The sequence below is a fragment of the Bacteroides sp. ET489 genome, assembly GCF_030518095.1.
Taxonomy (GTDB): Bacteria; Bacteroidota; Bacteroidia; order Bacteroidales; family Bacteroidaceae; genus Bacteroides; species Bacteroides ndongoniae.
Genome location: NZ_JAULLJ010000009.1, coordinates 57672 through 115342 on the forward strand (window position 1 = coordinate 57672; position 57671 = coordinate 115342).

At 48.9% G+C, this 57671-nt stretch carries 53 protein-coding genes (2 of these 53 cut by a window edge); 34 read left to right on the forward strand and 19 right to left on the reverse strand.

The features are described 5' to 3' along the window. Window positions 1–1411, forward strand: the 3' portion of a protein-coding gene (locus Q3C19_RS07185; protein ID WP_302728231.1) for an ATP-binding protein. 140 nt of this gene lie to the left of the window's left edge; only the last 1411 of its 1551 coding nucleotides appear in the window; its start codon lies off the left edge, out of view; the stop codon is at window positions 1409–1411. A 22-nt stretch (window positions 1412–1433) separates the two neighbouring features. Here Q3C19_RS07185 and Q3C19_RS07190 read toward each other — a convergent pair whose 3' ends face one another. Together Q3C19_RS07190 and Q3C19_RS07195 are read right to left on the reverse strand one after the other, a co-directional pair. Then, window positions 1434–2012, reverse strand: coding sequence for a hypothetical protein (locus tag Q3C19_RS07190; protein ID WP_302728233.1), 579 nt, complete (start codon window positions 2010–2012; stop codon window positions 1434–1436). A gap of 12 nt (window positions 2013–2024) precedes the next feature. Next, window positions 2025–2507, reverse strand: a complete 483-nt coding sequence (locus tag Q3C19_RS07195; protein WP_022163178.1) for an RNA polymerase sigma factor — start codon at window positions 2505–2507, stop codon at window positions 2025–2027. Window positions 2508–3001: 494 nt separating this feature from the next. Here Q3C19_RS07195 and Q3C19_RS07200 point away from each other — a divergent pair, with 494 nt between their 5' ends. Continuing rightward, entirely contained in the window at window positions 3002–3283 is a 282-nt protein-coding gene (locus tag Q3C19_RS07200) for a DUF3836 domain-containing protein (RefSeq protein ID WP_022163179.1), read from the forward strand. A 65-nt stretch (window positions 3284–3348) separates the two neighbouring features. Here the strand turns inward: Q3C19_RS07200 and Q3C19_RS07205 are convergent, their stop codons facing one another. Both Q3C19_RS07205 and Q3C19_RS07210 read right to left on the reverse strand, forming a co-directional pair. After that, window positions 3349–4227, reverse strand: coding sequence for a DMT family transporter (locus Q3C19_RS07205; protein WP_071148202.1), 879 nt, complete (start codon window positions 4225–4227; stop codon window positions 3349–3351). Between the two features lie 9 nt (window positions 4228–4236). Next, window positions 4237–5196 carry a DMT family transporter gene (locus Q3C19_RS07210; protein WP_022163181.1) on the reverse strand — a complete coding sequence of 320 codons (960 nt, stop codon included), beginning with the start codon at window positions 5194–5196 and terminating at the stop codon, window positions 4237–4239. A gap of 191 nt (window positions 5197–5387) precedes the next feature. Here Q3C19_RS07210 and leuS point away from each other — a divergent pair, with 191 nt between their 5' ends. The 3 genes from leuS to Q3C19_RS07225 are packed head-to-tail and all read left to right on the forward strand — an operon-like array spanning window position 5388 to window position 9744. Then, window positions 5388–8225, forward strand: a complete 2838-nt coding sequence (gene leuS / locus Q3C19_RS07215; RefSeq protein WP_302728237.1) for a leucine--tRNA ligase — start codon at window positions 5388–5390, stop codon at window positions 8223–8225. Between the two features lie 10 nt (window positions 8226–8235). Continuing rightward, window positions 8236–9138, forward strand: coding sequence for a YitT family protein (locus tag Q3C19_RS07220; protein ID WP_022163183.1), 903 nt, complete (start codon window positions 8236–8238; stop codon window positions 9136–9138). Between the two features lie 27 nt (window positions 9139–9165). Then, the gene (locus Q3C19_RS07225; RefSeq protein WP_071148205.1) at window positions 9166–9744 is read left to right on the forward strand and encodes a non-canonical purine NTP diphosphatase; all 579 of its coding nucleotides are present in this window, start codon (window positions 9166–9168) and stop codon (window positions 9742–9744) included. A 128-nt stretch (window positions 9745–9872) separates the two neighbouring features. On the opposite strand, the gene Q3C19_RS07230 is transcribed toward Q3C19_RS07225, so the two are convergent. Beyond that, window positions 9873–12497, reverse strand: coding sequence for an AAA family ATPase (locus tag Q3C19_RS07230; protein ID WP_302728240.1), 2625 nt, complete (start codon window positions 12495–12497; stop codon window positions 9873–9875). A gap of 326 nt (window positions 12498–12823) precedes the next feature. Next, window positions 12824–13762 (reverse strand): quinolinate synthase NadA, encoded by a 939-nt coding sequence (gene nadA / locus Q3C19_RS07235; RefSeq protein ID WP_071148207.1) that lies wholly within the window; start codon window positions 13760–13762, stop codon window positions 12824–12826. 486 nt (window positions 13763–14248) lie between these two features. On the opposite strand from nadA, the gene Q3C19_RS07240 reads away from it, so the two are divergent. After that, window positions 14249–14785 carry an RNA methyltransferase gene (locus Q3C19_RS07240; protein WP_287641357.1) on the forward strand — a complete coding sequence of 179 codons (537 nt, stop codon included), beginning with the start codon at window positions 14249–14251 and terminating at the stop codon, window positions 14783–14785. 675 nt (window positions 14786–15460) lie between these two features. Then, window positions 15461–16423, forward strand: coding sequence for a YitT family protein (locus Q3C19_RS07245; protein ID WP_022163189.1), 963 nt, complete (start codon window positions 15461–15463; stop codon window positions 16421–16423). A 94-nt stretch (window positions 16424–16517) separates the two neighbouring features. Here the strand turns inward: Q3C19_RS07245 and Q3C19_RS07250 are convergent, their stop codons facing one another. Further along, on the reverse strand, window positions 16518–17132 hold the full coding sequence (locus Q3C19_RS07250; protein ID WP_022163190.1) for a DUF4294 domain-containing protein: 615 nt from the start codon (window positions 17130–17132) through the stop codon (window positions 16518–16520). A 151-nt stretch (window positions 17133–17283) separates the two neighbouring features. Between Q3C19_RS07250 and Q3C19_RS07255 the strand changes: the two genes are divergently transcribed. The 5 genes from Q3C19_RS07255 (at window position 17284) to Q3C19_RS07275 (ending at window position 23460) form a co-directional block, all read left to right on the forward strand. Then, window positions 17284–19290: a helix-hairpin-helix domain-containing protein gene (locus Q3C19_RS07255; RefSeq protein WP_302728334.1), complete on the forward strand. Its 2007-nt coding sequence runs from the start codon at window positions 17284–17286 to the stop codon at window positions 19288–19290. A gap of 363 nt (window positions 19291–19653) precedes the next feature. Beyond that, window positions 19654–20427, forward strand: coding sequence for a radical SAM protein (locus Q3C19_RS07260; protein WP_302728244.1), 774 nt, complete (start codon window positions 19654–19656; stop codon window positions 20425–20427). A gap of 261 nt (window positions 20428–20688) precedes the next feature. Beyond that, entirely contained in the window at window positions 20689–22128 is a 1440-nt protein-coding gene (locus Q3C19_RS07265; RefSeq protein WP_302728246.1) for an ATP-dependent metallopeptidase FtsH/Yme1/Tma family protein, read from the forward strand. After that, window positions 22065–22541: a hypothetical protein gene (locus tag Q3C19_RS07270; RefSeq protein ID WP_302728248.1), complete on the forward strand. Its 477-nt coding sequence runs from the start codon at window positions 22065–22067 to the stop codon at window positions 22539–22541. The genes Q3C19_RS07265 and Q3C19_RS07270 overlap by 64 nt, the downstream gene beginning before the upstream one ends. Window positions 22542–22563: 22 nt before the next feature. Beyond that, a complete protein-coding gene (locus Q3C19_RS07275) occupies window positions 22564–23460 on the forward strand; it encodes a helix-turn-helix domain-containing protein (protein WP_302728250.1) in 897 nt (298 codons plus the stop codon). On the opposite strand, the gene Q3C19_RS07280 is transcribed toward Q3C19_RS07275, so the two are convergent. The 3 genes from Q3C19_RS07280 to Q3C19_RS07290 all read right to left on the reverse strand — a co-directional run bounded on the left by Q3C19_RS07280 (window position 23461) and on the right by Q3C19_RS07290 (window position 25680). Beyond that, a complete protein-coding gene (locus Q3C19_RS07280; RefSeq protein WP_302728252.1) occupies window positions 23461–24354 on the reverse strand; it encodes a DNA/RNA non-specific endonuclease in 894 nt (297 codons plus the stop codon). It abuts the gene before it with no gap. Window positions 24355–24417: 63 nt separating this feature from the next. Further along, window positions 24418–25302 (reverse strand): TraB/GumN family protein, encoded by an 885-nt coding sequence (locus Q3C19_RS07285; RefSeq protein ID WP_302728254.1) that lies wholly within the window; start codon window positions 25300–25302, stop codon window positions 24418–24420. Between the two features lie 60 nt (window positions 25303–25362). After that, window positions 25363–25680 carry a hypothetical protein gene (locus Q3C19_RS07290; protein WP_302728256.1) on the reverse strand — a complete coding sequence of 106 codons (318 nt, stop codon included), beginning with the start codon at window positions 25678–25680 and terminating at the stop codon, window positions 25363–25365. A 666-nt stretch (window positions 25681–26346) separates the two neighbouring features. Here Q3C19_RS07290 and Q3C19_RS07295 point away from each other — a divergent pair. From Q3C19_RS07295 to Q3C19_RS07355, 13 genes are all read left to right on the forward strand, one after another. Further along, window positions 26347–26931, forward strand: a complete 585-nt coding sequence (locus Q3C19_RS07295) for a hypothetical protein (protein ID WP_071148214.1) — start codon at window positions 26347–26349, stop codon at window positions 26929–26931. Window positions 26932–26959: 28 nt separating this feature from the next. Further along, entirely contained in the window at window positions 26960–28057 is a 1098-nt protein-coding gene (locus Q3C19_RS07300) for a toxin-antitoxin system YwqK family antitoxin (protein WP_302728258.1), read from the forward strand. Between the two features lie 135 nt (window positions 28058–28192). After that, window positions 28193–29131: a GAD-like domain-containing protein gene (locus Q3C19_RS07305; protein WP_302728260.1), complete on the forward strand. Its 939-nt coding sequence runs from the start codon at window positions 28193–28195 to the stop codon at window positions 29129–29131. 254 nt (window positions 29132–29385) lie between these two features. Beyond that, window positions 29386–30006, forward strand: coding sequence for an ankyrin repeat domain-containing protein (locus tag Q3C19_RS07310; protein WP_071148217.1), 621 nt, complete (start codon window positions 29386–29388; stop codon window positions 30004–30006). Between the two features lie 904 nt (window positions 30007–30910). Then, window positions 30911–31645, forward strand: a complete 735-nt coding sequence (locus Q3C19_RS07315; protein WP_071148556.1) for a hypothetical protein — start codon at window positions 30911–30913, stop codon at window positions 31643–31645. Window positions 31646–31657: 12 nt separating this feature from the next. Further along, a complete protein-coding gene (locus Q3C19_RS07320; RefSeq protein ID WP_302728336.1) occupies window positions 31658–32173 on the forward strand; it encodes a transcription initiation factor IID in 516 nt (171 codons plus the stop codon). A 26-nt stretch (window positions 32174–32199) separates the two neighbouring features. Continuing rightward, complete coding sequence (locus tag Q3C19_RS07325) at window positions 32200–32343, forward strand: hypothetical protein (protein WP_159434410.1); 144 nt, start codon at window positions 32200–32202, stop codon at window positions 32341–32343. Beyond that, window positions 32327–32548: a hypothetical protein gene (locus tag Q3C19_RS07330; protein ID WP_159434411.1), complete on the forward strand. Its 222-nt coding sequence runs from the start codon at window positions 32327–32329 to the stop codon at window positions 32546–32548. The genes Q3C19_RS07325 and Q3C19_RS07330 overlap by 17 nt, the downstream gene beginning before the upstream one ends. Window positions 32549–32797: 249 nt before the next feature. Beyond that, window positions 32798–34447 carry a hypothetical protein gene (locus Q3C19_RS07335; RefSeq protein ID WP_071148219.1) on the forward strand — a complete coding sequence of 550 codons (1650 nt, stop codon included), beginning with the start codon at window positions 32798–32800 and terminating at the stop codon, window positions 34445–34447. A gap of 306 nt (window positions 34448–34753) precedes the next feature. Further along, window positions 34754–35317 carry a LemA family protein gene (locus tag Q3C19_RS07340; protein WP_277120965.1) on the forward strand — a complete coding sequence of 188 codons (564 nt, stop codon included), beginning with the start codon at window positions 34754–34756 and terminating at the stop codon, window positions 35315–35317. Then, window positions 35242–36354 (forward strand): DUF3137 domain-containing protein, encoded by a 1113-nt coding sequence (locus Q3C19_RS07345; RefSeq protein WP_302728264.1) that lies wholly within the window; start codon window positions 35242–35244, stop codon window positions 36352–36354. The genes Q3C19_RS07340 and Q3C19_RS07345 overlap by 76 nt, the downstream gene beginning before the upstream one ends. Window positions 36355–36698: 344 nt before the next feature. Continuing rightward, complete coding sequence (locus tag Q3C19_RS07350) at window positions 36699–38048, forward strand: hypothetical protein (protein WP_277120967.1); 1350 nt, start codon at window positions 36699–36701, stop codon at window positions 38046–38048. 88 nt (window positions 38049–38136) lie between these two features. Then, complete coding sequence (locus Q3C19_RS07355) at window positions 38137–39219, forward strand: trypsin-like peptidase domain-containing protein (RefSeq protein ID WP_277120968.1); 1083 nt, start codon at window positions 38137–38139, stop codon at window positions 39217–39219. Window positions 39220–39457: 238 nt separating this feature from the next. Here the strand turns inward: Q3C19_RS07355 and Q3C19_RS07360 are convergent, their stop codons facing one another. Continuing rightward, complete coding sequence (locus Q3C19_RS07360; RefSeq protein WP_022163197.1) at window positions 39458–39955, reverse strand: GNAT family N-acetyltransferase; 498 nt, start codon at window positions 39953–39955, stop codon at window positions 39458–39460. Between the two features lie 32 nt (window positions 39956–39987). Further along, window positions 39988–40305: a DUF4884 domain-containing protein gene (locus Q3C19_RS07365; RefSeq protein WP_071148224.1), complete on the reverse strand. Its 318-nt coding sequence runs from the start codon at window positions 40303–40305 to the stop codon at window positions 39988–39990. A 260-nt stretch (window positions 40306–40565) separates the two neighbouring features. On the opposite strand from Q3C19_RS07365, the gene rbr reads away from it, so the two are divergent. Further along, on the forward strand, window positions 40566–41144 hold the full coding sequence (gene rbr, locus Q3C19_RS07370; protein ID WP_022163199.1) for a rubrerythrin: 579 nt from the start codon (window positions 40566–40568) through the stop codon (window positions 41142–41144). Between the two features lie 91 nt (window positions 41145–41235). Here the strand turns inward: rbr and nadB are convergent, their stop codons facing one another. The 3 genes from nadB to Q3C19_RS07385 all read right to left on the reverse strand — a co-directional run bounded on the left by nadB (window position 41236) and on the right by Q3C19_RS07385 (window position 44955). Continuing rightward, entirely contained in the window at window positions 41236–42825 is a 1590-nt protein-coding gene (gene nadB / locus Q3C19_RS07375; RefSeq protein WP_022163200.1) for an L-aspartate oxidase, read from the reverse strand. A gap of 91 nt (window positions 42826–42916) precedes the next feature. Next, window positions 42917–43489: a DUF6705 family protein gene (locus Q3C19_RS07380; RefSeq protein ID WP_071148558.1), complete on the reverse strand. Its 573-nt coding sequence runs from the start codon at window positions 43487–43489 to the stop codon at window positions 42917–42919. 14 nt (window positions 43490–43503) lie between these two features. Further along, window positions 43504–44955, reverse strand: a complete 1452-nt coding sequence (locus tag Q3C19_RS07385; RefSeq protein WP_277120969.1) for a hypothetical protein — start codon at window positions 44953–44955, stop codon at window positions 43504–43506. A gap of 120 nt (window positions 44956–45075) precedes the next feature. Between Q3C19_RS07385 and Q3C19_RS07390 the strand changes: the two genes are divergently transcribed. Next, the gene (locus Q3C19_RS07390; protein WP_302728271.1) at window positions 45076–45480 is read left to right on the forward strand and encodes a PH domain-containing protein; all 405 of its coding nucleotides are present in this window, start codon (window positions 45076–45078) and stop codon (window positions 45478–45480) included. Here Q3C19_RS07390 and Q3C19_RS07395 read toward each other — a convergent pair whose 3' ends face one another. Further along, window positions 45481–46104, reverse strand: a complete 624-nt coding sequence (locus Q3C19_RS07395; RefSeq protein ID WP_302728273.1) for a hypothetical protein — start codon at window positions 46102–46104, stop codon at window positions 45481–45483. Between the two features lie 190 nt (window positions 46105–46294). Between Q3C19_RS07395 and Q3C19_RS07400 the strand changes: the two genes are divergently transcribed. Next, window positions 46295–47044 (forward strand): LytTR family DNA-binding domain-containing protein, encoded by a 750-nt coding sequence (locus Q3C19_RS07400; protein WP_071148227.1) that lies wholly within the window; start codon window positions 46295–46297, stop codon window positions 47042–47044. A 221-nt stretch (window positions 47045–47265) separates the two neighbouring features. On the opposite strand, the gene Q3C19_RS07405 is transcribed toward Q3C19_RS07400, so the two are convergent. Together Q3C19_RS07405 and Q3C19_RS07410 are read right to left on the reverse strand one after the other, a co-directional pair. Continuing rightward, window positions 47266–48480 (reverse strand): hypothetical protein, encoded by a 1215-nt coding sequence (locus tag Q3C19_RS07405; protein WP_368045229.1) that lies wholly within the window; start codon window positions 48478–48480, stop codon window positions 47266–47268. A 5-nt stretch (window positions 48481–48485) separates the two neighbouring features. Beyond that, window positions 48486–49802, reverse strand: coding sequence for a DUF4270 family protein (locus Q3C19_RS07410; RefSeq protein ID WP_302728276.1), 1317 nt, complete (start codon window positions 49800–49802; stop codon window positions 48486–48488). 293 nt (window positions 49803–50095) lie between these two features. On the opposite strand from Q3C19_RS07410, the gene Q3C19_RS07415 reads away from it, so the two are divergent. From Q3C19_RS07415 to dacB, 4 genes are all read left to right on the forward strand, one after another. Then, window positions 50096–51163, forward strand: coding sequence for a kelch repeat-containing protein (locus Q3C19_RS07415; protein ID WP_302728277.1), 1068 nt, complete (start codon window positions 50096–50098; stop codon window positions 51161–51163). Further along, window positions 51156–51527 (forward strand): DUF4907 domain-containing protein, encoded by a 372-nt coding sequence (locus tag Q3C19_RS07420; protein ID WP_235817023.1) that lies wholly within the window; start codon window positions 51156–51158, stop codon window positions 51525–51527. Before Q3C19_RS07415 ends, Q3C19_RS07420 begins: the two co-directional genes overlap by 8 nt. Before the next feature lie 75 nt (window positions 51528–51602). Further along, entirely contained in the window at window positions 51603–52958 is a 1356-nt protein-coding gene (gene lpdA, locus Q3C19_RS07425) for a dihydrolipoyl dehydrogenase (protein WP_302728279.1), read from the forward strand. 316 nt (window positions 52959–53274) lie between these two features. Then, window positions 53275–54753, forward strand: a complete 1479-nt coding sequence (dacB, locus tag Q3C19_RS07430; protein WP_302728281.1) for a D-alanyl-D-alanine carboxypeptidase/D-alanyl-D-alanine-endopeptidase — start codon at window positions 53275–53277, stop codon at window positions 54751–54753. On the opposite strand, the gene Q3C19_RS07435 is transcribed toward dacB, so the two are convergent. Continuing rightward, the gene (locus Q3C19_RS07435) at window positions 54708–55670 is read right to left on the reverse strand and encodes an AraC family transcriptional regulator (RefSeq protein ID WP_302728283.1); all 963 of its coding nucleotides are present in this window, start codon (window positions 55668–55670) and stop codon (window positions 54708–54710) included. The genes dacB and Q3C19_RS07435 overlap by 46 nt on opposite strands. A 300-nt stretch (window positions 55671–55970) precedes the next feature. Here Q3C19_RS07435 and Q3C19_RS07440 point away from each other — a divergent pair, with 300 nt between their 5' ends. Beyond that, window positions 55971–57080 carry an efflux RND transporter periplasmic adaptor subunit gene (locus tag Q3C19_RS07440; RefSeq protein ID WP_277120978.1) on the forward strand — a complete coding sequence of 370 codons (1110 nt, stop codon included), beginning with the start codon at window positions 55971–55973 and terminating at the stop codon, window positions 57078–57080. A 92-nt stretch (window positions 57081–57172) separates the two neighbouring features. After that, a protein-coding gene (locus Q3C19_RS07445; RefSeq protein WP_302728285.1) for an efflux RND transporter permease subunit crosses the window boundary here: on the forward strand, window positions 57173–57671 show its 5' portion. It continues 2693 nt past the right edge of the window; only the first 499 of its 3192 coding nucleotides appear in the window; it begins with the start codon at window positions 57173–57175; its stop codon lies off the right edge, out of view.

Here is a 57671-nt window from a genome sequence, read left to right on the forward strand (position 1 = left end):
CGGAAAGAGTCTGCTTATCTCGACCTTGGAAGCATACTTTCAGGGGAAAAAGGAACTTTTCGAAGGACTTGCCATGGAAACACTGGAAAAGGAATGGATCGAATACCCCATCCTGCACCTTGACCTCAATACAGAAAAGTACGATACACCCCAAACACTGGAAAACAAACTTTCCCTGAACCTGAAAATGTGGGAAGATGAGTATGGAGCCAATGAATACGAATACTCTCTTGCCACCCGTTTTGAAGGAGTGATACGCCGTGCGGCAGAGAAATGGGGCCGAAACGTAGTCATCCTCATCGACGAGTACGATAAACCCATGCTTCAGGCCATCGGCAACGAAACGTTGCTGACCGACTACCGCAACACGCTGAAAGCCTTCTACGGCGTGATGAAGAGTTGCGACCGCTACATCAAGTTTGCCCTACTGACCGGAGTAACCAAGTTCAGCAAGGTGAGCGTGTTCAGCGATCTGAACAACCTGATGGACATCTCTATCGACGAACGATTTACCAGTCTGTGCGGCATTACGGAAGAAGAACTGTTCACTAACTTCCAGGAGGACATCATCGAACTGGGAAAAGAGAACAAACTGACCGAAGAGGAAACCAAGGCTGAACTGAAAAAGATGTACGACGGCTATCACTTTGCAGAGGAGAGTGAAGACATCTACAACCCCTTCAGCCTGCTCAATACGTTTGCCAAAATGCGCTTCGGAAGCTACTGGTTCGAAACCGGTACACCCACTTTCTTGGTCGAACTGCTGAAGCACAGCCGTTACGACCTGCACCGTCTGACCGAAGAAATGGCTTCTGCCGACTCGTTGGGAGGCATTGATACAATGCACACCAATCCGGTGCCCATTCTGTATCAAAGCGGTTACCTGACTATTAAGGGTTACGACCGTGAGTTCCAAGTTTACTATTTAGGATTCCCCAATAAAGAGGTAGAAGAAGGCTTTACCAAATTCCTGCTCCCTCGTTACGCCTACTTGGAGACGGGCAACCCGTCGTTCGAAATTATGAGTTTCGTCAAGGACGTGCGTCAGGGCGATGCGGATGCTTTCCTCCGACGGCTTCAGAGTTTCTTTGCCGACAGTCCTTACGAACTGGCACGCGACCTGGAGCTGCACTACCAGAATGTGCTTTTCATCGTCTTCAAGCTGCTGGGCTTCTATACGCAAGCCGAATATCACACTGCCAGCGGACGCATCGACATGGTGGTAAAGACAGATAAGTACATTTATGTCATGGAGTTCAAGCTAGACGGCACCGCCGAAGAAGCGTTGCAGCAGATTAACGACAAGCAGTATGCCCTGCCCTTTGCCTCCGACTCACGGAAACTGTTTAAGGTAGGCGTGAACTTCAGCAAAGAGAAACGGGGCATAGAGGGTTGGATAGTAGAAGATTAAGAGAGAATATAGAAATCTACTACTATTCCTCGAACTGATCCAACAGTTCCTTGCACCTTTCCACGTGTTTCCTATATTGCAACAAAGCTACCACAATAGCAAAGACGATGGAAACAATACCCGACACGGTGATAAGCTGTACAGTGGCATCATCGTCCGCCCGGTCATACAGCCGCATAAATATATAGGTAAGCATAGCGGTCAAGGGAACTATACTGGCCACGAGCGACCCCGTATAGAATTTGCGATAACCGGTAATCTTCTCTGTAACCGTTCGCACATCGTCGTTCAACAGATTGTTCATGCCCAGCTTGCGGCTGACCCACAGGCTGACACCCAAGTCGGCCAACGCCCACAACGACACCAATATACCAAACAACATGGGCCAGTCTGTGTTGATACAAATCACGATAATCATAGGCACCGTCAGTCCGTCACCCAGCATCCGGTCTCTGATTTCCTTGCTGAGGGCCATCGCAGGCCGTTTCCTGAGGGATTTGAAAAACTTTTCGTTCAGCGTTTCCTGCTTTTCCAGCCCTTCCTTAAACACATTATACTCCGATTTCAGTGTCTGAAGTTCTTTTTCGATATTGATTTCCATACGATTCCTTTGTTAAATGTTAGACATTTTTTTGAGTTGTTCCTTGATGCGGACCAGTTTGAACGAGACATTCTTGACAGAAATACCCAGGATAGCACCGATTTCGTCGTAGCTCAGGCCTTCGAGCCACAACAGGACGACGCTTCTGTCTACCAGTCCCAACGCGTTGATCCGCTTATAAAGCTGCTTTATCTGCAAATTCTTTTCAAGGCTGTTTCCATCCGTGTGGAAACCTTTGCCGAGGTTCAGCCGTTCGCGCTGCTTCTTCTTCCGGTTGCTGAAGTTGATGCAATAGTTCAGACTGACGCGATAGATCCATGTCCTGATGTCGCTTTTCCCCTCAAAACTGTCGAAGCCTTGCCATAACCGGACGAGGATATCCTGATACAGGTCGTTCACCTCGTCCGTATCTTCCGAAAACATGTAACAGACGGTATAAATGGTCCGCTCATGTTCCTTAATGATATTTGTGAATTGTTGTTCTTTTGTATTCATTTCACTTTCTGCTTTTACCTGTTAGACCACTGACAACTCAAAAAACTATAGCCCGGCAACAACTTTTTTCCGGTTTTCTTTTTGCCGTAAGCTACGTATCAGTTTTCGGACCATAAAATTCACCATTTCTCCGGTCTTTTCCACTACCCGATGGAGTAAATTCTGGCTATTCACGGCTCAAAAAATAACGTTTCACAGCAACCTGCTTATTATGAGCGGTTTACTATGAAACGTGAACCATAAAAATTCCTCGTTTGTATCCTTCGTGAACAACACTTGCAATTCATTTGTGGGACACTTGTACGGCTCGCGAGCCGTACAAGTGTGGTAGAAAAGCAATATTTGCATGGCAATAAAACGCCTTTCTACCCCTGTTTCCGACATTAACCTAACCTTAACGTAACCTTAACCGAAATCCTTTTCCCTCTCCCCTACCTTTGCAACATCGAAACAAGAAACAAAGAACAGTTTAACTTATAAAACATAAAACGAATATGATTACCAATCTCATCATGGCCACTCTGATTTCGGCCGCAGGCGTTGCTTCAAGTTTAGTATATAATGTGAAAATGGAAGGCAACCGAATGACCAACAAAGAAGTTTACACCCTGAACGAAGGAAAGTATCTGAAACGTCTCTTCAAGATGGACTTCACCTACAATGCACAAGGACAGGTGACCGACAAGAAAACCTACGTGTGGAACGAAAACCAGCAGGAATATGTACTACAGCAGGTAGAAACCTTCAATCCGGACAGCAATATACACGCCGACTGACAAACGGCAGAAGTTTAACTTTACAAAACAGCACTCTTTTCTAACAAAAAAACGATACAGAAGATTTACTTTTTCCCTGCCAAATAGACGCCCAGCAACACGCATGTGGCGCCTAGCAGGGCGAAAGGAGTCAGAGGTTCGTTCAGAAAGAACAAAGCACCGATAGATGTAAAGATAGGATTAAGGTAAATATAGTTGGATGCACGGACGGTACCCAGCCGCTTCAGAATGACATTCCATGCCGCAAAACAGACCAACGAAGCCAGCACACCGAGGAACAACAGATTCATCCAGACGGCAGGATGGGCAAACGACGACAAAGGAAACTGCCACGGACGAAAGGCAAAAACGGGCAAAATAGTAAGCAGACCGTAAAAGAATACCTTACGGGTAACAAACACCGTAGAGTAACGACCGGACATCTGACGCATAATCAGGCTGTAGAATGCCCAGCTCAACGAAGCCGCAAGCGAAAGGAAATCGCCCAATGGAGAAAGCTTCAGCACAAAGTTGCCGTTGAAGATAACCAGTCCTACTCCTACCAAAGCCAGCAGCGAACCCGCCGTCAGTTGCCAGCCGGACTTCTCACCCCGATAAAAAAGTTTGAAAAGCAACATAGTAAGCAGCGGTGTGCTGCATACGATAAAGGCTACGTTAGTAGTCAGCGTCACTTCGAGTGCTGTGTTCTCGGTCAGGAAGTAGAGCGAACCTCCCGTTATGCCACCCAACAGCATCCAGCCTTCGTCACGCCAGTTATGACAAAACAACTTACGGGGTGAAATGAACCAGATGCCCACATACGCCATCAGGAAGCGAAGCAAGAAAATCTCCTGCGGAGTCAGTCCGTTCTCTATCAGCACACGAGTCGATATGAAAGTCAATCCCCAGATGCCCACCACAACAATAGCCGCCAGGTGCCATCCCCATTCATTTTTCTCTTTCATAGTCCTGACCTATTCTGCTTTTTCCACTCCTTTATCACCTTTGGCCGCTTTGTAAGCCTCCATTTCGGCACGGCTGCGGCTCGATGTCACCAACCAGACACCACCGAATATCATCACTACCGAAAGCACTTTTGTCAGGTTGAAACTATCCATACCCCAACAGATAGCTACAATGGTAGCCACCAGCGGCTGAATGTAGTTGTACATACCTGCCACGGTAGGACGCAAGTTCTTCTGTCCGACAATAATCAGGATATAACTGAGGAATGTAGCTCCTACCACTACAAAAAGAATGGAAGCGATACGGGCTCCGTCAAGTGCCAGCCAGTCAGTAGCCAGCAGACTGCTGTACGAGAAAGGCAACAGACAGATGAAAGCATAGGTAAACATCCACTTCATCACCGTAACAGCCGAATATTTGGTTACGAAATTCTTAAACAACACAAAGTAAAAAGCATAACTACACTGAGCCAGAAGCACAAACACATCACCCAACAACGGATTGTCGCCCTTCACCGTCGTACCCGAAGCCTGCGAACTGCCCAGAATAAGCAGCAGTGCACCCGATGCTCCCACGGCGATACCCAGTATTTTCTTGCCCGTAATAGGTTCCTTCAGGAAAATGGCTGCCAGAATCATAGCTATCAGCGGCATACTGGTAGTGATGATGGAAGCATCCACGGGCGAAGTCATTCCCACCCCGAAAATGTAGCTTCCCTGATTGAAAACAATGGCCAGCAGCGAAGCCACGAAAAGTTTCATCAAATCTTTATGCCCCACATGTTCGGGTTTCTGGAAAAACGAAAAGATCCAAAACAGAATCATCGCGCCGAATACGCGCAAATCAGTCATCACCAAGGAGCTGACTGCTCCCCCTATCATCACAAACTTGGCCAGCGGAGCCATCAGTCCCCACATGCTGTTAGCGGCCAGCATCGCCACGTGACCTTTCATTTTTGCAGTGTCCATAAGCAGAATATTTCTTTTTCGGGCGCAAAATTACGAGAAAAGTAGGCAACGTATCTACGCAACCCAATGTTTTTTATGTACTTGATAAGTAAATCTGAAAATAAACACGTAAATTTGCATCGGTTTATTAACAAGGATATAAACCGAATTAAGTAAGATATAAACACGTTTTCAATAAATTATTAACAAGTATGGAATACAATTTCAGGGAGATTGAAAAGAAATGGCAGAAACGATGGGTAGATAACAAGACCTATCAAGTAACGGAAGACGATACGAAACAGAAATTCTATGTACTGAACATGTTCCCCTACCCCAGCGGCGCCGGTCTGCACGTAGGACACCCGCTAGGTTACATTGCTTCGGACATCTACGCCCGCTACAAACGCCTGCAAGGTTTCAACGTACTGAATCCCATGGGATATGACGCTTACGGACTCCCTGCCGAACAGTATGCCATACAGACCGGACAACACCCGGCCATCACTACTTCCGCCAACATCAACCGCTATCGCGAACAGCTGGACAAGATAGGTTTCTCGTTCGACTGGAACCGCGAGATACGTACTTGCGATCCCGAATACTACCACTGGACACAATGGGCTTTCCAACAGATGTTCCAGAGCTACTACGACAATGCACTGCAAAAAGCACAACCCATCAGTACTTTGATAAAGTCTTTCGAGACTAAAGGTACCGAAGGACTGGACGCAGCCTGCAGCGAAGAGCTGAGCTTTACGGCCGACGAATGGAAGGCCATGAGTGAAAAACAACAGCAGGAAACGCTGATGAACTACCGCATCGCCTACCTGGGCGAGACCATGGTGAACTGGTGTCCGCAACTGGGTACCGTGCTGGCCAACGACGAAGTAGTAGACGGTGTATCGGAACGTGGCGGTTATCCCGTTGTTCAGAAGAAGATGCGCCAATGGTGTCTGCGTGTGTCGGCCTACGCCCAACGTCTGCTCGACGGACTGGAAACCATCGACTGGACAGACTCGCTGAAAGAAACACAGCGCAACTGGATTGGCCGTTCGGAAGGTACCGAAGTACAATTCAAGGTGAAAGACAGTGATCTGGAATTCACCATCTTCACAACCCGTGCCGATACGATGTTCGGTGTAACGTTCATGGTGCTGGCTCCCGAAAGCGAACTGGTTCCGCAAGTTACTACCGAAGCCCAGAAAGCCGACGTAGAAGCCTATTTGGATCGCACCAAGAAACGCACCGAACGCGAACGCATCAGCGACCGTAGCGTAAGCGGTGTCTTCTCGGGTTCGTATGCCATCAATCCTTTCACAGGCGAGGCAGTGCCCATCTGGATTAGCGACTACGTACTGGCTGGCTACGGTACAGGTGCCATCATGGCTGTACCTGCACACGACTCTCGCGACTACGCTTTTGCAAAGCATTTCGGTCTGGAAATCCGTCCGCTGGTCGAAGGTTGCGACGTAAGCGAAGAGAGCTTCGATGCCAAAGAAGGTATTGTTTGCAACAGTCCGAAAGCCGATGCCGTTCCTTATTGTGACCTTTCTCTGAACGGACTCACCATCAAGGAAGCCATCGCCGCTACCAAGAAATACGTCAAGGAACATCACTTGGGTCGTGTCAAGGTGAATTACCGTCTGCGCGACGCCATCTTCAGCCGCCAGCGTTACTGGGGCGAACCGTTCCCTGTTTACTATAAGGACAACATGCCCTACATGATTCCCGAAAGCTGCCTGCCACTGGAATTGCCCGAGGTAGCCAAGTTCTTGCCTACCGAAACAGGCGAACCACCGTTGGGTCACGCTACGAAGTGGGCTTGGGACACAGTAAACAACTGTGTAGTAGAAAACAGCAAGATTGACAACCAAACTGTCTTCCCGCTTGAACTGAATACCATGCCGGGCTTTGCAGGCTCCAGTGCCTACTACCTGCGCTACATGGATCCACGCAACCACACAGCACTGGTAGACAAGAAAGTAGATGAATACTGGCGCAATGTAGACCTCTATGTAGGAGGTACAGAACACGCTACCGGCCACCTTATCTACTCACGCTTCTGGAACAAGTTCCTGCACGACCTGGGCATCTCCGTTGTAGAAGAACCCTTCCAGAAACTGGTGAACCAGGGTATGATTCAGGGCCGAAGCAACTTCGTATATCGTATCAAAGATACCAACACCTTTGTATCACTGGGCCTGAAAGACCAGTACGACACTACCCCACTCCATGTGGATGTAAACATCGTATCGAACGACGTGCTCGATGTAGAAGCCTTCAAGGCATGGCGTCCGGAATACAACACTGCCGAATTCATTCTGGAAGACGGCAAATACATCTGCGGATGGGCAGTAGAGAAAATGTCCAAGTCGATGTTCAATGTTGTTAATCCCGACATGATTGTCGAGAAATACGGAGCCGATACATTGCGTATGTACGAAATGTTCCTTGGCCCGGTAGAGCAATCCAAACCATGGGATACAAATGGTATCGACGGTGTACACCGCTTCCTCAAGAAATTCTGGGCACTGTTCTACGATCGTACAGGCAACTATCAGGTAACGGACGAAGCCGCTACAAAAGACGAACTGAAGTCTCTGCATAAGCTCATCAAGAAGGTAACAGGCGACATCGAGACCTTCTCGTACAATACCAGCATCAGTGCCTTCATGATCTGTGTCAACGAACTGGCTTCGCTGAAATGCAACAAGAAAGAAATCCTGAACCAGCTGATCATCGTACTTGCACCATTCGCTCCCCACGTCTGCGAAGAGTTGTGGGAGACGTTAGGCAATACCGGATCGGTATGCGACGCCCACTGGCCGGCCTACAACGAGGAATATCTGGTAGAAAATACCATAAACTATACGATCTCTTTCAACGGCAAAGCCCGCTTCAATATGGAATTCCCAACTGATGCCACTTCCGAAACCATTCAGGCTACAGTTCTGGCAGACAAACGTTCAGCCAAATGGATGGAAGGCAAATCGGTAGTGAAAGTCATCGTAGTGCCGAAGAAGATCGTAAACGTTGTAGTGAAATAATTTTGTTAATATGCATATCAGTAAACCGAACAAAGCAGCATTGATGAGAGAACTGAAGGATTATGTCATGATCACTCTCGGCCTCATCAGTTATTCACTGGCATGGGCAGCTTTTCTGTTGCCCTACCAGATCACAACCGGAGGAACAACAGGTATCGGAGCCATCATTTACTATGCAACAGGCTTCCCCATACAGTACTCGTATTTTCTTATCAATGCTGTCTTGATGACTTTTGCCATCAAGATATTAGGCCCTAAATTCAGTATAAAGACCACGTATGCCATCTTTGTACTGACCATATTACTGGAATTCTTTCAGTGGCTGGTCAAGAACCCCGACGGTACATTTCCACAAATTCTGGGACCGGGACAGGACTTCATGGCCTGTCTGATTGGTGCAGCCATGTGCGGTATCGGTTTGGGAGTGGTATTCAACTGTAACGGAAGTACGGGCGGAACAGATATCATTGCTGCCATCATCAACAAATATCGTGACGTAACACTGGGACGTATGATTATGGCTTGCGATGTGGTTATCATCAGTTCCTGCTACTTCATCTTCCACGACTGGCGCCGGGTAATATTCGGTTTTGTAACATTGTTTATTATCGGACTGGTACTCGACTACATCGTGAACAGCGCCCGGCAGTCGGTACAATTCCTTATCTTTTCCAAAGAATACGAAAAGATTGCCGATCGTATCACCAAGGAAACCCATCGTGGTGTAACAGTACTCGATGGTACCGGATGGTACAGCAAAGGACAAGTAAAAGTATTGGTAGTACTGGCTTACAAACGCCAGTCAGTCGAAATATTCCGCCTGGTAAAAGACATCGATCCCAATGCCTTTATCTCGCAAAGTTCAGTCATCGGTGTCTATGGAGAAGGATTCGACAAACTGAAAGGAAAATAAATCGCAAACCACCTAAACTACAATTGTATGAAGAAATTCGTCTTTGCAACTAACAATGCCCACAAGCTGGAAGAAGTAAAAGACATCCTGGGAAACAAGATAGAAGTGCTCAGCATGGGAGATATCAATTGCCATGCTGATATTCCTGAAACAGCTGATACGCTGGCCGGAAATGCACTGATAAAGGCAAGATATATCTACGAGCACTATCACATGGATTGCTTTGCCGACGACACCGGACTCGAAGTAGAAGCACTGAACGGAGCACCCGGAGTATATTCGGCACGCTATGCCGGCGATGCCCACAACTCCGAAGCCAACATGAAAAAATTACTGCAGGAATTGGAAGGTGTCGAAAACCGGAAAGCACAATTCCGTACAGTATTTGCCTTGATTCTCGACGGCAAGGAACATCTGTTCGAGGGTATTGTAAAAGGAGAAATAGTAAAAGTACGGAAGGGTACCTCTGGTTTCGGTTACGATCCTATCTTCGTTCCCGAAGGATACAGCCAGACTTTTGCCGAGATGGGAAATGCCGAAAAGAACAAGATTAGCCATCGTGCCAAGGCAACCCAAAAACTCTGCAAATTCTTGAAGTCCATTTAAAGACATTCATCACTGATTCCCCGGATTATTACAGATTATGACATATTCATCACCCAATCGGATACACATCAGTCTGTAATTATCCGGGGAATATTGTAACTATCCATTCTATTTTCACTCTCCCTATTTCAGGCAATAAAGCCAATACGACGACGGGGCACCAATACAGGTGATTTCTGTTTCCGGAATCTGGCTGCCGCATACGCTATGTCTTCTTTCCGTATGCATTGCAAACAAGTCGCACCTATCTGCAACCGTTTTTCTTTCATCACACGCATAGCCATTGCCGGAAATACTCCTGAAGTGAAGAATTTCTTTATCCAACGTGCATTGTCGAAATAGCGGTCCTTCTCGTCCAATGTTTCTTTGACAACTTCGTTCAGTAAAGTTTCCGCATCCGCTTCGAGCGAATATCCCCTACCCGCCAGAAAATGCCCGGCTATCTGCACCAGTTCGTCTGCGCTATAGTCATCAAAATGAAAACGATAAGGAAAGCGCCCCTGCAATCCCTGGTTCATTTGCATCAGTCGTTCCATTTCGTTTTCATAACCAGCCAATATAACCAGCATGTCCGAATGAGGTTGCGACAAAATAGTCAGCAGACTTTCGACAACATGGTTACCAAAGTCTTTACGGTCGTCCAATGTATCGCACAGTGTGTAGGCTTCGTCGATAAACAGTACGTTTCCACGAGCTGATTCCAGCACATCCTGCATGTTCTTTTCCGTCTCGCCAATGTAACGGCCCACCAGTTTGCTGCGTTCCGTCATTACAACTTCACCTTTCGACAGTAAACCCATGGTATGGAATATCTTTCCGATATACTGTGCGACGGTAGTCTTTCCTGTACCCGGATTACCGGTAAAAATCATGTGATACGTTCCTTCGTCATCAGACGGCAGATGCAGCAACTTACGCTGGCGGTTGAAACAGACCTGATAGAAAACAGCTTCCAGTTCCTGTTTCAGTGTGTTTAGCCCTATCATATTATATATAGGTAACATGCTCTCTTCGAAGCGTTGACGGATGTTTTCAACAGAAGTTTCAACATCTGTTGAAACCGATGCTAACTGTACATTGAAGTGCTCACTCAGACGAACATCACACGGCTGTACGACCGTAAATTCATCGGTATCCATTATGCCCGATTCACAATAAGCCTCCTGCAAACGTTTCTGCACAGAAGGAATCAGCGAACCGGATAAAAAAGCGTCCGCATCCTGGTGCGACCACGAAGCAAACACATTGTATTCCCACAACCGGCGTACCTGCGACACCAACTCGTGCTCAGCCTGTGGTGAAAGACGAAGCGATGTCTCTCCTACCGCACTACGAAGCGAATAAATCACTTCCTGCCATGAGAAAGGACGGATAACGAACCGCCCCTCTTCGGTGAAGCGAACAAACAATTCGGGAGCAAAACGGCGCAACTCCTCCACTTCGGAATCTGTTCCACAAAGAATAAACACCGAAAATACAGCACGATTGGCCAGTGCTTCTTTTAGTTTTCCAAGCAGTTCACTACCCTCTTCGGTTGTTAAAGCACCGATATGATAAAAAACAAGAAGCTTTTCTTCCCTGTTTTTGAATGCTTCATCTACTGAATTGACTTCCCACTTTTCTGTTTTGGCACAGTCTATCTGTATACGGCTGGAAACATTCAAATCGAGAAACTTCGGCAGAAGAAAGGCCAGCCGACGGCATTCGAACAACGAAGATGCCGTTATCAGCATACACGAATTCAGCTGAAGTTCGCTGACGCCGTGCTCCTTGCACAGAGAATTAAAACCATTCATACGGGAGAGTCTCACCAGTCTTGGCACAACTTCAGACAGCCCGTTAAACTCGCGGATATATTCCCATTTGTTTTCTTCGTCCCGCTCCAGTTGTTTCACCACCCAATACTCGTCTTCGGTTGCAGCCAGCAGACGGCATTCGCAAACAGTTACCGACATACCTTCGTAGCGGAAACGCAACAGCGCATAAGGTTCCCGATTGTGCGACACTACGGCCCAATAGTCTCCTGCGAGCCATATCTTATCCGAATTCAGACGGAACGACACCTGCTTGAAATTCGTACGCGAAGCCGGAATAAAACGTTCCGTTACTGCCATCAGCTTCCACTCGGAAGTGTAGCAATGCACTTCGAAGCAACTGTTCGGAGCGACGGTTTCAGAAAAACGAAGCTTCAGCTTCATTACCTCCGAAGCAAACAAAGGTTCTGTTTCTGCACGGGAAACACGAATCAATGAAGCCTCTACCGGCACAGAACGACCAGCCGTTCCACCAGCAGGAAACACAGTGAACGGCAGACAAACGAAGCCGCTCATTTTGTCGAATGTACATCCCAGTGAATTTTCAACCAGTCCTACAGCCACCAGGAAGTATTTACCATAAGTCCAGTTTCCGGCTTCCAATGTCATATTCCATACATATTCGCCAAAATCTGCTATTGCAGTCTTCAGCTGCAAAACCGGTTCCGGTTGTTCTTCGCGGTACAGACAGAAGATTACTTCTGCCTCGTCCTGTTCGCACATGAAATCGCACGAGCCGAGCGAAAGAGACAAAGACAAAGCTTGCTCTTCTACTTCTTTGTCGACAAAAATACGGGAAACATGTTCACCCGAAGTGATACACTGACTGTTGACGGAAAGTTTCAGCACGGACAGTCGGGCCGTTGCATCATTATTGGCCAATGAAGGCACACTATACATATGTCCACGGTATGGACAGTTTTTCTGTTCATGAATCATAGCTATAAAGTTTTAAAGTGAATAAAAAGAGAAAGAAATAAAAAATGCACCAACATCGTAGGTGCACATCGTTTTTCCGGCCTCATGCTTTATGCCTATATCAAGTACATAAATCGCCGGAGAGTGTCCAACCATTCAAAGAACAAAACGCAAACGACAAGCAGGCAAAAGGATTCAGATCCTCCTGCGGTGCGTCATTACATTCACGTTCTTTGAACTTCGGATATCGCCATGATTCGTCATAATGAAAAAAATTCCCTCCTTTTCACTTTCGCAAAAATAGAGGGAATTTTAGAACTTACCAATAATTTGACCGAAAAAGTGGATCAAAGTCCCAATTTAGCCGAAATTTCAAGCATCCGTTGGATGGGTTTCACGGCCTTTTGTGCGATTTCGGGATCGACTGTTATTTCGGGAGTTTCGTCTTTCAGGCAGTTGTAGAGTTTCTCCAGCGTATTCAGACGCATGAAGTTGCACTCGTTGCAGGCACAAGTACTGTCGGCCGGCGGTGCAGGTATGAAGGTAGTCTGCGGACACTTCTTGCGCATCTCATGCAGAATGCCCGATTCGGTAGCTACGATATACTCTTTTTCGGGATGAGCTACAGCGTACTTCAACAGAGCAGCTGTTGAACCTACAACATCGGCCATCTTCAGCACAGTACCCTTGCATTCGGGATGAGCCAATATCACGGCATCAGGATGCTCGCGTTTTATTTCAACCATCTTTTCAACCGAGAATTGTTCGTGTACATGGCAAGCTCCGTTCCATAATAACATATTCCGACCGGTAACAGAGTTGATATAATTTCCGAGGTTTCTGTCCGGACCAAAGATTATTTTCTCATCTTTGGGGAAGCTTTCCACAATCTGACGGGCGTTGGTCGAGGTTACAACAACATCGGTCACAGCCTTGACAGCTGCTGTCGTATTAACGTAGGAAATGACCGTATAGCCGGGATGCTCTTTGACAAACTGACCAAACTCTTCGGCCGGACAGCTGTCGGCCAGCGAACAGCCTGCTGCCATGTCGGGCACCAGCACCTTTTTGTCGGGACAGAGCACCTTGGCTGTTTCGCCCATGAAGTGCACACCACACATCACAATGATGTCCGCCTCTGTCTTGGCAGCCCATTGTGCCAGGGCCAGACTGTCGCCTACATAGTCGGCTATGTCCTGTATTTCTCCTTTCTGGTAGTAGTGGCCCAGAATGACTGCGTTTTTCTCTTTCTTGAGTTGCTCAATAGCTTTAATCAGATTATCCATAATTATATTTTTTAATTTCTCTTTTTAAAAGAAGAATTCTTTGATGCTGATGATAGCCTGTTAATAGTGTGGACAAATAAATGGGATTTTTCTTGCCCATGAAGTTATTAGTCCAAAGGGTTGTTTTGCGGCAATGGTTTTAAACAGGCATTATCGGCTTATGTTTTTTGATAATAAGCTTCTTATATCGATAGGCTGTCGGTACTTAACAGCTTGTTGATAATATGCAAAGTTAATAACTTTAGGCTTACGAACCACTGAATTTCTATTGAAAAATGTGTTTAAACAAGCTTTGAAAATACCTCTTAACTTTTTTGCAATGTTCGTAGGCTTGTTGCTATATACGTTGATTTGAATAATGCAAGAGATATTTTTGAAAATGTTTCCCATCGGTATTGACACCTTTTCAACGGTTATTAACCACGATGTGAACGGAAAAAAGTATCTTTGCAGACGCATATGCGAAACATTTCAAACTGATACATCATGGAGCATCGAAAACTGAAGATTACCGAACTGAACCGCATTAGTACTGAGGAGTTTAAGAAGGCCGAAAAGCTGCCGCTGGTAGTGGTACTGGACAATATACGCAGCTTGCACAACATTGGTTCGGTATTCCGCACGTCGGATGCTTTCCGGGTAGAATGTATTTATCTGTGCGGCATTACGGCCGTTCCTCCCCATCCCGAAATGCACAAGACAGCATTGGGAGCCGAATTCACTGTCGACTGGAAGTATGTTAATAACGCAGTTGAAGCGGTTGATAACCTGAAGAAAGACGGATATACAGTCTATTCGGTGGAACAGGCCGAAGGGAGCATCATGCTGGAAAACATTAAGTTAGATCCGAACCGAAAGTATGCCGTCGTTTTGGGAAACGAGGTGAAAGGTGTACAGCAGGAAGTAATTGACCATTCGGACGGCTGCATCGAGATTCCGCAATACGGCACCAAACACTCGCTGAATGTATCGGTTACGGCAGGCATTGTCATCTGGGACTTGTTCAAGCAGCTGAAGCCATAAGAGGGTAGGGAGGCAGTCGCAGCCTTTTTCAACAGGTTTTCAACTTATCTGTTCTTAATGCTGAAAAGTGTGTTGATACATTTTCCGGCAGGCATTTTTGTGTCTTGTTACGGCATAAATGCAGGGCTGAATGAACATCTTGTTTATATGGTTATCAACAGATGTATTTCGTTGAAATAGAGTATGATTCTTATTCTTCTTTCAAATTAGTAACACGGTTCTCAACAAGTTGTTAACGACGCGTAGACTGCTGCTTAGTCTGTCTGTACAAGGCTGTCGGTATTCTTTTCGGAGATATGAACGGGGTAGGGTGTTAATTTCCGGTTGAAAACCGCAACAAACGTGCCGATAATTTTGTTGATTCCTTTATAAGCAGGTATTTATCTTTTTTGTATATTTGGTGAATATATATATAAAATGTAAGAAACCGTATGTGTGGAAAAGCCATATTTGAGGGAATTGTAACAGGCATTTGTATGGCCCACGAGAGACACTTGCATGGCTCGCGAGCAACACTTGCATGGCTCGCGAGCGACACTTGCACGGCTCACGAGCAACACTTGCACGGCTCACGAGCAACACTTGCACGGCTCAACCGGATATTTTTATGTATGTAAACCGTTGAAATTCAGTATAGGAAAAAACAGTATATGAAACTTTAATAAGAAGATAAATATGAAAAAGGCAATTATTTCGTGGGCTGGCATTTTTATTGGCTGCATTATTCTGGCAGCAGGTTTTGTTTATTTTATCAATCCTTATAATCTTGTTCCCGGTGGGGTGTACGGAGCCAGTATCGTTCTTCACAATATATTTCCTTCTATTCAGGTAGGTACATTCGGCTATATGTTCGATATTCCGTTGCTGATTCTTTCGGTTATTCTGCTCGGAGCCAAGCTGGGTGCGCGCACTATTGTGGCAGCGCTTTTCACACCGCTGGTCATGAACGTGCTTTCCATTCTTTCTTATCCGTCGGAAGAGGCACTTCATGCGCTCGATCCTACCCAGTTGTTGGGAGGTTGTATGGACATGACCGACCATCTGATGCTGACTTCCGTCATCGGTGCGGCTGTCATTGGTATCGGATGCGGCATCGTGGTACGCAGTCAGGCTACTACGGGGGGGACTGATATCGTAGCCATGATTTTGCAGAAGTACTGCCATATCCGTTTTTCGCGTGCTATTTTGCTGGTTGATGGTTTGGTGGTTACTTTTGGTTTGGTAGTTATCGGCTTTGGCATCGGCAATCCGGATGATGTCAATCAGCCGTCGTGGCATCTGTCGTTCTATTCGCTGATTGCGATATTTGTTACTTCGCGTGTAGTGGCTTACGTCATCAATGGCGAGAAGAACGATAAATTGCTGTTCGTCATCAGCGACATGAAGATGACAGCTCTTCACGATTATATTATCAAGGATCTGGACCGTACGGCCACTTGCATAAAGAGTAGCGGACTCTATACGAAGTCGGACAAGGAAATGCTGTTTCTGGTTGTCAGCTACAAGGAAGTGAACGGAATCAAGCAGAAGATAAAAGAAGTCGACCCACGTGCTTTTGTAGTTGTAACCGATGCTTACGATGCTTTTGGCGAAGGTTGGAAACAATTGCCCAGTGCAGGCGAGTTGCAGCCGGAATAACATGAGTTGACGAGAAACAAGTTAACAAGACCACAAGGATGGAAGTTATTTCATCCTTGTCAACTCGTCTCTCGTCAACTTGTTAACTTATTGACTATAATTGTCCGCTTTCTACCAGCAATATCACCCGTTCGGTCAGTGCGTCGTCGCCCGTGGGGTCGTATTGTTTCTTAAGGCTGGCGCCGAACAGTGCGGCAAAAGCTTGGTAGAAACCCGCCTTGAAGGGACCCATAAAGGCTTTTACAAGTTCGTAACCGGTCGAACTGGTTTGGCGGTCGACGAGTTTAATCAACAGTTTACCCTGTGCAAAAGTCAGTTTCTTCATGCGTGGGGTATATTGTTCTTTCAGACTTTTCTCTACGGCTTTCATGTGTTTTTGGCGTGCTTTCTCGTCGGGCAGGGTCATCATGTATTCGTAGGTTTCGATAATGGCCCGGTTGATTTCTTTCGAGATGGGAAGCACTTTCTTGACGTCGCGTACCAGTTTGTAGTATTGGTTGGCCTGGCGTCTGTTCTTGAACTTCAGCGGCTTGAATATGTAGACGGTGCGCAACTGGACGTACGGTATCGTATCTCCTTCGTATATGCACATAGGAGTCAGGTAGACTTTTTTCCCTGTGTTTGCCGGTTGTTTGGGATTTTGTGCATGGCACCAGTTTCCGGCCAGCAGGAAGAGGGCAAGGATTGCTATGTAGAGTCGCACGTTCATGCCGCAAAATTAATTCATTCTCTTCGTATTCGATAAGAATATTTTGTTTTTTCGTTGCTTTCTTAACTTATTTAAGGTAACTTCGCTTTTTATTCTGTAATCTGTTAACCGACAATGCATGAAAACACTCAGATGGGGGATGGTTGCCTGTATGTTGCAGGCTGCATCTGCCCTGTACGCACAGCAGCCTGACAAATCGCAGGAAATAAATCTGCTGCTTTGGGAGGAAAACCTGGAGCAGTTGGCCGTAGACGAGGACTACAGCTGGGAAGCCGAACTGGAGGAACTTTCCCGTTGCTTGCAGGAACCCGTCAACCTGAATACGGCCACACGCGAGCAACTGGAACAGTTTCCGTTTCTGTCCGACCTGCAGGTAGAGAATCTGCTGGCTTACGTCTACATTCACGGGCAGATGCAGACCGTCTACGAACTGCAACTGGTAGAGGAGATGGATAAACGGACCATCGAATTGCTGTTGCCTTTCGTCTGTGTGCGGCAGACGGATAAAGAAAACCGTTACCCTTCGCTGAAGAAGATGTTGAAGTATGGCAGGCACGAGGTACTGACGCGCCTGGACATTCCTTTCTATACCCGCAAAGGTTACGAGAAGAACTATTTGGGAACTCCTTCTTACCATTCGCTTCGTTACGGCTTCCATTACAGCGATTATCTGCAACTGGGATTGTCGGCCGAGAAAGATGCGGGCGAACCGATGTTCGGTCTGCACAATGCCAAAGGCTACGATTTCTATTCTTTCTATTTCCTGGTGAAGAACCTGGGCCGTCTGAAAGCCTTGGCATTGGGCAATTATCGCCTGAGTTTCGGGCAAGGGCTGGTGCTGAGTACCGACTTCCGGCTGGGAAAATCTTTTTCGCTGTCTACATCCGAATATAGAAGCGGGGGAGTGAAGAAACACAGTTCTACCGACGAATACAATTATTTCCGCGGTGCAGCTGCTACAGTAGGCATATTGCCGTCGCTCGATGTTTCGGCTTTCTATTCCCACCGTACGCTCGATGCTACGGTTGAAGAGGGAGAAATCGTTTCCATAGCCAAGACTGGTCTGCACCGTACGCAGAAAGAAGCCGACAAACGGAATGCCTGTGCCTTGCAGCTGGCAGGCGGAAACGTGACCTACGAAAAGAATGCGTTCAAGGTAGGAGTCACGGGCATCTATTATTTCTTCGACCGCCCTTACGAACCTGCCTTGCGCAAGTATGCACGCTATAACTTGCACGGCACCCGTTTCTACAATCTGGGCATAGACTATCGCTTGCGTCTGGGCCGACTCTCGTGGACAGGCGAAGCGGCTACCGGTACGAAAGGATATGCTTTGCTGAACCGCTTGCGTTACGATTTCTCGCAGGATTATCATGCCCTGCTTATCCATCGTTTTTATTCCAGCGATTATTGGGCATGGTTTGCCCGTTCGTTTGGCGAGGGCAGTACTCCGCAAAACGAAAACGGCTGGTATCTGGCTGTCGAAGCTACGCCCTTTGCCCGCTGGAAGCTGTTTTCTTCGCTGGATTTCTTTTCCTTTCCCTGGTGGAAGTACCGCATCAGCAAGCCTTCGCAGGGCATCGACTTCATGTTTCAGGCCACCTATACTCCGCAGAAGAATCTTTCCATGTACCTCAACTATCGCTACAAGCGGAAAGAACGGGACGTAACGGGGACAAGCGGCGAAGTGACGCTTCCCATCTATCACCACCGGTTGCGCTATCGCCTGACTTACATGCCCGGCAATTTCGTGCTGCGTACTACGGCCGATTACAATCATTTCCGCCAGCAGGATGGGGGAGGATACCGTTTCGATCGCCGGCAGGGCTATCAGTTTACACAGCTGTGTACGTATGTCTGTCCCCGTTTTCCCTTGTCGGCATCCTTGCAGGGGACTTATTTCCATACCGACGATTACGATTCACGCGTCTATGCGTCCGAGCGTGGCTTGCTTTATACCTTCTATACGCCTTCGTTTTCCGGTCGCGGTTTCCGCTGGTCAGCCTACCTGCGCTACGACTTCCGTAACTGGCTGATGCTGATAGCCAAGTTTGGACAGACTGTTTATCAGGACCGCGACGAAATCAGTTCGGGCAACGACCTGATACGCAGTAACCGGAAGACAGACTTGCAGATGCAGCTTCGCCTGAAGTTCTGATGCCGTTATTCCTTACGGTTGCAATAACTGTTAAGTATCTGATGAACAACGGTATATCAGTTTATCTTCGCTTTATCAAAAATAAACTGTCAGTTTACAGGCTTTATACTTTCAGTTTGTCCGTAATAAACTGCCGGTTTATCGGTTTTAAACTGTCAGTTTATCGGCACTAAACTGCCGGTTTAATCAGGCTAAACTAAAATCGCATAAACTTGTGCAAGTTGGATAAAAGGGATATATTTGTATGTTCTTGCGTTGAGAGATGTAGTAGAGACGCAAACTTTTGCGCCTTTGCTGCGTGTAAGTATATATGCAATACACTTCTCTTGCCAGATAAATTAATGTGAATAAATACAGATAGCAATGACAGTTATTTATCCTTCTCCCATCTTTGGTCCTATACATTCCCGCCGTTTGGGAGTATCTTTGGGAATCAATCTGATGCCGGCCGACGGTAAGTTGTGTACGTTCAACTGCATTTATTGCGAATGCGGTTTCAACGAAGATTTCCGTCCCAAGCTTTCCCGTCCCACCCGTGAAGAAGTACGTCAGGCGTTGGAAGCCCGTTTGCAGGATATGCAGGCCAATGGTCCGGCTCCCGATGTGCTGACCTTTGCAGGCAACGGCGAACCGACGGCCCATCCGCACTTTGCCGAAATCATCGACGATACACTGGCCTTGCGCGACCGTTACTTCCCGAATGCCAAAGTCAGCGTGCTGAGCAACTCCACGTTTATCCACAAGCCTGCCGTGTTTGCAGCCCTGAACAAAATAGATAACAACATCCTGAAGCTCGATACCGTGGACGAAGCCTATATCCACGACCTCGACCGTCCTACAGGACGGTATTCGGTGAACGACATCATCGAAGGCATGAAAGCGTTCAAAGGCCGTTGCATCATTCAGACGATGTTTCTGAAAGGCAGTTACAAAGGCAAAGACATGGACAATACGTCGGACAAATATGTGCTTCCCTGGCTGGAGAAAGTGAAAGAGATCGCTCCGCGTCAGGTAATGATCTACACCATCGACCGCGAAACGCCCGACCACGATCTGGCGAAAGCTACTCACGAAGAACTCGACTGCATTGGTGCGTTGGTCAAAGAAGCAGGATTTGCAGTAAGTGTTTCCTACTGACGTCCGGACAGCTGTATCGGCTTAGAATAGTAACGATTTTTGCCCAGTTAGGAAAAAATTTTTTTCTAACTGGGCAATATTTTTTTCCTAACTGGGAAAAAAAATTTGCTCTATTCTTGAAGTAAAATCTGTTGGTTTCTTATAATGTTATTTTCTCTAAACGGAGTTTTTTAGACCATTCTTGGTCTGTTTTGGATAATTCTTTCCTTAGTGGCTTTTGCGATATTTGCGATTCAAAAACGTAAACTTAAGGAAAGAAATATGAAGCAAGAACAGCAAAACCAGCAGCCCAAACGTATGAATCCTTATGTAGGATTACTGATGGGTATTTTGATAATACTCTTTCTTAACGGATTGATTGTACCTACCTTAACAGGCGGGCAGATTAAGCCGGCCGATTATGGTACGTTCATTGCCAAGGTAGATAGCGGACTGGTGGAGGAAGTTGTCATCAAGAGCGGACAGATTTATTTTACTGCCAGGGAAGGTAATGTAACTTCAGCCTACCAGACGGGTGCCATCAACGATTCACAACTGGTTGACAGGCTTTTACAGGCAAAGAGTCCGAATAAGGATGGAAAGATAGCTTTCAACCAGATTATCCCGCGCGAAAACTCTCCGTTGCTCAACTTTATACTGATGTGGGTATTGCCGGGGCTGATATTTTACCTCATCTGGCGACAGACCAGTAAAGCCATTCAGTCGCGCATGGGCAGTGGAGGAAACTTTATGTCGTTCGGTAAAAGCGGTGCCAAGATTTATGCCGACGCCGATGTGAAGACTACCTTTGCTGATGTAGCCGGACAAGACGAGGCAAAAGAGACGCTGACCGAAATTGTAGACTTCCTGCACAATCCTAAGAAGTATACCGACATCGGTGCTTCTCTGCCGAAAGGTGCTTTGCTGGTGGGCCCTCCGGGAACGGGAAAAACCTTGATTGCACGTGCTGTTGCAGGTGAGGCTAAAGTGCCGTTTTTTGCTATTTCGGGTTCGGAGTTCGTACAAATGTTTGTGGGTATGGGAGCAGCCAAGGTACGCGACCTCTTCCGTCAGGCCAATGAAAAGGCACCCTGTATTATCTTTATCGACGAGATAGATGCCATTGGCAAGCGGCGCGATACAGGGTTGGGCGGTAACGACGAGCGTGAACAGACCCTTAACCAGCTACTTACCGAAATGGACGGATTTGACGGTCGTAAGGGAGTCGTGATATTGGCAGCCACTAACCGTCCCGAAAGCCTTGACAAAGCCCTGCTTCGTCCCGGTCGTTTCGACCGTCGTATTCAGATGGAACTGCCCGACCTGGAAGGACGGAAAGCCATTCTGGCCGTACACTTGAAGAAGGTGAAATGCGAAAAGATAGATATGGATGTGGTGGCACGGGCTACAGCTGGCTCTTCGGGTGCCGAACTGGCCAACATCGTCAACGAAGCTGCTTTGCGTGCTGTACGTATGGGGCGTAATAAAGTAATTACTGCCGATTTAGAAGAGAGCGTAGAAACAGTGATTGCAGGTGCACAAAAGAAGGGTAAGGTGATTTCGGCTGATGAGAAGAAAACGGTGTCTTACCACGAGATAGGACATGCCTTAGTGGCTGCTTTGCAGAGCCATTCGGCACCTGTCACAAGATTACCATTGTGCCGCGCACGTCGGGTGCGCTGGGCTATACCATGCAGGTGGACAAAGACGAGCAGGTACTGATGAGCCGTGAAGATCTCTTCAACCGCATTGCTACCCTGACTGGCGGACGAGCTGCCGAAGAAGTAGTGCTGGGCAGTGTCAGTACGGGGGCTTCGAACGACATTGAGCAGGCTACCCGCCTGGCACGGGCTATGGTCACCCGATATGGTATGAGCGGAAAATACGACATGATGGGACTGGAAACGGTAAACAATGCCTATCTGGGTGGTGATACTTCACTGACCTGTTCGTCGGAAACGGTGGCAGACATCGACCGTGAAGTATTGAAAATGATTACCGAAGCCCATCAGAAAGCCCGTAAGCTTATCTCCGATCATCTGGACATCATGCACGAGGCAGCCCACTATCTGCTGGATAAGGAAACTATTACGGGCGAGGAGTTCATGGCCATTGTGCGCAAGTATCAACAGTAATTAATGAAAGTAAGAATAGTATGTGGAAAGTATTGGTATCGATGAACTGAAACGTGGCACAAACGAGGCGGTATGTTATGCTGACGATTGCTTGTTTGTGTCGGAAAGCCTGCAGTGCCTGTGTACTTCTGAACCTGTCAGACTCGATTTTTCGCTGATGGTATTTTGCATGGAGGGCTGTGTGGAGTGGGAACAGAACGGCAGTTTCTGCGCATTGCATGAGCATGATTTTGTGATAACTTTGCCTGGTACTTTGCTGACAAACCTTGTGGTAAGCGAGGATTGCCGGATGAAAGTTGTCTGTGTTTCCGACCGTTTTCTTCGGCGGATGCTTCGGGCCAGTACCAATGTGTGGCATGTCATTCGGTTTGTCAAGTCCAATCCGCTGAAACATCTTAGCGACAGCGATTTTGAATACTTGCTGCGTTATGTCGATTTGATAAGTATTGAATTGAAGAACGGAGCCAGCATCTATCGTGAAGAGATTGTGCAACACTTGTTTGCCGCCCTTATTTTTGGAATGCTGTCCGACATAAACCGGTGTATGGCTTCAGAAAATGGAACAGATAGAGATAAAACGACGACTCCGGTATATATGTTCCGCCGTTTTATGGAAGAGGTTTCGGCCGATAACGGTTGTCACCGTTCGGTTACTTATTATGCCGGAAGACTTTGCTGTCTTCCTTCTTATCTGTCGCGTATTGTAAAAAAAGTCAGCGGAAGACGTGCTTTAGCCATTATCGACGAGCATGTGATAGACCGTATTGCCTTCGAACTGAAGTATTCGGACAAGTCGGTCAAAGAGATAGCGATGGAATTCGATTTCCCGAATATTTCCTTTTTTTCGAAGTATGTACGCAAACATCTGAAAGTTTCTCCAACCGCTTTTCGCAATATGGCGTTAACGGATGAGAAATAGCTATTGCCATTGTTTCAGATTGTATTCTGCCTCTACTTTCTTTTCTACATCGTCGGGCAGGGCGGGGAAGAAGTCGATGCCTGTGATGCGCTCTACCTGATCCACTGAATTGACGTAGCTGTCCAGCGGACGATTGCCGGAGGTATTCTTATAGATGAAGCCGATGGCGCGTGGCTGCTGGCTGCCGGTGCAGAGAATGACTTTGAAGAAAGCGTCGGGGACGGCTATTTTATGCTTGCTTCCGATGGTGCGTGGCTGGCGGTTGTAGAAGATAGGGCCGCAGGCAATGTAGATGGGTCCTTCCTGTTCGGCCCAGCGGCGGCAGGCTTCTTCCAGTTCTTTCCAGTCGCCGCGGTTCAGGTTGTGGTTCTGTGGGCAGATGTTGGTCATGTAGAAACTTTCCTGCATGGCACGCCAGTGCCAGCGGTTGTCGCCGGCGGGGCACATGTGGCCGCGGTCCCAGCCCGAGTGTTTGTAGTCGTCGGTGGTGACGGCTTTGTTGGCGGGCAGGTCGGGGTCGGGCAGGAATTTGTCGGAACGGCTTTCGCGTTCTACCAGTTTGTCACGGTTCAGCTCCCACGCCACCCAGTTGGGGACGTTCAGCCGGCTGTTGTAGGATACGGTGTAGCCTTTGCGCTTCAGGATGGTTTCGGACACGTTCTTCAGCGGTGCAGGCAGTTCGAGGCCTTGTGCGTCGGTTACAGTGGACGATGGTTGCGTGGTGCTGTTCTGCGACAGGTTTTCATTCAGCAGTTGCGGCAGCCGGTCGAGGCGGATGTTGCCTGACTTCAGGGCATTGTTCAGCGGACCGTAACCGATGAAGGCGGCACACACCAGCAGAACAAACCATACCACACCTTTGGAGCTTTTCTTTTTCGATTTTCTTCTTGCCATGACGAGTCTCTAAATAAGGTTTCAGACTCCAAAGGTAGTGATATTTTTCGGACTTGGTTATACTTAATTCATCGGCTCTACCGTATAACCCTGTTCCTGAAGCAGCTTCAGCAAGCCACGCTGACCGGGCAGGTGTCCGGCACCTACAACAACCAGGGTGGGGGACTGCTTCATGATGGCGGGCAGTTGGCGGGCCCAGTCGGCGTTGCGGCGATATATCAGTGCGTCCATTTCTTCGGGGGTACTGTCGCAGGCATTGTTCACCTTTTCTTCGGTGATGGCGAGCAGTTCGTCCAGGTCTTGCTTCATGTAGGCCTGAGTCATGCGCAGGCTTTGGTCAATGCTCTGATCGATGTGCGTGGCGGTGCAGTGCAGCAGGAGTGCCTGTCGTGTCAGGGCTTGCGAGTTGTAGAGGACGTCTACTTGCAGGGCAATGCTTTCCAGTCCGCCTACTTTCTTTCCGGCCTGCCGTGCCTGTGTCTGAAACCAGGTGTCGAGCTGTTCCTGCGGGTTGAATCCTTTCAGCGATTTCATGGCCAGTGCCACGGCCAGCTGGGTAGTGATGGCAGCAGGTTTCAGCTTATTGAACAGGGCAAGGTCTACGCCCATGTAGTTCTTTACTACAGCAGCAATGGTGTCGTATTGTGCCTGTGTGAACAGGCTTTTCAGTGTGGTGTCGGCCGGCAGCATCATGGCTTGCTGCATCTTCATCATGTTTTCGGGCTTCATGGCTTCGTCCATTACGAGTTCGCCATACACCTGCTCAGTCTGGTCGATGGCCTGTTGCAGGGCAGAGATGCTGTCCTTGATGCTGAGCGGAGCCAAGTGGTGTGTGCCCATGACGTACGAAGGACGGTCGAGTCCGTTGTCCGATACTTTCCATAACAGTTGCGCCTGGGCGCCGAGGGCGATGCAGAGAAGCATCACAAGTGCGAGTGTCTTTTTCATTGCGGTCATTTTTTTATGGTTTTGTTTCATTAGTCGTTGCAGAGTTGTTTTTATTGCAGCTTATTTGTCTTTTGTGAATTCTATATTTCTTATTGTGATGATTGCTATTGCAATGGTCAGTAGTAGGGACATGCAGGCAGCAAACAGGACAGCTTGCCAGAAGTGGTCTTTTATCAGATAGATGAATGCCCAAAAAGAGGCGAAAGCGGTAAGTGCGCCTGCGTAGAAACATCGTTGAAAAGATAAGGGATTCTTCAGTGGGCGTATCGTCTTTCCGCAGTGCGGGCATCGGATGCTGAAGTGGGTACTGATGAAACAGTACTTCAGTCGCGAGGCGATACCTATTGGTTCGGAGCAATAAGGACATTGATTTTTCATCGCATATCTGTTAATGGGTTAGACTGTCTTTTCTTTCTTTTGCTGATGCAAAGTTAGGATGAAGTCGAGAAGATTTAGGTTAACGTTGCGTTAATGTCAGGTTAACGTTGGCGATGGCAGAAGTGGGTGCCGTGAAGGCCGCTTGTGATGCGGTTGTAGAACACTTGTACGGCTCGCGAGCCGTGCAAGTGTCCCACAAATGGAATGCAAGTGTTGCTCACGAAGGATGCAGACGAGGTATTTTTATGGTTCACGTTTCACAGCAAAACGCTCATAATAAGCAGGTTACTGTGAAACGTTATTTGGATAAACCGTGAATGAGCAGAATTCATAGTTCTGTGTGTAGTTACTTTCTTTTTCAGTGATTTTTTTTCCATTTTCATTACATGAATTGATACTATAGGGGTCAATCTATTTTCAGGAAAACACATCCGAAGGCAGGACGTGAAAGATTGCCTGTCCTGCTCTATCTTGTTTTTCTTTTTGCAAATGTCCCCCTTCATTATGGTTTCAATTCTTTATTAAACTATTAATTATTAACTTTTTATATATTATCTGTGTCCCCCTTATTTGTCCCCCTGCTTTGCTTTTCTATCTATCTGTTCTTTTCTATTTTTGGACTCATGTATACGGGATATTTATTATTCACTTAAATAATTTAATCTTATGGAAACAAAAAAGTATTATGGAGTAAAAAAAGACAAAGAATTTCCTAGTTACATCAGCGAGTTTTTTCAGGCTTATCCCGAAAAGTTCGAAGAACGGAAGAACCTCGTCAAGCCGGCAATCTACGGTCTGTTGGCTGTGGTTTGTCTGTTCATTGTTATTTTTCCGCAGGTGATTCCCGTGCTGCCTTTGTGGTTCATCAGGGTAGTTGCTGTGATAGGCATCCTCTTTTTCGGAATCGGTGCTTGGATGGCTTCGTCCGATACTTATAATGTAGAGAGTGACGGCAAGGTGAAACAGGTAAACATTAAAAAATTCATCCGCAACGAAACCGATGCGGACAAGATTGTGGAGGCCTTCGTGCATCACGATTTCAGGTACCTGACCGCCCTACCAAGCGGCAACAACCAGCCTGTGCAGCTTCATGTCTACGAGGACGAGGTGGGAAAAGAGATGTACTGCATCCTGACGGCCTACGATTCCAGTTCGAACATTGTGGGGTTGGCCGCCCCCGTCATTCTGAAAGGACATGAATACGAGGATAATGCCGAGTTGATTTATCACATGTGCGACGATGAGGATTAGTATAATCTGGAAAACTTACGAATGACTTATGAGAATACAAATGTTCGTTTGGTTGCTTGCCTTTGTCTTTGTGGGGCAGGCATATGCGCAGAAAGAATATCCCATTGAGCAAGTATCGGTCATCAACGTGGGCGACGGTCGCTTCCTCTACCGCGACCTGAAGACCGACAAGCCGCTCGACGGCGACCGCCGCATTATCGACGGTTATCATTCAGCCTACATCCAGGCAGAGTTCAAGGACGGTTTCTATAACGGTAAGTATGCCGAGTACGAATACAACAAGCTGAAGTGTGAGGGCGCCTACCACGAGGGACGCAAGGAGGGTACCTTCAAGTTTTACGATAGCGAGGGGAGGGTGAAGGAGGAGAAGCCTTACAAGGACGGCAAACTGCATGGCACGCACCGCACCTTCTACACTTCGGGTCAGTCGGAACGTGAAGTGAATTACAAGAACGGCCGCCAGGACGGCAAGGAACTGTATTATGATTATGACGGTACCCTGCGTCGCGAACACAACTACCGCGACGGGCGTCAGGTGGGCAAGCAGTATTCGTTCATACAGGGTACGCACGAGTATTACGAGACTTCCTATTATAACGAACAGGGTCTGCAAGACGGTGAATATACCGAGGTGTACACCTTCGGCCAACCCCGTGTGACGGGTTACTATAAAAACGGACAGAAGGACGGCGTGTGGACGGAGATTGCCGAAAGCGGCGATACGCTCTACATCGCTACCTACCGGGCCGGCCGCAAGGAAGGCCTGCAAGTGCGCTTCAGCCGCGAGACCGGTGCCCGCACCAAGGAGTATTACATGAAAGGCGACCGCCCCGACGGGCTGTATCGTGAATACAATCCCCATAACGGCGAACTCATCTACGAGGCCACCTACCAGTACGGCCGCCTGCACGGCAAGGAACGCCGGTTGGTGCGCGACAACCGTTACGACTATTGGGAGACCTCCACCTTCGTCAACGGCCGCAAGACGGGACCTTTCGAGTCGCGCTACATCAAGAACGACCGTGTGCGCGAGGCAGGCGAGTACCGCAATGGGCACCGCATCGGCCGCTGGAAACTCTATGACATCGACGGCAAGCTGGAGAAGGAATGGGAGGAGACGATGTAAGCATGGGATATTCACCACAGATTACACGGATTGTCACAGATTTCTATTTGCTTAATCATAATAAACAATCTGTGTGAATCCGTGTAATTCGTGGTGATAAGAAATACTTGGAATACACACCTTTAAAAATGGAATATGAATTTATTTGATGACTTTTTGCAAAAATATCCTCCTATGGGCCAATTGCAGAAACCTTCGGAAGAGGTTTTGAACCAATTTAGGAATCGGCTCCCTGCTGAGTTGTTGGAATTCTGGCAGGCATACGGATTTGGTAACTACGGCAACGGCCTGCTCAAGGTAATTGATCCCAACGACTATGCCGACTACTTTTATGTCTGGTTGGGCGGGGAGAATCCCACACGCATTCCCATCATGCTGACCGGTTTTGGTAACATCCTTTACTACCGTAAGCTGACTGATAGCGTAAGCGACATTGCTCTGCTCGACATTCACCATCGCTGTACTGATGTGTGTGCATACAGTTTTGGGGAATTCATACAACTTCTGACTGATGATGAAGCCGCGGGACCGTTGCTGGATAAAACGCTTTTCGGCCAGGCTCTTGAGAAATGCGGTTCACTTGCCGGCAACGAAGTCTTCTTCTTTGTGCCGGCACTGGCATTGGGGGGAAGCGAGTCAATCGCTTCGGTCGACAAGGGCGATGCAGTGGTGCATCAGTGCCTGCTTTTCGACCTGTTGAACCCGCAGGATGACGAAGACGATGAGGAGGCGGACGAAAATAATCCGTGGTCTGACGCCTACGTGGCCCAGCCGCATGTCTTTGAGCGCGAGGATGGTTCGTTGATGGTGAACTTCACCCTGACCGATACCGTAGACACCGTCTTGCCCGAAGTGCCCGAAAAGCTCTATGCCGTCGAAGGTAACAAAATCGACCTCTGGCTGCTGACTTTCTTCAGCTACGATGACAAGCAGAACATCGGGATGCTGGAATACCATATCGCTCTTCAGGCCCTCCGTCCTTATGTGGTAGATGAGGCCGACGACCATGTGTTGCTCCGCGGCCTCAGTCTGGAGGAGATGAAGCAGGTATTGGCTCAGGCAAAGCAGGTGTAGCAAAGCGTATTTGGTGCTATTGGACGATTGGGTGTTGCATCATCGTAGCTTGCCTGGTGTTGCGTGGCTGCAGGACGCACCGGTGTGTAGTACCGATTGCGACAGGTATTATCTTTATGACAACTCGATAATCCGGATTAATCGTTACATGGATGTAAGTGATTGGGAAACATATAAGTAAGGTATAGGTTATCAAAATATCCGATACTTGTTATAAACGAAGTAGTATTAATATTCGACTTAAAATAGTAAATATGAAGATAATAGATTGGATATTACTTTTTCTTGTAACGTTTTTTATTGTTTTAGATAGCGTGAAAGCAAATCCATTGCAGCAAGATACTATAAGAGATGTAACCTATCAACTTTATCCGTTGGGAGTTGCTTGCTGTAATAATGATATGGCAACCATAAAACGGTTGCTCGCAGGAAAAGATGAACCTATGGCAATGGGTAACGATTTTTATGAGTTTGATATATTCTATACGGCAATTTACTTTGACAAAGAAGATGTATTGGAATATGCCCTTACTCGATATGAGGACATTAATAATAGAGTTTATAGTGACGAATATGGGCTAACGCTCTTGACATACGCCTGTAAATTGTCTAACATAAAGTTAGCCCGTATCTTGCTGGAGCATGGCATTAACGTAAATGGTTACCAAAGTCCATACGATACCTATAAAGTATATCCGATTATGGAAGCCATTGCCAATAATAACATAGAATTGGTAAAGTTACTTTTAGAATATCATGCAGACCTTGATATAAAGGACAGTAACGGAAACACCCCTCTTGCTTTGGCAAAGGAAATGGATGCAAAAGAAATTAAAGATTTGCTTTTGCAATGGATGAAACAACCAATAGAATAATGCTAATAATGCAAGATAATGGCAAGCCGTTTCCTGCTGGACTATTAGTGATGACAACATTCAAAATAAAAAATAGATATGATTACATACGCGATAAATATTATACTTATAACGATTTCACTATCGCTACTCTTTTTATTAAGAAAGAAAAAGTACAAAGCCGGAAAGAAAATAATAATACTGATAGTCTGTTTTTCGATAGGTATATATATTTTTTTACAATTAATGATGTTGTTATATTTCTTCTTAGGTGATTTCTCCGCAGAAGCATTATGGTGAAAATATCACTAACAACGCGGATAATGACAAGCCGTTTCACTGTTCACTATCAGATATAACGAGTATGAAAGTGTTTTTATTATATAGTTTGTTCCTTTTACCGCTTTGCCATGTTTCAGCAATGAACAGCTATATGGTACAGAATTCTGCAGAAGATTATGCTCTGGTAGAACCGGATACTCTTTATATAGAAAAGGAAGAGACTGATTTTGAAATCATATATCGGCTATGCTTCTACAAGCATGATAAAAGATATGTTGTTTTTGAGTTAAAGACGACAGATTGCAGTAGCATTGACTTCGTTCAGAGTTATAAGAGGAATGGAGTAAGAAGGTTTGATTGCTTTGCTGTGTATGATAATGTGGCAGACGGAAATCGTTTCTTATTCTTTGACTATGAAAGCTGGATTACTTATATAACGCCTACCTGCTTTTCCGGTTTCTATCCGATATGCAGTTCTGTGAATTTTTCAAACATGGAAGTTCTGTTGGAAAATGAGGGCTCCAAACTGAAACTGTCGGATGATACATTGTGTGTTGCCAGCGAGGTCTCTTATTTGCCTTTTAGTCGTACTTATCGGATGATAAAGGCAAAGTTTGTTCCATACTTGCATATTGAAAAGGAAATGGAACAACACACTTGTACCCCATCGACGAATAGTTGGATAAAGGGGTGGGGAGCGGAGATCGGACAGGAGGACTTGTCGGGACTCTTTGCTGGCTTGACTCTGACAGGAATTTGGGGTGAGGGATGCGGAAGAATTGATATCCGTCTTGAGGAAGCCCACAAGACGGGTAGGGGAACGTATACAGTGAAAGGTGCAAGCCGCATCCGCCTGTCGGTAATCCGTCTCTTCAGGGGGACGATACGGATAGACAGCATTCTCGGCGGGTTGGGGTTGAAAGACGAGTGCATCAATATGGACGGTTTCGTCTATGGGCGTTATGTGTTCAGAGAGTACGGAGCAGATAGTTTGAAAACTTATTATTGCGGTCATTTCAGGCAGGCTTACCGGAACAATGAACAACGGGTGGAGAAGGGAAGGAACGACATTACGGAGCTTCGCATGAACTTGTCCGAATATACGGGTCATCGGCAGGCAGCGGACGGCAGAAAGGAAGTGTGTTCGTGGGCAGATGCTTTCATTCCCGGTGCGCCGAAGGATTTCTGCGTAATTAATGACGCGGGCGAATGGGTGATAACACCGAAATACCGGAAAGAGGGTTGGGACAATCTGTATGATGCCTATTTTAACGACAGCCTGACTGACGACGAGGTGCGGAAAGCACGGTTGGCGGAAGAAGGTGAGTGGTGGCCGGAGGCAACGGATATTCCTTTTTTTATGAACTGTAATGATTAAAAGAAGATAATGATGAACTTGAAGGACTATTCGACCGACGAACTGCTGCTGATGGCACACGACCTTACGGGTGAGCTGTTGGACGGGCAGGTGCGGCAGGTCAAGCTGGAACTGTACCGCCGGGGTGTGGATGATGAAGCGATAGCCGGCATTATGGATGAGAAGGAAGAGGCCTTCATGCGGAGGCTGGATGATGCCGCCCGTGCCGGACAGGCGCGCAGGGACAGGCAGAACGAGCGGAACCGCCGTGTAGGCTATCGTTGGTGGGAGATGTTGCCGCTGTTTCTTTTCGCCCCCTTTTACCTGCTGACCCCCATGCGGCATCTGGTGGACACACTCATCCTGCTGCCGGTCTGCCTGCTCAGTCGGACGCCTGTCAACCTGGGCGAAGGCCTGTTTGTCGAGTTGAGGCGGCTCAGGGAGGAAAAGTATGACCACAAGTTCAGGCAACGACTCTTCCTGCTGGTAGCCGGCAATCTTTGCTGGCTGGTCTATGCGTGGACGGTGATAATGAAATATGGAATTTGAAGGAAGACAATAAAAGACGGACAGATATGGATATACAAGATTTGTACGAACGCGTGTACGACGGCCATGAGGGTCGGTTGTTGCGCCCCACTGCCTTCATCGCTCAGGCAGATTTTTTCACTGCTCTATGTGCTATGCTTGGAGAACGGATGGGTGTCCGAAAAGGCTGAAGGGACCGTTCTGCTGATTTTCGCCGGAGTTTATACGTGGGTGTCGTGGCGACTGATGCGCATGGGGTATGTTTCCGACAGGTTCGGTTTTCGTTCCTACCCGATGACTCTGCTGGAAACCAGCGGCCTGCTGATGATGGTTCTCCGATGGCTGCCTGTTCGGGGCAGTATGTCGAGGCCGTTTTGTGCCAACTGTTTGCCCTGACGGGCTATTTGAATACGTTTTACTTTTATGAGCAGAAAGAGACTGAAAGCAAAAACAGGTGAAAGCCGGAACGATGAGCACTTCCGGTTCTATATGGATTCTGGGCGTGAACGGAAACCTCTGCCGGCGGGACGGATGGCCTGCTGGCAATTTGGAGGCAAAAAAAGAGGAAGTCCTTTGCTTATACGTGGCAGGATATTGCTATCTTTGGTCTCTCTGTAGATTTTGTTTGTAATAATTGATTAAACTATGTTTGGAAAAAATAACCATCTCTGTCTGTCCCTGTTGTTGGGAGCCTGTCTCCTGCTGGCTGCCTGCGGCCCTGACCGTCGGGTAGCCCTGGCTGAACGGCTGATGGCTGAGCGGCAGACGGACAGTGCCGTGGCCGTGATGTACGATATTGATTACCCTTCGCGCCTCTCGGGCCGCGATTATGCCCTCCGTGCCCTCCTCTTGGCTGAGGCTGCCCATCGTAATGGTCAGTTGACTGCCTCGACCGACACCTTGCTGATACCTGCCATCGAGTATTTCACTCGTTCGGGCGACTCGTCCTATGCCGAACGGGCGCTCTACTGTAAGGGCCATCTGGAACGCAGGCTCTACCATTCCGAGGCTTCCATACAGGCGTTCATGCAGGCCTTGTCTTTCCTGCAGGGCAGCGGTGACTACGAGCAGCTCTATCGGGTGAATACTTGGCTGGGCGTGGTGTGCATGGGGCAGGGCGATTATGCCGCCAAGGTGAAGTACTCCAAGGAGGCGCTGAAGGCAGCTATCGGCCTGGGAAACATGTTTTACAAGAACATGGCCCTATGCGACATCTCCACGGGCTACTACTTCCTGAACCGGCAGGACAGCGCCCTCCACTATGCGCAGGCCGCCTACGATGCCGCTCTGGCCGACTCGGTGCCCCGCCAGCTGCTGCACGTCTACAACAACCTGGGCACCATCTACGCCGAGCTCGGACAGCCCGCCTTGGCGCTGGAGTATATTGACCGCTCCATGGCTCTCCGTCCCGCCACCGACACCATTGCCCTGCAAAGCCTCTACACGACCAAGAGCTACCTGTTCGGGCAGATGGCGCGCTACGACTCCGCGGCTCATTACTACCGCCTCTCGGCCGTAAGCTCCTCGCCCAGCGTCCGTGCCGATGCTTTCCGCTACATGGCCGAGATCAAGCACCGTACGGGCAATGACCGCGAGGCCTATGCACTGCTTTCGGACTTCATCACCCTGGCCGACAGCCTGCGCGACGCCCGCTACACGGAAGAGACCATTGCCCTACAGGAGAGCTACCGCCACGAGCAGCTCTCGATGGAGAACCTCTACTGGCGCGCCCAGGCCGCCAGCCGCAAGACCGACCTGCTGCTGATGACCGTCGCTTTCCTGCTGCTTGCCTGGTTCGTCACCATTGTCTGCCTGCTCTACCGCCGCAGCCGGCGTAGGGTGAAAATCCAGCAGCGCTACCTGCACACACAGGCCGAGGAACTGGAGCAGGAGCGTGAAACCTCTTCGCTGCACCGGCAGCGTGTGGCCGAGATGGAGCAGAAGGAGGCGCGCCTCAAGGCCACTTTCTTCCGTCGCCTCAGCCAGCGGGTACTTCAGGGCATTGCCAATGGAGACAATGTCATCCTCTCCGACGAGGATTGGGAAGATATTGTGCAGAATGCTGACACCATTTTCGACGGTTTCACCCGTCGCCTCCGTCAACGCTATCCCGCCCTGAACCAGGACGATCTGCGCTATTGCTGCATGGTGAAGATGCAGCTCTCCCAGTTGGAGATGTCGCAGGTCATGCACCTGGAGAAGGACTCCGTGAAGAAACGCCTCAAGCGCATCCGCATGGAGAAGATGGGTGCCGACGGCGGCGTGACGCTGGAAGAACTGCTGAGGGAGTTCTGACGGCATCCGGTTGTTTTTAGGCACGGGATGAAGTGGAAATATGTGGGGGAAGAATGGTCTGCGAACTTCCGCTTACTCCGTGCCTGAAGCGGAAAGTTCCCTGATTTGACACACTCTCAAGTCAAATGTCCCCCTCCTTACCCTTTCCTTTTTTAACTTTAATAGTCTTTCTGTCAGTTGCTTATCCTTTGTTTTAAGGGAGTTCATTTGTCCCCCTCTTTCGTTTCCGTATTTTCAGATTAGCCGTTACTTTTGCTTATGTGAAAAGTGAATGTGATTGCTAATGTTTTTTAGAAAGGAAAGCCTATGGTGATAGTTTATGCAATGGCAGGTGTGGCGGTGTTGCTGGTTCTTTGGTATATCTGGACGGCCAACAACCTGATAGCCAAACGGAACAGGGTGAAGCAGTGCCGCAGCAGCATCTGCGTAGTATTGAAGCAGCGGAACGACCTGATTCCCAATCTGGTGGCAGCTGTAAAGACGTATATGGGGCACGAGAGCGAGGTGTTGGTGCGCATCGCCGAGCTGCGTTCGCGCCTGTCGCCTTCGGCCTCGGAGGGCGAACAGATCAGGGCGGGTAGCGAACTGTCTTCCCTGCTGTCCAGGCTGAACGTGTCGGTGGAGGACTATCCCGGACTGAAAGCCGACGCACAGTTTCATCGCCTGCAGGCCAATCTGGAAGAGATGGAGTTGCAGTTGCAGGCCATCCGCCGTACCTTCAACGCGGCGGTGACGGACTATAACAACACCATCGAGATGTTCCCTTCGTGCATCGTGGCGCGCAGTCGGCACCATTGTGCAGAGGAACTGATAGAGATACCCGATCAGGAACAGCGCAATGTGAATGTGGCAGACTTATTCAAGAAATAACGATGGAAACGATTGATTTTAAGGCATTGGAAACGGAGCTGCACGGCGAGCTTGTCCGTGTGGAGAGGTGGCGCCGCGTGGTGAGGGTGCTGAGTGTGGTGGTCTATTCGCTGGTGTTCGCCTGGTTTATGTTTGTGCTGTTCGGCGGCACGTTGCTGGCTCGGATGGGTTGGCATGATTATAGTGCGCTGACGCGGACGGTGGTACCTATCTTTATTGGACTGGTAGTTCTCAGTTTTGCGCTGACACGCAGTCTGTCCGCCTTCCATGAGCGCGAGGAGGCCGCCATGCGCAGGGCGATGCAGGCTATGTTGCCTGGTGTGCGCTTCCTGCCCCTTTCCGAATGCGAGGTGGACAACAGTCTGCTGACAGGCAGCCGTTTGTTCACAGTTTCCTACGGCGATCCGAGGCTGGCGATGGACTGTTACGGCGAGGTGGAGACAGGCAGCGGAAGCATGCTGCGCATGGCCGACGTGGGCGTCTCCTACGGATGGATGAACCGCTGGCAGTATCATCCCGTAATGGGGTACGTTGTCATGGTCTACCGCCATGTGCTGCGTCCGCTTTTTGCCTCGCGCATGGAGAGCAGCGCGCACAACTTCCGCGGCATGTTCGGCTGGTGCCGGACATCGCGCCGCTACGAGGGCGATATCCTGGTGCTGCCTGACCACTTGGAGGACAAGGCGGGCTATCTGGCTCATCACGTGCAAGCCCTGCAAAAGCGCTTCCATGCCCGCCTTGTCCGTCTGGAAGACCCTGAGTTTGAGCGCCGCTTCGTGGTGTATGCTGATAACGAAGTGTCTGCCCGCATGTTGCTGACGCCTGCCATGATGCGGCGGATGACTGCCCTGCGCGACGCCTTCGGACGCGACCTGATGTTCTCCTTCAGCCGCGGCTGCCTCTACTACGCCGCCTCCATGCCCCAAGGTTTCCTGCGTTTGCGTCCCGCTTTGCTGGGCGGAGGGCGGATGCTGGAGACGGTCTACAACGACATCACCCTGTCGGGGAGGGTGGCGGACGAATTGGGAGTCAGTTAACTGTTTGCCGGGTAAAATCTTGCTTTTGAAACCTGAGTTAGTAAAAACCTGGCAGGTTCTCAGTAAAAACCCGGGGAGTTTTCAATAAAGACCCGGGGAGTTTTCAGTAAAAACTCGTGGGGTTTGCAGTAAAAAGCCGTGGAGAATTGGAGGAAAACCCGTGGAGAATCAGAAGCAGTGACGGGAAGAGGCCGAAAAAAGGGAAGCTTGTATGGAACTTATTGGCGCTGCAAACCAATATTAAAAACAAAACTTAAATTACCCATTAATCATTATATTATGAATGGAGTAGGTAGGATTCTTTTGTTCTCCGGCCTTTCTTCATTCCGTAAATCTATTATTGTATGAAACAGACACCTGTCTTTATTCCGCCTCTGACGGATTCCACACAGAGTTCCGTCCGTATGGAGGCTTACGAGAAGAGCGTAGACCTTTATGGTCAGGGAGCCTATTTGGAGGCCTTCCACAGCCTGCTCGATTATCTGAATGCCGGTTTCCGCTCCAAGTACGGTAATGCGGAAGGCACCGAGTTTCACATTCCCCACGGTTCCATCCTGGTGCATATCCGCATAGCGGACAATATGGTCAGCGTGGTGGCCGACTTCCTGCGCCTGCCCGAGAAGGGGCGCGTGGCCATGCTGCGCCAAGTGGCCGACCTCAACCTGAACAAGCTGCTCCTGCCCCGTTTCGTAAAAGAGGGCGAGCAGCTGAAGATGGAGTATTCCTGCCCTTTGTCGCAAAGTCATCCCCACAAGATGTTCTACGTGCTGCAGAACATCTGCCACGTCGGCGACAAGTACGACGATGAGTTCTGCACCAGGTTCGGCGCCACTCGTTGCTACGAGCCGCAGGTCATGCCCTATCCGCCCGAAGAGGTGGAGCGCATCTATGAAGCCATCCAGACACTGGGAAAAACCACACTCGAAGCCCTGAAGGAGTACGACGGCGACCGCCACTACGGCTATTCGTGGAATGTACTCGACACGGCTTTCTACCAGATTTCCTACTTTGCCCGTCCGCAGGGACAGCTACTCAACGAACTGGAGAAGGCCGTGGACGACATGGATGCCGAGCGGCCCATTGTAGAAGTACTGGCCAGGGGGAAAGCCTTTCTGGAGAAGTTGCTTGCCACTCCTCGCGAGAAACTGGCGGAAGACCTTTACTACACTGATACGCTGGTCTCCACCAAGCGGCGCTCCTCGCTGAAGAACATTCAAGAGCATTTCCGGAGTGTCTATCAGGAGGCGGCCGAGGCCATGCAGAACGACAACTACGAGCGCAGTGCCGTGCGCCTGCTCTACGCCTTCTACGAGGCTTACTTTTACAACGACATGCAGGATGACATCAACCGTATCCTGTCCAAGGCCCTCAAAGCGGCAGGCGGACAGACGGTGGAGAAGGCGTCGGAAATCCTCTATGAGGCAATGGACCGCATCATGGACGGCGATCTGGATGATGATTTCCTGCCCGACTTTTCCGGCTTGGAAGGGCTGGCGAGCGGCGAAGACACTGCCGAAGCCATGCAACAGCAGATGGCAATGGCCATGCAGATGCAGCAACAGGTGTATCAGGCCATGGCAAGCGACGACATGCAGCAGTTGCAGCAGCAGATGGCAGCAGCCATGATGCGCGGCGACATGGCCGAGTATGCCCGGCTCGTGGCCGAGATACAGAAGAAGGCGATGGGACTGTAGAATGGTAAAGAAGGCTTTAGCCACTATAACTTCTTAACTCATAAAGAAATATCAAAAACGGAACTTAAAACGAAAAGACATAGAAACGATGGATCAGAATATCTATAAACTAGTGTACAAGGTGACGCACGCAGGCGGGTCGGGAAGCTGCTTCTACCTGAAGGCGTACGACCTGTTTGTGACGAACTATCATGTGGTCAGTGGCTTCCACTCCGTAGCCCTGCACGACAACGACCGCCGTCCCTACCTGGCCCGGGTGGTGCTGGTGAACCCTTCGCTGGACATTGCCCTGCTGGCTGCCGAAGGCGACTTCTCGCACCTGCCCGACTTGAGCCTCGCTTCCGACGACTCGCTGGAGATAGGCGGCAAGGTGAGCGTGGCGGGCTATCCCTACGGCATGCCTTTCACGGTGACGGAAGGATCGGTCTCGTCGCCCAGGCAGCTGGTGGACGGTAAGTACTACATACAGACCGATGCGGCCGTGAATCCCGGCAACTCGGGCGGCCCCATCTTCAACGAACGCAACGAGGTGGTGGGCGTCACGGTGAGCAAGCTCAGCAACGCCGACAACATGGGCTTCGGCATCCGGGTGGAAGCACTCCGCAAGCTGCTCGATTCGGCAGGCGGCATAGACCGTTCCTGCTTCCAGGTGCAGTGTGACAGTTGCGACGAGCTGATAGCCGGCGAAGAGGACTATTGTCCCTCGTGCGGTGAGAAACTGCCCGAAGGCATCTTTGCCGAGCGCGAACCTTCGCCCTTGGCCATCTTCTGCGAGCAGGCCATCGGCGAGATGGGCGTCAACCCCGTGCTGGCACGCGACGGCTACGACTCGTGGACCTTCCACAAGGGCAGTTCGGAGATACGTATCTTCGTCTACGACAACACCTACCTGTTTGCCGTCTCGCCTATCAACCTGCTGCCCAAAAAGGAGGTGGAGCCGGTGCTCGACTACATGCTGTCCGAAGACTTCTCGCCCTACAAGATGGGCATCGAAGGCCGGCAGATATACCTGGCCTACCGCCTCCATCTGTCCGACCTGACCGACAGCTCGGAAGACGAAATCCGCCGCAACTTGGTGAACCTGGCCCTGCGCGCCGACGAGATGGACAACCTGATGGTGGACCGCTTCGGCTGCGAGCTCTCGGAGTATTCGCGTCAGGACAACGGCTGACGGATGACCATGCTGGCACAGTGCCGTGAAGGCCGCTTGTGATGCGGTTGTAGAACACTTGCACGGCTCGCGAGCCGTGCAAGTGTTGCTCGCGAGCCGTACAAGTGTCCCACAAATGGAATGCAAGTGTTGCTCACGAAGGGTGAATTATCTTTTCTTTTGCCGTTCACGTTTCACAGCAAAACAGCTCATAATAAGCATGTTGCTGTGAAAGGTCACGCATCGGGGACGTTTCGGCTCAAATGTCGATGCCCATGATGTAATCGTTCATATAATATCCGTTTCCGATGGGGAAGTCGCCTTCGCGCACTTTTGTCATGCCCATGTGCTGGTAGAAGCCTAAAGCGGGGTTGTGGCGGTTTACGTTCAGTTCCATGCGGCAGGGAGCGGGATGCACTTCCTTGATGTATCGGATGGCTTCGCGGAAGAGGAACTTGCCGCAATGTGCCTTCTGAAAGTAGGGTAGTACGTATATCTTTTGCAGGTGAAACAGGTCTTCGCCTTCGGGCTGTACGGAAACGTAGCCTGCTGCTTCGCACTCTTCGTAGGCGATGAGGTAGACGTGGCCTTCTTCTTCCATCTGCTTGCGGATGTTTTCGGGCGAATACATCCAGTCCATCATGTAATCTATCTGTTCGGGTGTAAGGATGCTGCGATAGGTGGCAGGGAATACCTGCTGCGCCAGTTTCTGAATGAGTTCGCAGTCGGCGACGGTTGCTTTTCTGATAGTGAACATTTGTGGTTTCTTTTTAATGGTTATTTGTGACTTTATTCAAGCGCCTTTTGCGGGAAAGCCTTTTTCACGAACGTGCTGTCGTTCCGTTGGCGGTAGGTTACGGTTTGCCGGCGGGTGGAATCGTTGGGGATGGCGGTCACGTCGCCCTGAGTGGTGAAGTAGACGTAACTGCCCGACCACGAGTCGTAGAAGCGGTATACCCGGCATCCGTCGTGCTCGAAAAGGTAGCTGACACGGTAGTCGGGATTGTTGGCCGATTGGGATTCTGAAACGGAACGTTGCATGACGCAAGAGGTGACGGCCATGCCTGCCAGCAGCAGGAAAGCAGAGGTTCGGAGAATTTTTTTCATTTTTATGGTTATTGTTTGAACCCAAAGATACACAGATTTGTTTCTATTTCAGGTATCTTGCCGGACAATTATTGTTAACATGCAGATTGACGTCTGTGCCTGTCGCTTTTTTTATTGCAGCACGAAGCCGATAGATTTTCTTTATCGGTCGATAGAAAAATCCGATGGAATTTAGTGCCGGATATCACAATATGTTTTCATACATTTGCAGCACAAGAAACAATCAATACAGAATATTAACCTATTAAAAAGAAACGATTATGACTAAGAGTATCAAAGGAACCCGCACAGAAAAGAATCTGATGACTTCATTCGCCGGCGAATCGCAGGCACGTATGCGTTACACTTACTTTGCCAGCGTGGCCAAGAAGGAAGGTTACGAACAGATTGCTGCCATTTTCTTAGAGACTGCCGAGCAGGAGAAAGAACACGCCAAGCGTATGTTCAAGTGGCTCGAAGGCGGCATGGTAGAGATTACAGCCAGCTATCCCGCAGGTGTGATCGGTACAACCCTCCAGAACTTGCAGGCTGCCGCTGCCGGCGAGAACGAAGAGTGGTCACTCGACTATCCCAAGTTTGCCGACATCGCCGATGAAGAAGGTTTCCCCGAAATCGCCCTGATGTACCGCAACATCGCTGTAGCCGAGAAGGGACACGAAGAGCGTTATCTGGCTTTCGTGAAGAACATCGAGAATGCTACCGTATTTGCCAAGGAAGGTGAAGTGGTATGGCAGTGCCGCAACTGCGGATTCATCTATACAGGTAAGGAAGCTCCCGAGCTGTGCCCTGCTTGCCTCCATCCGCAAGCTTACTTCGAAGTGAAGAAAGAAAACTGGTAAGATACGGATTACCATAAACAATCAACCCCATTGGCGGAGCCGAACGGCCGCAGCCAATGGGGTTGCTGTTTTTAGGGGGAGGAGAGGGATATTATTTCTTTCCTTCAGCCTCGTCGGCATGGTGCGGATAGTCGATGGTGTAGTGCAATCCGCGGCTTTCCTTGCGCTCCATGGCCTGCTTGGTGATGAGGTAACCTACATTAATCATGTTGCGCAGTTCGCACAGCTCGCGAGTGGCCTTGCAGCTCTTGAAGAGGCGTTCGGTCTCCTCGTAGAGGATGTCCAGACGATTCCAGGCACGGGTCAGACGGACGTTGCTGCGTACGATACCCACGTACGACTCCATGATCTGATTTACTTCTTTCATGCTCTGTGTGATGAGTACGCGTTCTTCGTTACTGATGGTACCTTCGTCGTTCCATTCGGGGATGTCGTCGTTGAAGTCGTAACGTTCGAGCACACTCAACGCATGTTTGGCAGCAGCGTCGGCATAGACCACGGCTTCGATGAGCGAGTTCGATGCCAGACGGTTACCGCCGTGCAGGCCTGTACACGAACATTCGCCGATGGCGTACAGACGGCGGATGCTGCTCTGTCCGTCCAGGTCGACTTTGATACCGCCGCAAAGGTAGTGGGCGGCAGGTGCTACGGGGATGTAGTCCTTGGTTATGTCGATGCCAATGCTGAGGCACTTCTTATAGATGTTGGGGAAGTGGCGTTTGGTCTCTTCGGGATCTTTGTGCGTAACGTCCAAATAGACGTGGTCCTCACCGCGTTGTTTCATCTCGTTGTCGATGGCGCGTGCCACGATGTCGCGCGGAGCCAGTGAGAGGCGCGGGTCGTACTTCTGCATGAACTCCTTGCCGTCCATGGTGCGGAGTACGCCGCCGTAACCGCGCATGGCTTCGGTGATGAGGAAAGAAGGACGGTCGCCCGGATGATAGAGTGCCGTGGGGTGGAACTGGATGAATTCCATGTCCTTCACCGCTCCCTTGGCACGATAGACCATAGCAATGCCGTCGCCCGTGGCAACCAGCGGATTGGTGGTATGACGATAGACGGCTTCGCAACCTCCTGTAGCCATCACAGTCACTTTAGAGAGGAAGGTATCTACTTCGCCCGTAGCTTCGTTCAGTACGTAGGCACCGTAGCACTTGATGCCCGGTGTGTAGCGTGTCACGATGATGCCCAAGTGATGTTGCGTGATGATTTCTACTGCATAGAAGTTGGTGAATATGGTGATGTTGGGATGCTGCTTCACGGCTTCGATGAGTGAAGTCTGTATTTCGGCTCCCGTATTGTCCTTGTGGTGCAGAATGCGGAACTCCGAGTGTCCGCCCTCTTTGTGCAGGTCGAAGTTTCCGTCTTCTTTCTTGTCGAAGTTGACGCCCCAGTTGATGAGTTCCTTGATTTGGGCGGGTGCATTACGTACTACTTTTTCTACCGCCGCGCGGTCGCTGATCCAGTCGCCGGCAATCATGGTGTCTTCGATGTGCTTTTCGAAGTTATCCACGGCTAGGTTGGTTACCGAGGCGATGCCTCCTTGTGCAAAATAGGTGTTGGCCTCTTCCATTCCGGCCTTACAGATGAGGGCTACCGTCCCCTTTTCCGCCACTTTCAGGGCAAAACTCATACCGGCTATACCTGAGCCGATGACGAGGAAATCGAACTTTCTTACCATAATGTATATTATTAGCAATTGCAAAACTACAAAATAAGTGCATTGCTTGTGCGCTTTCCTGCTGAAAATCGTTTAAACAATTTTGTTTCAGCTATCTTTCTTTTGTCATAATCACATCTTCGGGCACCGAGAATCCGCGTGGCTTACTTTCTTCTTCAATTCGTTTTATCTCTTCTTCATCTCCTATTATTTCGCCTTCAAATTCCCACCAAAGTCCTTGTTTTTCGTCCAGTTTCCAATGTAGTTTGGTGGGAGATAACAATGTCATGCTATTGGCGCTGATTCCAGTCCCAAAAATGTGTTTCTTCTTCATGTCGTAAAATCTAAATGCAGTGTAATTGGGCTCTTTGGGATTACTATATTCACCCCAAATAAAGATATTATAATCTGGTAGTTTGGAGTATTGTATGGTAGGCAAATCCAAAATAGGTCTGATATAATCATCCTGTATTATTCCTTTAATAGATAGGGAATACCCGCCGACAAGGGTTTCTCTGGATTTTCCTGTGCCTGGGTAGGTAGTATGTCCTTTTTGCAGTTTAATTTTAAACACTGTGTCATTTTTTTCGTACACCCAGGTTCCTACGAAATCATCATTATAAGATTGAGAAAAAGCACTAAGAAAAATAACTGTCAAGGCTGTAAATAGAATAATGCGTTTCATTTTAATAAGTATTTTTAGTAAGCTAAGCAAAAGACGTCTTTTAGTTTTTCATGACCATCACTATCCATTGGATACCAATCTTTTAATTCCATATTATCAGAGTCTGGATTATATGTTGAGTAGTTAAAAAGGACACTTATGCCAGATTTAGAATCATTTAGGAAGTCTATAAATCGGGCGATGGCGGTATCAACACTCTTGGGTTGGTTCGGTATGATTTTACTATTGTATATTGATTGGGATGAATTGTCTAAAATTCCTTTTACAAACTCTGCAAATTTCTTTTCGTCCATTATTACTAACGACAGACATCCCATGGTTGTTACTATCCCGTATGAGAAATGCTCTACGTCTATCTGACTGTGGCTGTACCTGTATGCTAAATTTTTCAAGTCGGCCCAAGAAGGAATACAACTGCCAGCAGGATGACTGTGGTATTGTTCGGTGATTTTCATTCCTTTCAGTAGAGATTCATTGTACTTCACTTTGTTTGTTTCCCTTATTGCCGGAGAGATATACTCTCCAGTACTAGTCTTAATCCATCCATTCTCTAGGTCACCGTTATGGTAATTGTTGACTTCTTCGAAAAGGGTTTCAACATGGTGGATTAATTCATTGTCAAGTGACATCCTTTCTGCCCTTCCACAAGGCTCATTGGCAGGATTACGTGGTTCGTCGTTTTGGGGCTGCTCATTGTCGCCTTGGCCGCCAATGACGGAGCTACTTCCTCCTCCACTGCCTCCATTTATCTTGCTGCCAGATAGTGAGCCTTCGCCAGGATCGGGGTGCTGATTCCATTTTTCAGGCTCCTCTATCCAAAATATGTGGTCAAAACAATCGGTATACCGGTATTCCAGGTGGCCGGCAGTACCGGTGTATATATCGTTGCAGGTTGTGATGACGATAGGCTGGGCTATACGTGTTTGCGGACTTTGCGCGATTTTCAGTACAATGTTTGTTTCATTGTCTGTTCCAAACACACGGTAAGTCATGAAGTCAGACAGGAACCTCCAATCACTATTATTAGGGTTATCAGCTGGTTGCACTACGGTGTACAATATTTTCTTCTCGGTTTCGGTGAACACCCATACGGTAGTAATTTGTCGTCTACCATCGTTAGGGAGTATAGGTACGAAACAAATATTGCCCAACTCGCCTTTCTCTAACCATGAACAGTTCCAAAGAGGTAAACCATAGGTTTGGCGGAAAGTGTCAACAAACGGATGACAGGAATCAACTTGTTGTAGGATGGGAATAAGGTGGCCGAAACGAGCCGTATCCGAATAAGCAAAAAAACAGTCAGGTATTCCAGTTTCTCTCAAACTACGTGTGGACATCAGCTCATAGTGTTTTTCGAAATCTATATGGCGTCCGTCTTCATGCAGGCAGGCAACGAACCAGCAAGTTGTCGCAAATAACAGGTAAAAGCAGGTTCTGCGAGCTATTTTCTTATAAGTTTTTTTCATGGTAAATGTGCAATTCGCTTAAATACAGTATTAGTTTGTCGCAAAACTACAAAATAAGTGCATTGCTTGTGCGCTTTCCTGCTGAAAATACATACCTTTACCGCAAAAAACAAAGAAACTATGGATAGAGTGTTCCATGCCCGCATTGCTACGGGCCGTTACTTGGCGTTACTTTTGTTTACCTTCATGCTGGTCTATTGCCTGTGGGTGAAGTACATTTTGATAGCTGTTCTGTGGGGCATTCTGTTGCTTCATTTCATCGAAAAGATTATTCACACTACGTATACGCTGACCACCGACGGCCGTCTGCTGATTTATGAAGGGCGTTTTTCGCGTCTTCGCGAGCGCCCGTTGTCCGAGGTGGTATCAGTAGAACGCCGTTCATCCATGCAGGTAGCGGGCTGTGCACTGGTGCGTTACGTGCTGATCACTTATCAGGATGGCAAGCACGACGCCCTCCAGCCGACGGATGAGGAAGAGTTCATACGGGTGCTGGAGAAGCGGCAGCGGGAATGCGGCTTGTAGTTACTCGGAAGCCGATGAGGGAAGAAAAGGCTCTACAACGGTATTTGATTTTGCGTATAAAGCTTTCGTATAGGTGAACTTGCCTTTAAACTGTTTTGTTTTTTCACTGAATTCATCTTTCAATGTCAGCAGATAGGTGTTGTATATTTCTTCGTAATATACGGTGATTTCGTAGGTCATTTGGGTATAAGGGGGGACAATTGTGCTTTCTTTCATGTGCAGGGAACCGGGATATTCGCTGTAACCTTCGCTGTAATAAATGCTATCTCCCAAATAATAAATAGGAAGACTGTCGCAACTTTCGATGTTGAAAGCTTGTGGATCGTTGCTTTCCCAAACGACTTTTGTTTTTGGGTCGGTTGTTGCATCGTAGGTGATTGTGGCTTCTGTTGGGTTTTCAAAGACTGTAGGAATTAATTTTTCTTCGATTTGTCTGCTACTTTCCTCGAAGAACTCGATGTGGGAGAACACGTAGTTTTCGGGTCTTGCGTCGTCATCCGAACAACTTGCAAGAAGGATACAAAGTATACCTGCAATTAATGGAAAGAATCTCGGTGTTTTCATGATATTGAGTTTAAACAAGTTTACAGGTATAAAAATAGCTTTTCTTTTCAGATAATCCAATCTTTTTCTTTCTGTTTAACATATTCTGTCATAAAACCGATGCCGATAGATTGGAAAATAGATAGAAGAGATGTTCTCAACGGAAGCAAATTGTTTTATTTTTCTGAATAAAGCTTAAATATATTTCTTAGTTTGCAGTCTTTTAGAGATCACTGCGTCCATATCATGCAGAATAAAAAAACTGAAGAATATGGAATTGAATTGTGCGATTTTGCATGCCGACCAAGAAACGATTAACAGACTGGAGGAATACATCGGTAAAGTACCCTTTTTGTCGTTACGCGGTAAATACACTAATCCGCTGGAAGCATTGAAAGAGTATTATGAAACGAAAGTAGAAGTCTATTTTGTCGGTATCTGCCAGGAATATGAAGGTGGAATTGGCGGTATGGATTTTTGTAGAATGCTTTCTTTGCCTACCCGTGTGATTTTTGTGGCAGAAAGCAGCCGGTATGCAGCCGAATGTTTTCGGTTGGATGCTTTGGACTATCTGGAAGGCGAGGTAGATTTTTCCATTTTCTTTCAGGCAGTCAATAAGGCTGTACGTTGGTTTGCTTTGCAGAACAGTCCGGTGGCCGAAGGAGTGGTTCAGAAAATGGCAGTCGAAGATGCGCCCCGTATGATTTATGTCAGGTCGGATAACCGGATTATCAGGTTGGAACTGAGTGAGATTAACTATATTGAGGGTTTGGGCGATTATGTCAAAATCTTCTGCCGGAGAAGTTCGAAGCCGGTTATCAGTCTGTGCAGTATGAAGTATCTGGAGGAAAAACTGCCTGCGGATGAGTTTATACGCATACACCGCTCGTTCATTGTCCGTAAGGGCTGCATTGATGCTATCGGGCGAAGTTCGGTCATAGTCGAAGAGAAAGATGTTCCGATTGGCGATGCTTATCGTGAACGGTTGAAGCATTTCATTTCGCGATTGGCTGTACTGTGACCGATTCAGTAGATTAGGAGTTACTCCTTATAGGCTTTCAATATTTGTCCGGATAGTAGGCGACATTCCTCCCGAAGGTAGGCGACCTTCGGGTTGATAGTAGGCAACCTTCTGTATGATGGCAGGAAGTATTCGTTATCGGATGTGAATATGTTTTGTCATTATACATATTCTTTTCCTATTCTCTTTCCAATAAAGCAGATTTGTTCCTTTTTATCTGTTTATTTCAGTTTGAATTTCGATATCTTTTCGCCGAAGGTCAGATTCAGGTTCAGGCTGAAGCGGTTTTCTTGCATCAAGTTGCTGCGCGAATTGATTTGTTTACGCCAGGTGGCACCCAACGACAGGTAGGAATAACGTATCGGAAAACTTACGCCTATGTTGGTTTCGAGATAGTACATCTTACCGTTTTTCAGGTTGATATATGAGTTGCTGAACCCCAGACCACCCATAATTTCGGTGCATCGCGGTAGGCGTGGATTGGTGGCGTAGATACCTCCAATGTTGACTTTATGCTGGTTTTCGTATTTCATCGAAGTGTACGACGATACGTTTCGGCTCCAGTCTACATAGTTATAGTCGATGGCAGTTGTCCAGTGTCCATTGTGGAGCGAGATACCTGTGCCGATGTGCATGGGCAAGTATTGCGTAGGACTATGGTAACTTTTATCAAGGCTTTCGCTGGTAGACGAGTTGGAGTAAGTCAGTGTGTTGTCGTGACTTATTTTCATGGAAGGGGCGAATACCAGTCCGAACGACCATGTACGTTGTCGATGGTCGGCCAGTTCGTAATAGATTCCCAAGTCTGTGTAGAAAGCTTTCTTGGTGGATTCGTATTGTACAACGGCACTTTCCTGGGTTTCGCTTTGTGTGGCTGTGCCCAGTACCATACCCAAGTTGATACCTACAGACAGCTGGGGTGTCAGAGCAAAGGCGTTGGTGATGTAACAGCGGTACAATCCTCCGGTACCTTCGAATGATGAGTAGGTATAAGCGCCCGGATCACCTTCTATTTCTTCTTCTGTTTGTATCAGATAACCTATGCTGCTATAAGGCGATGCTCCGATCATGGCATACCATCGGGGCAGGACGTGGAATCCCAGACTGAAACGGTTAGGATTGCCGGTCAGACTTGAGCTGTTGTCGCTAAGGAAAGAATAGCGTGCATAGGCAGCCGATGCGCCCAGATCAAAAGTGAAGCAAAGGGTGTCCATGTGGGTGATGGCGGCGGGATTCAGGGTGTTCTGGAATCCGTTGCGGTTCAATGCGATACCAATATTTCCCATACCGGCATAACGTCCGCCTTCACCGTTGTTCAGTTCGCCGATGCCGTACATGGATGTAGGCAGGTTAGTGGTGTTCTGTGCCGGACAGAACAGGCAGAAGAACAGGCATATGCCTGACAGTATGATGATTTTTTTATGATTGTGTTTCATAAGTTTCATTGCTCGTTATAGATTTTTATTCTGATATCAAGTCTGCATTGCCTGTCTTTATCGGGAGCATTGGTGAATACCACCTGATTGAAAGTAGTGGCCATTTCTCCTTCTTCCAGGCTCATCAGCAACTTTTGCCGTTTGTTGCCCCATGTTCCGAAATTGTTTCGAATGAACTGGGTCATGTCAAAAGAGTAATAGGTTTCGCGGCCGTACATTTCGTCTATGGTCAGGTTGCCAGTCTGTACCGTTACGACGTCGCTGCCATAGACATAATCTTCCAGAACATTGTTTTCGTCGGTGATGTAAAGTCGCAGTTCTTCGGGGAGCTGACTGACTTCATTGTACGAGTGTGCCAAAGGATACAGGTAGAGGGTAGCACTTTCTATCGAAACTATTTCTCCTGCGCTTTGCAGTTCGTTCAGGTCGGGAAACTCGATTTGATTGTAGTAACCTGTCAGTCCTTGCAGATAGGCACGGTAGCCCATACTGCTGGCATGAACCAGATTTCCGATACCTCCGCTGATGCTGTCGAGTGAAGTGTTTGTGGTGTTGTGGCGAACGCCGGTATATGCATATTCGCTATTGACGCTGAAGGTCAGTTTGCTTTCGGTAGTTTGGTTGGAGATATCGCGGTAGTGCAGGTTGATGCTCATCGAAGAGTCGTTCACCAGAAAGCCGGTGATGCAGCTGCCGTCAAGATCGGCTACAAGAGCAAGACCGGGAAACGTCTTCTTAAAGTTTTCCTGTGAGTTGAGATAATCGTTCTCGGTGAGGATGTCGTTGAACAATTGTTGGCCCATTGCGTCGGGCAGGCGTACCGTTACTTCGCGTTGACGGCCGGGTTGCGGCAGATAGCTGAAGCGAGTCAGTGGGGCATCTTCCGTAGCCATGATGGTGGTATTGTACAAGTCTTCGTCATTGTCGAGCACGATGGGTGATTTCAGCCGGTAGACTGATATGTACTGGGGCGTCAGCGTATCGCCCCAATAGTGTCCGCTGGGAATCATGCGCAACACCAGTGAGTCGAACTGGTAATCGTGCCCGCTGGAGGTGCTGAAGGAGTTTTTCGAGTATTCGGCACAGTAAGTGGCTGACACTTCGCCCCACAGGATGTCCTGATAGTAGCCGAATTGGCAGATGGTGTCTTCGCGCGTTTCGATGGAGTCCAGCAGAATGGTGCTCAGGTCTACCGTGCAACTGTTGGTGAATATGTTGTAGAATGAGCTTTCTACCAGACTGCTCCCTAAACTGGAGTTATTGTCTTGGCAGGCGTAGCAGACGATGATGGCCGCAAGCAGGCTATACAATAGTTTTCTCATAGTGTTCCGTTTTCATTTTTTTCTGCAAAGGAAAAGTAGGGCATGCTCCTATCAAAATCGGCGGTTGGGCCATTTTTGCCGTTAAACGCTTCGGACAGCTGCCTGAAGGGCGTTTATCGGATATTGACCCCTGTTGGTCGGTTCTTTTTGCATACATCCGGAGCATGGTCTATTTTCGCCACGCAATACAGACGGGGAAAAAAGGATAATTCGCGAGTTCCTTTCCCTCGATTGCTGGGCAAACAGCTTACGGAACATGAATTAAATCATTAAACAAACAGTTTTATATGTATATGAATCGATTATTATTGGGAATGATGCTGCCGCTGGTCCTGCTGGCCGGAAGCAGCTGTACGGACGATGACGAGTACACGCAGGGACAATGGATGAAGCGATCAGGCTTCGAGGCCGAACCGCGTACCTATGCCTGCAGCTTCACCATCGACGAGAAGGGATACTTGTGTGGAGGTTTTCGTGGAGCAAATAAAGAATATATGAATGACCTCTGGGTGTACGACATGAATAACAACAACTGGGAACAGCTGGCCAACATGCCGACCGTAGGCCGCAAGTATGCTACGGGTTTTGCACTGAACGGGAAGGGATATGTGACTACAGGCTCGGTGAAAGACGGAAGCTACTCGAACTATGTGGCCGATACGTGGGAGTATGATCCGGTTTCGGACTCGTGGACGCAGAAAGACGATTATAAAGGAGGTCCGCGCGACGGTGCCTTGGCATTTGTGATAGGTGGATATGCTTATGTAGGTACGGGCTACAACGAAGACACACAGGGCAGTTACAAGGACTTCTATCGTTTCGATCCCAATGCGGCAGCCGGCTCGCAGTGGACGAAAGATGCCGGTAACGGTGGAGGACCCGAAAAGCGTGCCTATGGTACGGCTTTCGTCATCGACGATGTGGCTTACGTGTGTTGCGGTACGGACAACAGTACCAATCTGAGCGACTTCTGGAAGTTTGACGGAACTACCTGGACGCAATTGCGCGACATTGCCAATACGAACAGCGACGAAGACTATGACGACGATTACGCCATTGCCCGTTATAGCACAGTGTCTTTCGTCATCGACGGTTATGCTTACATTGCGACCGGCTACCGGAGCGGTGTGACAGCCGACTATTGGAAGTACGACCCAGACCAGGATTTGTGGTACGGCGACTCGGATGACGACTTTACGCCGCTGACCGACGTGCACAATAACTATTCGGGAGCCTCTTCACGCGACGGAGCGGTATCGTTCTCGAACGGAAAACGGGGCTTTGTACTGACCGGACAGTCGGGAGGCAGCTACTTTGACGACGTGTACGAACTGTTGCCCGACGAGCAGGAAGATGTATAATGCAAAGAAGGAAAAAGAAATGTATCGTGTGAAGCTGACGTTTATTGTGAAGACGGGTATGTTGTCTGTAATGGCAGCATACCTTTCTTGCTGTATGGGTGGTTCGCGCCCGACCGGGGAGAACGAGTTGCGTTGCCTGACGTTGGAAGTAAATGGAGGGTATGGTTATGCGATTCTGTGTGGCGAAGATACGCTGATTCGCCAGACCCGCATACCGGCCATTGGCGGAGGAAAGGCGTTTGACACCCGCCGCGATGCCATGCAGGTAGGGAAACTGGTTTGCCGGAAACTGTTTGATGGAGAATCGCCTTCGGTCACTCCCGACGAGGTGAAAGAGGCCCTGAAACAGGCGCGCAACAAATAAATCTGTGGCTATGCTGCCCGTATTTGAAATACTTGTTGTATCTTGCGAGCAAATATCTTAAAACGTTAAAATGCCATGGATAAATATCAAATTGCCATTATCGGCGGAGGTCCTGCGGGATATACGGCTGCCGAAGCTGCCGGAAAGGCAGGAATGAGTGTGGTACTTTTCGAGAAAAACAGCCTTGGAGGCGTCTGTCTGAACGAAGGCTGTATCCCAACCAAGACATTGCTGTATTCGGCCAAGACGTACGACGGCGCACGCCATGCGGCGAAGTATGCCGTTTCGGCAGAGAACGTCGGGTTCGACTTGCCTAAAATCATTGCCCGCAAGCAGAAAGTGGTGCGCAAGCTGGTGCTGGGTGTGAAGGGAAAACTGACCGCCCACGGTGTGAAGATAGTGACCGGCGCGGCCGAAGTGGTGGACAAGAACCACGTGCGTTGTGGCGAAGAGGTGTACGAATGCGACAACCTGCTGCTTTGCACCGGTTCGGAGACCTTCATTCCGCCCATTGCGGGAGTCGACACCGTGCCCTATTGGACGCATCGCGATGCGCTCGACAACAAGGAGTTGCCCCAGTCGCTGACCATTATCGGCGGTGGAGTTATCGGCATGGAGTTCGCTTCGTTCTTCAACAGTCTGGGCGTGCAGGTGACGGTTGTCGAAATGATGGACGAGATTCTGGGAGGCATGGATAAGGAACTTTCGGCCCTCCTGCGTGCCGAGTACGCCAAGCGTGGCGTGAAGTTCATGCTTAGTACGAAGGTCGTTTCGCTGGCAATGGCCGAAGACGGCAGCGGACAGGTGCAGGTGAATTACGAGAACGCTGAGGGCGCGGGTTCGGTTGTGGCTGAGCGGTTGCTGATGAGTGTGGGCCGTCGTCCGGTGACGAAAGGTTTCGGACTGGAAAATCTGGAACTGCAGAAGACCGAACGGGGCAGCATCGTGGTGGACGAACACATGCAGACATCCCTGGCGGGCGTATACGTCTGTGGCGACCTGACAGGTTTCTCGCTGCTGGCACATACTGCCGTGCGCGAAGCCGAGGTAGCAGTCAACCACATTGCCGGCAGGGAAGATGCGATGAGCTACCGTGCCATCCCCGGTGTGGTATATACGAATCCCGAGATAGCCGGCGTGGGCGAGACGGAAGAGTCGCTGCAACGGAAAGGCATCGCGTGTCGTGTGGTCAAGTTGCCGATGGCTTACAGTGGTCGTTTTGTGGCCGAAAACGAAGGTGTCAACGGAGTATGCAAGCTGTTGATTGCCGACGATGACACCATTCTGGGCGCACACGTGCTGGGCAACCCGGCCAGCGAAATCATCACCCTGGCAGGTATGGCGATAGAACTGAAACTGACTGTGGCAGAGTGGAAAAAGATTGTTTTCCCGCATCCCACAGTAGGCGAGATTTTCCGCGAGGCACTGTGAGTTTGAGAGACACTTGTACGGCTCGTGAACCACACTTGCACGGCTCGCGAGCCGTACTTGTGTTCTACGCGAGCCGTGCAAGTGTTTCTCACAACCCCTTTTTCCCCTGTATAAAACCCCGGCCGTTTGCTCCCGAAACCCCAGGCATTTTCCCATAAAACCCGGCGGGTTTTCTACGAAAACTCCAGGCGTTTTCTTCCGAAACTCCAGCCTTTTTTCCTCGAAACTCCGGCCTGTGCCGCAAAAAAGCTCTGCTTCCGCTTGCGTATTCGTCGGCTTTTTGCTTCATTTGCTTCACTGAATATCACAGATGACTATGAAGCGGATTATCCTGCAGGCGTGTTGCCTGCTTTTGTTTTCTTGGCTGTTTGCGCACCGTGCCTCTGCACAGCAGGCCGACAGTGTGGCGACGCTTGCCTCGCGCATCGATACCTTGTTGAAGTATGAGTTGCCCGCCGGTGCCCATGCCGGTCTTTGCATTTACGACCTTACTGCCGGACGTATGCTCTACGAATATCAGGCCGACAAGCTGTCGCGCCCGGCTTCGACCATGAAAGTGATGACGGCCATCACGGCCCTGTCGCAGCAGGGCATCGACGAACCTTTCCGCACCGAACTGTGGACCCGTGGGCGCATCGTGGGCGATACGCTGAAGGGCGACCTGTACGTCGTAGGCGGTTTCGACCCCGAACTGGACGAAACCGACCTGAAGGAGCTGATTGGCGGACTGACAAAGCGAGGCATCCGTGTGCTGGACGGACGCATTGTGGGCGATGTATCGATGAAAGATTCGCTCTATTGGGGAACGGGCTGGTTGTGGGACGACACTCCTTCCACCTTTCAGCCCTACCTTTCGCCGCTGATGCTCAACAAAGGTGTGCTGCAAGTCACGCTGCGTCCTGCCGAACGCGGCTTGGCGGCACGAGTCGAATGCAGTCCGACTTCCACCTATTATACTTTGGACAACCGGACACGCAGCCGTACCTCTGCCGCAGGTCCCTTGCAGGTCGATCGCAACTGGTTGGAGAACGGCAACAGCGTCAGCCTGCGTGGCAATGTGCAGTCCGCAGTAACTCGGTCGCTCAACCTGTTCGATTCGGGCCGCATGTTCATGCACGTCTTTGTGGAGCGCCTGCAGGAAGCGGGCATCCGCTGCATGTCCGTTGCTGACAGCACCCGCGAAGCCATTGCGTCGGCCTACAGTTTCGGCGAACTGCCGCACGATTCACTGGCCGTAAGACTGGCACGGCACGAAACACCCATGCAGACTGTGCTCAACGTAATGCTGAAAGAGAGCGATAACCTGAACGCCGAAGCCATGTTGTGCCGTGCAGGCGTGCTGGCCACGGGCAAGAAACGCGTTTCTGCCGACGACGGGCTGGACGCCATGCGGGCACTGATTCGGAAAATCGGGCTGAATCCTTCCCGATACAGACTGGCCGACGGTTGCGGCCTTTCGCACTACGACTATCTGTCGCCCGAGCTGTTGGTGGCCATGTTGCGCTACGCCTATTCGCGCACCGACATCTTTGCCCCGCTCTACAAGGCCCTGCCTGTAAGTGGCATGGACGGTACGTTGAAGTACCGCATGGGATACGGCACACCGGCCTTCCGGCAGGTACATGCCAAGACAGGCTCGTATACCGGCATCAATGCGCTGGCTGGCTATCTGAAGACGAAAGGCGGACACTGGGTGGCCTTCGCCATCATGACGCAGAACGCGCTTTCGGCACGTCAGGCACGGGCCTTTCAGGATGCGGTCTGCGAGTCGCTTTGTTCCTTACCGTTCGAATAAGCACGGTAGCGGGCGGGCGACATGCCTACATGCGCTTTCACGTACTTGCCGAAGAATGACTGGTTGGGGAAGTTGAACATCTCGGCAATCTCCTTGACAGACATGTCCGATTGTCTCAGCTGATATTTTATCTGTTCGATGGCGTATTCGTTGATCCACTCCGTAGGTGTGCGTCCGCTGACCTCTTTGATAGCGCTGGAGATGTATTTGGGCGAGTAGCACAACCGGTCGGCATAGTGGCTCACGGAGCGGTGTATTCCGCCGTCTTCCGACACTTCCTTCATGAACTGCCTGAAAATCCGTTTACTGCGGTCGGCTTTAATTCCCGTTTCTTCGATTGTGTCGGAATGTTTCTGGATGCCTGCCTGCATTTCGTGGAGCAGAGCCGAAAAGAGGTGTCCCAGAATTTCCTGCCGGTAGGGATGCGAGGTGTCGCCTATTTTGTCCATAATCAATTGGGAGTACTGGCTGAAAGTACGGCTGTTTTTGGTCTTTTCTTCCGATGCTTTGGCAAAGACGGGGTTTTTATAGATGTAATACAGCGCCTTTTCGGTCGCTCTTCCCCGCTTTATGGTCTGCTGCAGAAATTTGGTAGAGAAGCCTATCATGCCGACCTTGTGCTGGGGGCTGAGCAGCATATTACTTACAATCATGGTGGGGAGGCATATAAATGTTTCTCCTTCCTGCAGCTGATAATCCTTTCCGTTGACGGTTAGCTGCATTTTTCCCTCGATGCAGGTTACGATGATGAACAGGTTCAGTCTTATCATCCGGTTGGAGTAGGGCAGGTTGTCTATGTTCCGTGCCACAATGACGTTGTCATCTACGTAGTCTACATATTCTCCTTGCATTTCTTCTTTGTATTTTTTGAAGTCGTCAATGTCTACTGCAATAATCGTTTCTTCTTTCGTATACATATTCTATATGGATTATTTAAGTTCCGTTTTTTGTTTTAGTAGTCAGGCTGATGTTCTGGATTCAGCCGGACACTGCGCTGGCAGATGTGTTCTTTTCTTCCGCTGCAAAGGTGTAGAATATTGGGAAATATGGACTGTTCTATTTCTCATAAAAGTTGTTCTTTTGTTCTTTATGTAATATTTTTTAAGAAAATATGCCTATTCGTGGAAAATATGGAACATCCATTCAGGCATATAGATAACATCCGGATTGTTCTATTCGTCTATCTTTGCGCCAATTTCTAAACAAACAAATTGAATATGAAAAAGGTACAAAGTAAACAGATACGACTGATGACAATTGTCGGTTGTACGTTTTTGGGATTGGTATCGTGCAAGCAGGCACCAAATGCCGCTATGCAATCTTCTTCTTACGAGACTATGACGGTGGCTACCGCCGATAAAGAACTTTCCACCTCCTATTCCGCCACTATCCGCGGACGGCAGGACATTGACATCTATCCGCAAGTATCGGGTACGATTGTACGGCTCTGCGTGACCGAAGGTGAAGCCGTGCGTCAAGGTCAGTTACTTTTCATTATCGATCAGGTTCCTTATAAAGCAGCCCTGAAGACGGCCGAGGCCAATGTAGCGACAGCCCGTGCCTCTTTGGCTACAGCCGAGCTGAACTATGGTAGCCAGAAGGAACTGTATGCGCAGAAAGTCGTATCAGAGTTCAGTCTGAAGACGGCTCAGAACAATTATCTCACTGCCAAGGCACAACTGGCACAGGCCGAGGCACAGGAAGTGAATGCCCGTAATAACCTCTCATATACCGAAGTAAAGAGTCCCAGCAACGGCGTTGTGGGTGCTTTGCCTTATCGTGTAGGTGCATTGGTCAGCTCGGCCATGGCACAACCTCTTACTACGGTGAGCGACAATAGCACGATGTACGTCTATTTCTCCATGACCGAAAATCAGCTGCTCTCCCTCACCCGTCAGTACGGTTCGATGGACGAGGCACTGAAGAACATGCCCGAAGTAACACTGACCCTGAACGATAACTCCGTATATGCCGAGAAAGGAAAAATCGAATCCATCAGTGGTGTCATCGACCGCCAGACGGGTACGGTCATTGCACGTGCCGTTTTCCCAAACGAATCACGTCTGCTGCACAGTGGAGCCTCCGGCAGTGTGTCTATTCCCAGTGTCTACAAGGATTGTATTGTCATCCCGCAGGGAGCAGCCGTACAGATGCAGGACAAATATCTGGTGTATAAGGTAGTGGACGGAAAGGCCGCTTCTACACTGGTTTCGGTAGCACCGATAAACAACGGTCGCGAATTTGTAGTAATGGACGGCCTGAAGCCGGGCGAGGAAATCGTGGCGAAAGGAGCCGGATTGTTGAGAGAGGGAATGCAGATAAAATAACCTAAGTTTTGCTTTCGGCAAAACCTGCAGGAGCTGAAGGAGTTGAAAGGAACAGTTCCCGAACTTCTTGACTCCCATAAACAACGAACATTATGAAAGGAAACATATTCATTAAACGGCCGGTGATGGCCATCTCCATCTCCGTCCTTATTTTTGCTATCGGCCTGATTTCGCTGTTCACGTTGCCTGTGGAACAATATCCTGATATTGCACCACCTACAGTATACGTATCAGCCACTTATACGGGTGCCGATGCAGATGCCGTGATGAACGGCGTTATCATGCCGTTGGAGGAGAGTATCAACGGTGTGGAAAACATGATTTACATGACCTCGACGGCTACCAATAACGGTTCAGCTACCATACAGGTCTACTTCAAGCAAGGTACCGACCCCGATATGGCGGCAGTGAACGTGCAGAACCGTGTGACGCAGGCACAAGGATTGTTGCCTGCCGAGGTAACACAAATCGGTGTGACCACGCAGAAACGTCAGACCAGCTTTCTGCAAATCAATTCACTGGTCTGCACCAACGGGCGTTACGACCAGGCATTTATCGGAAACTACCTTGACATCAATGTTGTACCCCAGA

Excerpts from the sequence above, each read along its gene's own strand:
- Q3C19_RS07190 (WP_302728233.1), bottom strand. The coding sequence starts at position 2,012 with ATGGAAATCAATATCGAAAAAGAACTTCAGACACTGAAATCGGAGTAT.
- Q3C19_RS07195 (WP_022163178.1), bottom strand. The coding sequence starts at position 2,507 with ATGAATACAAAAGAACAACAATTCACAAATATCATTAAGGAACATGAG.
- Q3C19_RS07200 (WP_022163179.1), top strand. The coding sequence starts at position 3,002 with ATGATTACCAATCTCATCATGGCCACTCTGATTTCGGCCGCAGGCGTT.
- Q3C19_RS07205 (WP_071148202.1), bottom strand. The coding sequence starts at position 4,227 with ATGAAAGAGAAAAATGAATGGGGATGGCACCTGGCGGCTATTGTTGTG.
- Q3C19_RS07210 (WP_022163181.1), bottom strand. The coding sequence starts at position 5,196 with ATGGACACTGCAAAAATGAAAGGTCACGTGGCGATGCTGGCCGCTAAC.
- leuS (WP_302728237.1), top strand. The coding sequence starts at position 5,388 with ATGGAATACAATTTCAGGGAGATTGAAAAGAAATGGCAGAAACGATGG.
- Q3C19_RS07220 (WP_022163183.1), top strand. The coding sequence starts at position 8,236 with ATGCATATCAGTAAACCGAACAAAGCAGCATTGATGAGAGAACTGAAG.
- Q3C19_RS07225 (WP_071148205.1), top strand. The coding sequence starts at position 9,166 with ATGAAGAAATTCGTCTTTGCAACTAACAATGCCCACAAGCTGGAAGAA.
- Q3C19_RS07230 (WP_302728240.1), bottom strand. The coding sequence starts at position 12,497 with ATGATTCATGAACAGAAAAACTGTCCATACCGTGGACATATGTATAGT.
- nadA (WP_071148207.1), bottom strand. The coding sequence starts at position 13,762 with ATGGATAATCTGATTAAAGCTATTGAGCAACTCAAGAAAGAGAAAAAC.
- Q3C19_RS07240 (WP_287641357.1), top strand. The coding sequence starts at position 14,249 with ATGGAGCATCGAAAACTGAAGATTACCGAACTGAACCGCATTAGTACT.
- Q3C19_RS07245 (WP_022163189.1), top strand. The coding sequence starts at position 15,461 with ATGAAAAAGGCAATTATTTCGTGGGCTGGCATTTTTATTGGCTGCATT.
- Q3C19_RS07250 (WP_022163190.1), bottom strand. The coding sequence starts at position 17,132 with ATGAACGTGCGACTCTACATAGCAATCCTTGCCCTCTTCCTGCTGGCC.
- Q3C19_RS07255 (WP_302728334.1), top strand. The coding sequence starts at position 17,284 with ATGTTGCAGGCTGCATCTGCCCTGTACGCACAGCAGCCTGACAAATCG.
- Q3C19_RS07260 (WP_302728244.1), top strand. The coding sequence starts at position 19,654 with ATGACAGTTATTTATCCTTCTCCCATCTTTGGTCCTATACATTCCCGC.
- Q3C19_RS07265 (WP_302728246.1), top strand. The coding sequence starts at position 20,689 with ATGAAGCAAGAACAGCAAAACCAGCAGCCCAAACGTATGAATCCTTAT.
- Q3C19_RS07280 (WP_302728252.1), bottom strand. The coding sequence starts at position 24,354 with ATGGCAAGAAGAAAATCGAAAAAGAAAAGCTCCAAAGGTGTGGTATGG.
- Q3C19_RS07285 (WP_302728254.1), bottom strand. The coding sequence starts at position 25,302 with ATGAAAAAGACACTCGCACTTGTGATGCTTCTCTGCATCGCCCTCGGC.
- Q3C19_RS07290 (WP_302728256.1), bottom strand. The coding sequence starts at position 25,680 with ATGAAAAATCAATGTCCTTATTGCTCCGAACCAATAGGTATCGCCTCG.
- Q3C19_RS07295 (WP_071148214.1), top strand. The coding sequence starts at position 26,347 with ATGGAAACAAAAAAGTATTATGGAGTAAAAAAAGACAAAGAATTTCCT.
- Q3C19_RS07300 (WP_302728258.1), top strand. The coding sequence starts at position 26,960 with ATGAGAATACAAATGTTCGTTTGGTTGCTTGCCTTTGTCTTTGTGGGG.
- Q3C19_RS07305 (WP_302728260.1), top strand. The coding sequence starts at position 28,193 with ATGAATTTATTTGATGACTTTTTGCAAAAATATCCTCCTATGGGCCAA.
- Q3C19_RS07310 (WP_071148217.1), top strand. The coding sequence starts at position 29,386 with ATGAAGATAATAGATTGGATATTACTTTTTCTTGTAACGTTTTTTATT.
- Q3C19_RS07315 (WP_071148556.1), top strand. The coding sequence starts at position 30,911 with ATGGAACAACACACTTGTACCCCATCGACGAATAGTTGGATAAAGGGG.
- Q3C19_RS07320 (WP_302728336.1), top strand. The coding sequence starts at position 31,658 with ATGAACTTGAAGGACTATTCGACCGACGAACTGCTGCTGATGGCACAC.
- Q3C19_RS07325 (WP_159434410.1), top strand. The coding sequence starts at position 32,200 with ATGGATATACAAGATTTGTACGAACGCGTGTACGACGGCCATGAGGGT.
- Q3C19_RS07335 (WP_071148219.1), top strand. The coding sequence starts at position 32,798 with ATGTTTGGAAAAAATAACCATCTCTGTCTGTCCCTGTTGTTGGGAGCC.
- Q3C19_RS07340 (WP_277120965.1), top strand. The coding sequence starts at position 34,754 with ATGGTGATAGTTTATGCAATGGCAGGTGTGGCGGTGTTGCTGGTTCTT.
- Q3C19_RS07350 (WP_277120967.1), top strand. The coding sequence starts at position 36,699 with ATGAAACAGACACCTGTCTTTATTCCGCCTCTGACGGATTCCACACAG.
- Q3C19_RS07355 (WP_277120968.1), top strand. The coding sequence starts at position 38,137 with ATGGATCAGAATATCTATAAACTAGTGTACAAGGTGACGCACGCAGGC.
- Q3C19_RS07360 (WP_022163197.1), bottom strand. The coding sequence starts at position 39,955 with ATGTTCACTATCAGAAAAGCAACCGTCGCCGACTGCGAACTCATTCAG.
- Q3C19_RS07365 (WP_071148224.1), bottom strand. The coding sequence starts at position 40,305 with ATGAAAAAAATTCTCCGAACCTCTGCTTTCCTGCTGCTGGCAGGCATG.
- rbr (WP_022163199.1), top strand. The coding sequence starts at position 40,566 with ATGACTAAGAGTATCAAAGGAACCCGCACAGAAAAGAATCTGATGACT.
- nadB (WP_022163200.1), bottom strand. The coding sequence starts at position 42,825 with ATGGTAAGAAAGTTCGATTTCCTCGTCATCGGCTCAGGTATAGCCGGT.
- Q3C19_RS07380 (WP_071148558.1), bottom strand. The coding sequence starts at position 43,489 with ATGAAACGCATTATTCTATTTACAGCCTTGACAGTTATTTTTCTTAGT.
- Q3C19_RS07385 (WP_277120969.1), bottom strand. The coding sequence starts at position 44,955 with ATGAAAAAAACTTATAAGAAAATAGCTCGCAGAACCTGCTTTTACCTG.
- Q3C19_RS07390 (WP_302728271.1), top strand. The coding sequence starts at position 45,076 with ATGGATAGAGTGTTCCATGCCCGCATTGCTACGGGCCGTTACTTGGCG.
- Q3C19_RS07400 (WP_071148227.1), top strand. The coding sequence starts at position 46,295 with ATGGAATTGAATTGTGCGATTTTGCATGCCGACCAAGAAACGATTAAC.
- Q3C19_RS07405 (WP_368045229.1), bottom strand. The coding sequence starts at position 48,480 with ATGAAACACAATCATAAAAAAATCATCATACTGTCAGGCATATGCCTG.
- Q3C19_RS07410 (WP_302728276.1), bottom strand. The coding sequence starts at position 49,802 with ATGAGAAAACTATTGTATAGCCTGCTTGCGGCCATCATCGTCTGCTAC.
- Q3C19_RS07415 (WP_302728277.1), top strand. The coding sequence starts at position 50,096 with ATGAATCGATTATTATTGGGAATGATGCTGCCGCTGGTCCTGCTGGCC.
- Q3C19_RS07420 (WP_235817023.1), top strand. The coding sequence starts at position 51,156 with ATGTATAATGCAAAGAAGGAAAAAGAAATGTATCGTGTGAAGCTGACG.
- lpdA (WP_302728279.1), top strand. The coding sequence starts at position 51,603 with ATGGATAAATATCAAATTGCCATTATCGGCGGAGGTCCTGCGGGATAT.
- dacB (WP_302728281.1), top strand. The coding sequence starts at position 53,275 with ATGAAGCGGATTATCCTGCAGGCGTGTTGCCTGCTTTTGTTTTCTTGG.
- Q3C19_RS07435 (WP_302728283.1), bottom strand. The coding sequence starts at position 55,670 with ATGTATACGAAAGAAGAAACGATTATTGCAGTAGACATTGACGACTTC.
- Q3C19_RS07440 (WP_277120978.1), top strand. The coding sequence starts at position 55,971 with ATGAAAAAGGTACAAAGTAAACAGATACGACTGATGACAATTGTCGGT.